The sequence below is a fragment of the Acinetobacter sp. UBA6526 genome, from assembly GCF_002434875.1.
Taxonomy (GTDB): Bacteria; Pseudomonadota; Gammaproteobacteria; order Pseudomonadales; family Moraxellaceae; genus Acinetobacter; species Acinetobacter venetianus.
Window position 1 is genome coordinate 1,615 of sequence record NZ_DJLC01000146.1, and the last position, 53,557, is coordinate 55,171.

Consider the following 53,557-nt stretch of genomic DNA (forward strand, 5'->3'; position numbering starts at 1 on the left):
GCTTTAGGTCAACGTGGTGTAAACATCATGGCTTTCTGTAAAGAATTCAATGCTGCTACACAAAAACTTGAAGTTGGTTTGCCAATTCCTGTCGTGATCACTGTGTACAACGATAAGTCGTTCACTTTCATCATGAAAACTCCACCTGCATCTATTCTTCTTAAGAAAGCTGCTGGTATTCAAAAGGGTTCTTCTGTACCTAACAAAACTAAAGTTGGTAAGTTGACTCGTGCTCAATTAGAAGAAATTGCGACTACTAAAGAACCAGACTTAACTGGTGCTGATTTAGACGCTCGTGTTCGTACCATCGCTGGTTCTGCACGTTCTATGGGCTTGGAAGTGGAGCTATAAGACATGGCAAAGTTAACTAAACGTCAAAAAGCCATCGCTGCTGCTGTAGAAGCAAACAAAGTTTATACTTTGGAAGAAGCAGTACAAGTTCTTAACAGCCTTCCAGCTGCGAAGTTCAAAGAATCTTTAGACATCTCTGTAAACCTTGGTGTAGATCCACGTAAATCTGACCAAGTTGTTCGTGGTGCGACTACTTTACCTGCTGGTACTGGTAAAACTGTACGTGTTGCAGTATTTGCTCAAGGTGCTGCTGCTGAAGCTGCAAAAGAAGCTGGTGCTGACATCGTTGGTTTTGATGACCTTGCTGAAAGCATTCAAGGTGGAAATCTTGATTTCGACGTAGTAATTGCTGCTCCTGATGCAATGCGCGTTGTTGGTAAGTTAGGTACGATTCTTGGTCCACGTGGCTTAATGCCAAACCCTAAAGTGGGTACAGTAACTCCTGACGTTGCTGGTGCGGTTAAGAATGCTAAATCTGGTCAAGCACGTTACCGTGTAGACAAAGCGGGTATCATCCACGCTGCGATTGGCCAATTAGGCTTCAGCGAAGATGCTGTTCGTCAAAACGTTGAAACTTTAATTGCAGATTTAAAACGTTTAAAACCTGCAACATCTAAAGGTGTATACGTTAAAAAGATCACTTTGAGCTCAACTATGGGTCCTGGTCTTGCAATTGACGTAAACAACGTTTCTAAGTAATTAGAAAGAATTTTAAAGCCTCAGATTCTTTTATAAGAATCTGAGCAAACTTTGAATTGATAAATGAATATTTATCAGCGTCAAAGACCTCAGGCGAGAGATATTTTCGAATATTTTTCTTAATAAACCAGTCTGAGTAGACGTGGTGGTGTGATTTGTTCCTCCTCCACGTGTAGGTCGAAAGGCTTACGAATTGGGAGTGTACTCATATTTGAGTGCATAAATCACCGTTAGGAGGTTTTACAATGGCTCTTCTTATCGAAGACAAAAAACAGATCGTTGCAGAAGTAAACGAAGTTGCTTCTAAAGCGTTCTCTGCCGTTGTTGCTGACTACCAAGGCTTAACTGTAGAGCAATTAACAACACTTCGTGTTGAAGCTCGTAAGTTAGGTGTTACTACACGTATCGTGCGTAACACTTTGGCTAAGCGTTCATTCGAAGGTACTCAATTCGATATCTTGAATGACGACCTTGTTGGTCCAACAATTCTCGGTTTCTCTACTTCTGAAGACGACATGGGTGCAGCTGCACGCTTGTTCGAAGAATTTGCGAAAACTAACAAAGCATTTTAACTTAAAGCTGCTGCATTTGATGGCAAACTTTATAAAGGTGCAGAAGTTAGCGTTATTGCAAACCTTCCGAACCAAGAGAAAGCGCTTACTATGCTTGCCTCTGTTCTTCAAGCTCCTATTTCGAAATTGGGTCGCCTTATTACAGCACTCAAAGAGAAAAACGAGTCAGAAGCGGCTTAATCCTATTTTCACACCATTCAATATCCATTTGGAGTTATTCTCATGGCTTTAACTAACGAAGAAATCTTAAACGCAGTTGCTGAAAAAACAGTTCTTGAACTTGTTGAATTAATTTCTGCTTTCGAAGAAAAATTTAACGTATCTGCTGCTGCTGTAGCTGTTGCTGCTGCTCCAGGTGCTGGCGCTGCTGCTGCTGAAGAACAAACTGAATTCAACGTTGAGTTGACTTCTTTCGGTGCTAACAAAGTTGCTGTAATTAAAGCAGTTCGTGAAGCTACTGGTCTTGGTCTTAAAGAAGCTAAAGATATGGTTGAAGGCGCTCCAGCTGTTCTTAAAGAAGGCGTTTCTAAAGAAGAAGGCGAAGAACTTAAGAAGAAGCTTGAAGAAGCTGGTGCTACAGTTACACTTAAGTAATTCTGTAGGGAGTCGGTTTTTTGATAATCGGCTCCAAAAAATGGCTGATGGCTCTTGGGTCATCAGCCTTTTTGCGTTACAATAATCGGCTCGTTTTTTGTTAGTTTTGCTTGTAATACGTGCGTAATTAGAATAAACGACTGAATATCAAACGCTTACCAATATTTTTTTGCTTATAAAAATATTGTTAAGCGTTTTAATACCACTAAAAATTGCAGCATTTGTAAACAGTGGTGGCCATATCGGCCTGCGTAATTCCTTCCAAACCCGTTCTGCAGGCGGGTTTGGTTTACTTTCCGAGGACTCCAGATGGCATACTCATATACCGAAAAGAAACGGATCCGTAAGAATTTTGGTAAATTGCCCCAAGTAATGGATGCACCGTACTTGCTTTCGATTCAAGTCGATTCGTATCGTACATTCTTGCAAGACGGTAAAACTCCAAAAAATCGCGAAGATATCGGTCTCCAAGCCGCATTTCGTTCAGTTTTTCCTATTGAAAGTTATTCTGGCAATGCTGCTTTAGAATTTGTTGAGTATAGTCTTGGTAAGCCTGAGTTTGACGTACGTGAATGTATTTTACGTGGTTCAACTTATGCAGCACCAATGCGCGTAAAAATTCGTTTGATCATCAAAGATCGTGAAACGAAATCAATTAAAGACGTTCGTGAACAAGAAGTTTACATGGGTGAAATGCCACTCATGACCGATAACGGTACATTCGTTATCAACGGTACAGAGCGTGTAATCGTATCTCAATTACACCGTTCACCAGGCGTATTCTTTGACCATGACAAAGGTAAAACTCACTCAAGCGGTAAAGTGTTGTATTCAGCACGTATTATTCCTTACCGTGGTTCATGGTTAGATTTTGAATTTGATGCTAAAGATTTAGTATTCGTACGTATTGACCGTCGTCGTAAATTGTTGGCGACTGTGATTTTACGTGCCTTAAATTATACAAATGAACAAATCTTGAATTTGTTCTACGAAAAAGTACCTGTATATCTAGATATGGGTAGCTATCAAATTGACCTCGTTCCAGATCGTTTACGTGGTGAAATGGCGCAATTTGATATCTTGGATAACGATGGTAAAACAATCGTTGAACAAGGCAAACGTATTAATGCACGTCATGTACGTCAAATGGAAGCTGCAAACTTGGCGAAGCTTTCTGTACCTGACGAATATTTATATGAGCGTATTACTGCTGAAGACATCACACTTAAAAGTGGTGATGTGATTCCTGCAAATACGGTGCTTAGCCATGAAATCATGGTGAAGATCGCTGAAGGTGGTGTTAAACAGTTTAATATCCTGTTTACAAATGACATCGACCGTGGTCCTTTCGTTGCGGATACATTACGCGCAGATACAACAACAGGTCGTGAAGAAGCACTCGTTGAAATCTATAAAGTAATGCGTCCAGGTGAACCACCGACGAAAGAAGCTGCTGAGAACTTATTCAATAACTTATTCTTCTCTTCTGAGCGTTATGACCTTTCTCCAGTAGGTCGTATGAAGTTCAACCGTCGTTTGGGTCGTCCTTACGAAGTGGGTACTGATCAGAAGTCACGAGAAGTTGAAGGTATTTTATCGCACGAAGATATCATTGATGTACTGCGTACATTGGTTGAAATTCGTAACGGTAAAGGTGAAGTCGACGATATTGACCACTTAGGTAACCGTCGTGTGCGTTCTGTTGGTGAAATGACAGAAAACCAATTCCGTGTTGGTTTAGTTCGTGTTGAACGTGCTGTTAAAGAGCGTTTAAGCCAGGCAGAAACAGATAACTTGTCTCCGCAAGATTTAATCAACGCTAAACCAGTTGCTGCTGCAATCAAAGAATTCTTTGGTTCAAGCCAATTATCTCAGTTCATGGACCAAAACAACCCATTATCTGAGATTACACACAAACGTCGTGTATCTGCGCTTGGTCCTGGTGGTTTGACTCGTGAACGCGCGGGCTTCGAAGTACGTGACGTACATCAAACTCATTATGGTCGTGTTTGTCCTATTGAAACGCCTGAAGGTCCAAACATTGGTTTGATCAACTCGCTTTCTGTATATGCTAAAGCAAACGACTTTGGCTTCTTGGAAACACCGTATCGTAAAGTTGTAGATGGTCGTGTAACAGATGATGTTGAATATTTATCTGCAATTGAAGAAGTGGGTACTGTCATTGCACAGGCCGATTCTGCAGTAGATAAAGATGGTAACTTGACTGAAGAAATGGTCTCTGTACGTCATCAAGGTGAATTCGTACGTATGTCGCCTGAGCGCGTAACACATATGGACGTTTCTGCACAGCAGGTTGTTTCTGTTGCAGCATCATTGATTCCATTCCTTGAACACGATGATGCGAACCGTGCATTAATGGGTTCAAACATGCAACGTCAGGCTGTTCCAACTTTACGTGCTGACAAGCCGCTTGTTGGTACGGGTATGGAAGCAAACGTAGCACGTGATTCTGGTGTGTGTGTAATCGCCGATCGTGGTGGTGCGATTGAATATGTTGATGCATCTCGTATCGTTATTCGTGTAAACGAAGATGAAATGATTGCAGGTGAGGCGGGTGTAGATATCTATAACCTCATCAAATACACACGTTCAAACCAAAATACATGTATTAACCAAAATGTTATCGTGAAATTAGGCGACAAAGTTGCTCGTGGTGACATCTTGGCTGACGGTCCATCGACTGACATGGGTGAACTTGCGCTTGGTCAAAACATGCGTGTCGCGTTCATGACATGGAATGGTTATAACTACGAGGACTCGATCTTATTATCTGAGCGTGTACTTCAAGAAGACCGTTTAACGTCGATTCACATTCAAGAATTGTCATGTGTAGCACGTGATACCAAGTTAGGTGCAGAGGAGATTACTGCTGATATTCCTAACGTAGGTGAAGCTGCACTGTCTAAATTGGATGAGTCAGGTATCGTTTATATCGGTGCTGAAGTGACTGCGGGTGATATCCTTGTAGGTAAGGTAACGCCTAAAGGTGAAACTCAATTAACACCTGAAGAAAAATTACTTCGCGCAATCTTTGGTGAAAAAGCTGCTGACGTAAAAGACTCTTCTTTACGTGTTCCGTCTGGTACTAAAGGTACAGTTATCGACGTTCAAGTCTTCACTCGTGATGGTTTGGAAAAAGACGAACGTGCACAGGCAATTGAAAAAGCTCAGCTTGATGCATACCGTAAAGACTTGAAAGAAGAATACAAGATCTTCGAAGAAGCAGCACGTGAACGTATTGTTCGTTTGTTGAAAGGTCAAGAATCTAACGGTGGTGGTTCGACTAAACGTGGCGATAAACTTTCTGAAGACTTATTGTCTGGTTTAGAGCTTGTTGATTTACTTGAAATCCAGCCAAATGATGAAGCAATTGCTGAGCGTTTAACTCAAATTCAAGTGTTCTTGAAAGAGAAGAGCTACGAGATTGATGAGAAGTTTGCTGAGAAGAAACGTAAACTTTCTACAGGTGATGAATTAACAACTGGCGTATTGAAAGTTGTTAAGGTTTACCTTGCTGTTAAACGTCGTATCCAGCCTGGTGATAAGATGGCGGGTCGTCACGGTAACAAAGGTGTTGTATCAAACATCTTGCCAGTTGAAGACATGCCGCATGATGCAAATGGTGTACCAGTTGATATCGTGTTAAACCCATTGGGTGTACCATCACGTATGAACGTGGGTCAGATTCTTGAGACTCACTTAGGTATGGCGGCGAAAGGTCTTGGTGATAAAATCGAGAAAATGTTGAAAGAACAGCGTACAGTTTTAGAACTACGTGATTTCTTAGACAAGATTTATAACAAGGTTGGTGGCGAGCAAGAAGAGCTGAATAGCTTAACTGACGCAGAAATTTTAGCACTTTCAGGTAACTTACGTGCTGGTGTTCCATTGGCAACACCTGTATTCGATGGTGCTGAAGAAAGTCAAATTAAAGATTTACTTGAATTGGCAGACATTTCGCGTACTGGTCAAACGGTATTGTTTGATGGACGCACAGGTGAGCAGTTTGATCGTCCTGTAACTGTAGGTTACATGTACATGCTCAAATTGAACCACTTGGTTGATGACAAAATGCATGCGCGTTCAACAGGTTCTTACTCACTTGTTACACAGCAGCCGCTTGGTGGTAAAGCACAATTCGGTGGTCAGCGTTTCGGTGAAATGGAAGTATGGGCACTTGAAGCATACGGTGCAGCATATACACTCCAAGAAATGCTTACTGTTAAGTCGGATGACGTCGAAGGTCGTACACGCATCTATAAGAACATTGTAGATGGTAACCATTATATGGATCCGGGTATGCCTGAATCGTTCAACGTATTGACCAAAGAGATCCGTTCTTTAGGTATCAACATTGAACTGAAAAATGGTGACTAATTAGCCATTAATCCCCCCCCCCAGCCCCCTTTATGAAAGGGGGAGTTCTCACTCGAAAGAGTCGGGGCTTCCCTCCTTGGAAAAAGGAGGGATTGAGGGAGGATTATTCAGTTAAAAAACAATATTTGTGACCCAGTCGGGTGAGCGTAGCTTCCCGACACACGGAGAAAAAAATTGAAAGACTTGCTCGATATCATGCGTAAGAAAACGGATTCAGAAGGTCATGCACCCGTTGAATTTGACCGTATCCGTATTGGTCTTGCGTCACCAGAGATGATTAAGTCATGGTCTCACGGTGAAGTTAAAAAGCCTGAAACCATTAACTACCGTACTTTTAAACCTGAACGTGACGGTTTGTTCTGTGCCAAAATCTTTGGTCCAGTAAAAGATTACGAATGCTTGTGTGGTAAATACAAGCGTATGAAATACAAAGGCGTCATTTGTGAAAAATGTGGCGTTGAAGTAACAACAGCAAAAGTTCGTCGTGAACGTATGGGTCACATCGAGCTTGCTTCTCCAGTTGCACACATCTGGTTCTTGAAATCATTACCGAGCCGTATCGGTTTACTTCTTGATATGACTTTACGTGATATCGAGCGCGTATTGTATTTCGAATCTTATGTTGTAACAGATCCTGGTATGACTCCGTTTGAAAAGTATCAACTTTTAACAGACGAAGAATACTACAATGCACTAGAAGAACACGGTGATGAATTCACTGCGAAAATGGGTGCAGAAGCAGTTCAGGATTTGTTAAAAGATATCGATCTTGAAGCAGAAATTTCACGTTTACGTGAAGAAATTCCACAAACAACGTCTGAAACGAAGCTTAAGAAAGCTTCTAAGCGTTTGAAGTTGATGGAAGCTTTCAAAGATTCGAACAATAAGCCTGAATGGATGGTGATGAACGTACTTCCAGTACTTCCACCAGACTTACGTCCGCTTGTACCACTTGAAGGTGGTCGATTCGCGACTTCAGACTTGAACGATTTATATCGCCGTGTGATTAACCGTAACAACCGTTTAAAGCGTCTTCTTGACCTTGCTGCACCAGACATCATCGTACGTAACGAAAAACGTATGTTACAAGAGTCTGTTGATGCATTACTTGATAACGGACGTCGTGGTCGTGCGATTACAGGTTCGAACAAACGTCCATTGAAATCTTTGGCAGATATGATCAAAGGTAAACAAGGTCGTTTCCGTCAAAACTTGCTCGGTAAGCGTGTTGACTATTCAGGTCGTTCGGTAATTACCGTTGGTCCTACTTTACGTCTTCACCAGTGTGGTCTTCCGAAGAAAATGGCACTTGAATTATTCAAGCCATTCATTTTCGCAAAACTACAAGCTTCTGGCCAAGCAACAACCATTAAAGCTGCGAAGAAAATGGTTGAGCGTGAAACACCTGAAGTTTGGGACGTTTTAGCACATGTTATTCGTCAACATCCAGTCATGTTGAACCGTGCGCCAACACTTCACCGTCTAGGTCTTCAAGCATTTGAACCTATCTTGATCGAAGGTAAGGCAATCCGTCTTCACCCACTTGTATGTGCTGCGTTCAACGCCGACTTCGATGGTGACCAAATGGCGGTACACGTTCCATTGACATTGGAGGCACAGTTAGAAGCTCGTGCGTTGATGATGTCAACGAATAACATCTTGTCGCCTGCAAACGGTGAGCCAATTATTGTTCCTTCACAAGACGTTGTCTTAGGTCTTTACTACATCACGCGTGATGCAGTAAATGCCAAAGGTGAAGGCATGGTGTTTGCGGATACTCACGAAGTTAACCGTGCGTTGGCGACTGGTAAAGTTGCAATCCATGCACGCGTAAAAGTACGTGTACACCAAACTGTTATTGATGAAAATGGTAACCGTGAAAAACAAACCATTATTGTTGATACAACACCTGGTCGTTGCTTGTTATGGGAAGTTGTGCCACAAGGTTTGAGCTTCGAATCGATCAACCTTGAGATGACTAAGAAAAACATTTCGAAGTTAATCAACTCTTGCTACCGTAAGCTTGGTTTGAAAGATACTGTTATCTTCGCTGACCAATTGATGTATTTGGGCTTCCGTCAAGCGACTCGCTCAGGTGTTTCTGTTGGTATGGAAGACATGCTTATTCCGCCAACTAAACATGCAATTATCGATAAAGCTGAAACAGAAGTTCGTGAAATCGAACAACAGTTTGAGCAAGGTTTCGTGACTGCGGGTGAGCGTTATAACAAAGTTGTCGATATTTGGGCACGTACAAACGACCAAGTAGCGAAAGCGATGATGGATAACTTGTCTTATACCCTTGTTAAAAACAAACAAGGTGAAGATGAGAAGCAGAAATCGTTCAACTCAATTTATATGATGTCTGACTCGGGTGCCCGTGGTAGTGCGGCGCAGATTCGTCAGCTTGCTGGTATGCGTGGTTTGATGGCGAAACCGGATGGCTCTATCATTGAGACACCGATTAAAGCAAACTTCCGTGAAGGTTTGACCGTACTTCAGTACTTCATCTCGACACACGGTGCGCGTAAAGGTTTGGCCGATACTGCATTGAAGACTGCGAACTCTGGTTACTTGACACGTCGTCTTGTAGACGTAGCACAAGATTTGGTTATTACTGAATCTGATTGTGGTACAGCTGGTGGCTTAGTCATGACGCCATTCATTCAAGGTGGTGACGTTATTGAACCATTACGCGATCGCGTATTAGGTCGTGTAACTGCTGAAGATGTACGTCGTGCATCTGATGATGAAGTGGTTCTTCCACGTGGTACCTTGATTGACGAGAAAATTGCTGCTCAGCTTGAAGAGGCGGGTGTCGATGAAGTTAAAGTGCGCTCTGTAATTGCGTGTGAATCTACCTTCGGTGTATGTGCGCGTTGTTATGGTCGTGACCTTGCACGTGGTCATTTGGTGAATCCAGGTGAATCAGTAGGTGTAATGGCTGCACAATCAATTGGTGAACCAGGTACACAGTTAACGATGCGTACCTTCCACGTTGGTGGTGCTGCGAGCCGAACTTCTGCTGCAAACAGTGTTCAAGTACGTAATAAAGGTACTGTACGTTTCCACAACGTGAAAACTGTACAACATGCCAAAGGTCACCAAGTATCTGTTTCACGTTCAGGTGAAATTGGTATTGCGGATGATTTAGGTCGTGAGCGCGAGCGTTATAAGCTTCCTTACGGTGCAAGCATCTTGTTGAAAGATGGTGAAGCTGTAGAAGCTGGCGGTATTGTAGCGACTTGGGATCCACATACACATCCACTTGTTACCGAAGTTGCTGGTAAAGCACGTTTCAGCCAGATTGCTGATGGTGTAACTGCAACATCTAAGACAGATGATGCAACTGGTATGACAACAGTTGAAATCTTGCCTGTAACAGCACGTCCTGCTTCTGGTAAAGATTTACGTCCAGCAATCGTGTTGGATACAACAGATGGTGGTGAACAGTTCTACTTCTTGCCACAGAACACAATCGTAACTGTCCGTGATGGCGAAACGATTGGCGTGGGTGACGTCATTGGTCGTGTACCACAAGAAACTTCACGTACTCGTGATATTACTGGTGGTCTTCCGCGTGTAGCTGACTTGTTCGAAGCACGTAAGCCGAAAGAGCATGCGATCCTTGCAGAAGTATCAGGTGTTGTAAGCTTCGGTAAAGAGACCAAAGGTAAGAACCGTTTAGTGATTACGCCAGATGATGGTTCTGAGATCTACGAAGAATTGATTCCAAAATGGCGTCAAATCAACGTGTTCGAAGGTGAGCATGTAAACCGTGGTGAGACAATCTCTGATGGTCCACAAAACCCACATGACATCTTACGTTTGAAAGGCGAAGTAGCATTAACTAACTACATCGTGAACGAAGTTCAAGACGTTTACCGTCTCCAAGGTGTAAAAATCAACGATAAGCACATTGAAGTTGTTGTACGTCAAATGTTGCGTAAAGTTGATATCACTGATGGCGGAGATACAAGCTTCATTAAAGGTGAGCAAGTGGATTACATCCGTGTTGTTCAAGAGAACCAAGCTGTCTTGGCTCAGAACAAGTTCCCTGCGAAGTTTGAACGTCAATTGATGGGTATCACGAAAGCATCGCTTTCTACTGACTCGTTTATTTCTGCTGCATCGTTCCAGGAAACAACTCGTGTGTTAACTGAAGCGGCTGTAACAGGTAAAGAAGATGATTTACGTGGCTTGAAAGAAAACGTTGTTGTGGGTCGCTTGATCCCAGCGGGTACAGGCCTTGCATATCACTTAGAGCGTCGTCGTCAAGAAGCAGAAGCTGCTGAATTTGAACTTCACAATGACTTTAGTGAAGTAGACCAAGCATTTAGTCAAGCATTGAACTCAGACCAGTTCTAAGTTCTCGCTGATAAAAAAGGCACCTTTGGGTGCCTTTTTTATTGAAAGCTTAAAATGAATACGTCTTTTACAAAACACTAAACGATTCAGTAAATGTAATAACAGAATGTGATCAAACTCCACATAAAAGAAGATTATGATTTTAATAGAACGTATAGGAGTGAATAGGCTCATGAAAAAAACAATTGGTTTAGTTTCAACTTTGATGTTGTCGGCGGTGATGTTTACAGGTTGCCAAAATATGAGTGCATCTGATCAACGAATTGGTGCAGCGGCTTTAGGTGGTGCTGTAGGCGGTGGTGTAGGTAACCATGTAGGTGATGGTATTGGTGCGGGTGTGGGTGCAGCAGCAGGTGCGGGAGTTGGTTCAAACACACAAGGTGGTAGCCGTAATACTACGACAAGCAGCGCAATTGGTGCAGGTATCGGTTCCGTTGTCGGTAAGGCGCTTTTAGGTGGTGATTCTGGGGCTGCGATCGGTGGTGCGATTGGTGGTGGTGCTGGTGCAGCAATCCAAGAGAAGAAATAATCTTTTCACTTTATAAAATACCCCATTCATAATGTGGGTATTTTATTATGAGCTGGCTCTAGGTTTTTTACGGCGGATATAAAGTATTTTCTCAACCTCAGCAATCCGAGTTCCAGACTCATCCACAATATTCAAGGTATAAGTGCGAAATACAGGTTCATGATTCTCTGCGAGTTGCTTAATTTCATTAATCTCGGCAGCACTCAGTTGAATATCTGCATAGACTGTATTTCGGCCTGGAGAAAGGAAGTTAATCGAGGCACTCTTGTCCCAGACAATATATTTATGACCCAAATGATGCATTAAAATCAGCATATAAAAGGGATCAACCATGGAGTAAAGGCTTCCTCCAAAATGAGTTCCAACAATATTACGATTCTTTCTTGTGAGCGGCATTTGGACGCGAATGTGGTAATCATCTAAATCAATTGTTTCAATCGAAATACCTGCTCCGCGATAAGGCGAGTAGTGATTGAGGATAAATTTTGAAACAATAGGAATGGTTCGAATTTTTCTGAAAAAGTCTTTCATGGTCAATTTTTTTTCTTGCAACTCTATTCATACTCCATAAGTATCATTTTTATTGCACCGCTGGCAATGGCTGTTTTATGAACAGCCGATAGAAAACAAAATGGGAAAAATTATGCAAGCACAAGTCAAAACAGTCACAACGTCAGATCAGCAAACACTGTGTGTAAAAACATGGGGAGATGAGAAAAAAACGCCTTTAGTTTTAGTGCATGGCTATCCAGATAATCAGGAAGTTTGGGAACCAATCATTGAAAAACTAGTCAATGATTATTACGTGGTGACTTATGACGTGCGTGGAGCTGGCTTATCTTCAATTCCTAAGCGTATTAAAGACTATCGTTTGCCACGCTTATCTTTAGACTTACAGGAAGTGGTTGATCAAGTGCTTCCGAATCGTAATTTCCATATGGCAGCCCATGATTGGGGTTCTTTGCAGTCATGGGAATCTGCAACTGAGCCTAAGTTAAAAGGTCGTCTATTGTCTTATACAACGATTTCAGGACCGTGTTTAGATCATGCATCATTGTATTTGCGTGAAAAATTTAAATCAGCTCCAAGCAATGTGCTGAAAATGCTGACCAAATCATGGTATATCGGTGCTTTCCATTTACCTTTGGTTGCTCCAACTGTATGGACATTTTTTAGTCCAGAAAAATGGGGCAAGATTTTAAGTGGTTTAGAGAAGAAACAAAACTTACCTTTAAATGCAAATATTGTTGCCGATGGTAAATATGGAATTAACTTATATCGAGCGAACTTTATTCCATCGCTGACTCAACCACGTCAGCGTTATGCGCAGTGTCCGGTTCAGGCGATTGTATTACGTCGTGATGCCTTTGTAAGCCCAGAATACATCACTGAATCCATGCCAAAATGGGTTGAAAAATTTGAATATGTTGAGCTAGATGCAAATCACTGGGCAGTACTCAGTCAGCCTGAAAAAATTGCCGATTATATTCGCCAATTTATCGTGAAAAATGCATAAATAAAAATCAACTGACAGCAATCGCAGAATTTAAACTCTGTTAGAATGACGCCCTCGTTTCATTTAGTTCAAAGTTATGTTCGCGATTATTGCAGCGGTTGCTGTCATGTTCGGCCTTTCATTGGGGCGAGTTCCAGTTGTTTTTGCACTTGTAATTGGAGCTTTAACGGGAGGTTTGTTAGCAGGCCTAGGGGTACAAGGTACGTTAGACGCATTTAATAATGGTCTGGGCGGCGGTGCGCAAATTGCACTTGCTTATGGCGTGCTTGGTGCTTTTGCTTTGGCACTTGCTCGTTCTGGTTTACCTGATTTACTTGCTTATAAATTAGTTAAAAGTCTTAAAAATGATGCAGATATTCGTGCTCAGAAGAAGGTGAAATTTCTCATTTTTCTTACAGTTGGCGCGGCTGCGGTGGCATCGCAAAATGTCATTCCAGTACACATTGCATTTATTCCAGTTTTGATTCCACCGTTATTGATTGTTTTCAACCATCTACGTTTAGACCGTAGAGCGATTGCGTGTGTGCTAACTTTTGGCTTAGTTGCAACGTATATGTTCTTGCCTATGGGATTTGGTGCGATCTTCTTAAATGATATTTTAGCGCACAATATTAACCATTTTGGTCAAAGCTACGGTTTCCATATCAGCAACGATCAAATTCCTCGAGCAATGTTGATTCCTGTCTCTGGAATGTTCTTGGGGATGTTAACAGCGGTTTTTATTAGCTATCGTAAGCCGCGAGATTATCAAGACAAAGCATTGCATAACGTTGCTCGTAGCATCGTGGGTGAAATGACACAAGAACAACAAGCACCACAGATTGCAAAGTTCACATTATTCATGGCTGCATTTGCGATTCTAGCTACGATTGTTGTACAGCTTTATTCAGACTCAATGATCGTCGCGGGCTTAGTTGGTGTGGCGATCTTGAGTTGTGCTGGAATCTTTAAATGGAAAGAAGCTGATGATGTGATCGTGACAGGTATGCGCATGATGGCACTGGTTGGTTTTACTATGATTGCTGCCCAAGGTTTTGCCGCAGTTATTGAAGCAACCAATCAGGTTCCTGAGCTTGTGAAAGCTACAGCTGGCTGGATTGGGGATAGTAAAGCCTTAGCTGCTTTTGTCATGCTTTTGGTCGGTCTGTTGATCACTCTCGGTATTGGTTCTTCATTTTCTACTGTACCGATCTTAGCCATTATGTATGTGCCATTATGTTTGCAGTTTGGTTTTAGCCCGATGGCAACGATTGCAATCATCGGAACTGCTGCTGCATTGGGTGATGCAGGCTCTCCAGCTTCAGATTCAACTCTTGGGCCAACATCGGGTTTGAATATGGATGGTCAGCATGATCATATGAGGGATAGCGTTGTACCTACCTTTTTGCATTTCAACATACCCCTGATCATTTTTGGTTGGATTGCTGCAATGGTTTTATAAAAAATTAAAACTGTATTTAGGCTCTATTTATAGGGCCTTTTTTATTGATTGAGAAATACATCACAGAAAAATATTTTTTAATAATCTGTATATCAAAATATAAATATAGGTTATGACATTTTTTGTCTGTTTATTAATCTATTTGTATAATGCTGTCATTTTATTATTTTAAGATTAAATTATATTTTTAAGTTATTTTAAAATGTATTATTTAAAATAACTTTACTATTTTGGTCGGATATTTAAAGTATACAAAAAAGCTAGGTTTTATAGTAATTTAACTTTACTTAACTTGTCGGAATTATTAATTATTACATAATTTTACAAATATAAATTTATATTATTCAATATTTTATAAAAATAAATAAAATGGTCGGAATTTATGTGTATTGCATAATGTAAAAATACATGTCTATTATTATGCACAAGATCAATAATTTGTTAATGAGGTTGTTTAAATGTTAAAGAAAGCGCTCGTTATTGCTTTGCTGGGATTATCTTCAACTGCTTTTGCAGGTGGTTTTCAAGTTAAGGTCGGTGCAAGTTTAATTGATCCAACAGCGGATACTACACTTGCTCCTGGTGCAACTGTGAAAGGGGATCACGAGTTTGCATTTACGCCATCTGTTGAATATTTCTTCGGAGATACTCCTTTTTCTGCTGAGCTATTATTAGCTAATCCAATCAACCATGATGTACTTTTAAATGGTGATAAAGTTGCTAGTGTTCGTCAGTTACCACCAACAATTACAGCAAAATATAACTTCAAAAACTCAACTCGTTTTACACCTTATATTGGTGTAGGTGGTACGGCTTTTATTGCATGGCATGAGAAAGGCGTAGCCGATGATGTGAAAAATACCTACGGTTTTGCTGGTCAGCTTGGTTTCAACTTCCAGCCAGCAGATGCGAAAAATTGGGGCGTATATATGGATGTTCGTTATGCGGATATCAGTCCTGAAGTGAAGCTTGTAGATGGGACTAAATTTGATTTAGATCTTAATCCAGTCGTTTACACACTAGGTTATAGCTACAAATTCTAAGCTCAACCTAACCTTAAAGAAACCTCACGAAACGTGAGGTTTTTTTCAATTTAAATATAAAAAGAAACAAGGAATCGTCATTTCGTTTTGTATGCTGAAAAGAATGAAAAGTCATTCAGGGAAAAGTGATGCGACAAAAAGTTATTTATTCAGCCACACTGTTGGTTTCTAGTTTATTGATGTCAAATACCCATGCTGCCAGCTTTTCGTGTAAGGCTGCAAAATTAAAAGCCGAACAGAAAATCTGCCATACGCTCGTTTTAAATGATGCAGATGTTCGACTTGCGACGACCTATCAGATTGTTTTACATGCTTTACCAATGGGCGGACGTGATGCAGAAAAAGATCAGCAATTTAAATGGTTAAAGCAAAGAAATGCTTGTGGTTCGAATACTCAATGTATTCAAAGAGCTTATCAACAGCGTCAGCAACAATTAGATTTGCTTTTACAGGAACGCGTACTAAGTCATGGTCCTTTTTGATTGATTCGATTGTTAAATGTTAAAAAATAAGCAAACAAGGATTGAAAAATCGTAGAGATACACCATTCATAAATCATTCTAATTTGATAAGTCTCAAAATAAGGAGTGATTTATGAGTGAACAAGCATCACAAAATTATAGTTTCCAAGCTGAAGTTGCTCAGTTATTGCATTTAGTGACGCATTCTCTCTATTCAAACCCTGAAATTTTCTTACGTGAATTAATCTCAAATGCCTCTGATGCATGTGACAAATTACGTTTTGAAGGAATTAATCATCCTGAATATTATGAAAATGATCCTGATTTGCATGTACGGGTAACGCTAGATAAAGACAATAAAACACTCACCATTTCAGATAATGGGATTGGTTTAAGCCAGCAAGAAGCGATTGATAACCTTGGGACAATTGCGAAATCAGGCACCAAAGACTTTATGTCGAAATTAACAGGTGATCAAAAAGCGGATGCGCAATTGATTGGTCAGTTTGGTGTGGGTTTTTATTCTGGTTTTATTGTTGCTGACAAAATCACTGTTGAATCTCGTCGTGCGGGTGCAGATGCGGCTGAAGGTGTACGTTGGATTAGCGGTGGGACAGGTGAGTTTGAAGTCCAAACGATTGATAAAACCACACGTGGAACAGATATCATCCTCCATTTACGCGATGATGCGCTTGAGTATCTAGAATCGTGGAAAGTGAAGCAGATCATTAATAAATATTCTGACCATATTAGCTTGCCAATTGAAATGCAAAAAGAAGTTTGGCAAGAGGAAGAGGTTGCTGAGGGTGAAGAACCTAAAGGCGGTCAAATGGTCAAGACTGACGAATGGGAAGCGATTAACTCTGCAAGTGCGTTGTGGACACGCAGTAAAAATGAAATCACTGATGAGCAATATATCGAGTTCTACAAGAATTTAAGCCATGATTTTGCTGAGCCTTTGGCGTGGGCGCATAATCGTGTTGAAGGTAGTACTGAATATACTCAATTGCTTTATATTCCAAGCCAAGCGAAACAAGATTTGTTTACTCGTGAGGCGAAAGCAGGCATTAAGCTCTATGTGAAGCGTGTCTTCATCATGGATGAAGCAGATAACCTCATTCCAAACTATTTACGCTTTGTACAGGGTGTCGTGGATAGCGCTGACTTACCGCTGAACGTGAGCCGTGAATTGCTACAAGAGAGCCGTGATGTTAAAACGATTCGTGAAGGAAATGCACGCCGTGTTTTAACCTTGATTGATGGTTTAGCTAAATCGGAAGATGAAAAAGACCAAGAGAAATTCAAAACGTTCTATAGTGAATTTGGTTCAGTGTTGAAAGAAGGCCTAGGTGAAGACTTTGGTAATCGTGAACGTATTTTAAAATTATTACGTTATGCAACATCTACCAATGATGAGATCACCACATCTTTTGCTGAATATAAAGCGCGCATGAAAGAAGGGCAAAAAGCAATCTATTATGTGACTGCTGATAGTCTAACTGCTGCGAAGAACTCGCCACAACTTGAGCTATTCAAGAAAAAAGGCATTGAAGTACTTTTAATGGCAGACCGAGTTGATGAATGGGCAATGAATTTTGTCAATGAATTTGACGGTACACCATTACAAAACGTGTCAAAAGGTGCGGTTGATTTGGGAGACTTACAAGATGCTGATGAGAAAAAAGCACTTGAAGAAGCTGCTGAGCAATTCAAACCTGTTGTTGATCGTTTAACCACTTCATTGAAAGATAAAACCAAAGAAGTACGTGTAACCACGCGATTAGTTGATTCACCAGCATGTTTGGTTACGAGTGAAGGTGAGTTATCGCCACAACTAATCCGTATGCTGAAGCAAGCTGGTCAGGCTGTACCAGAAATTAAACCGACTTTGGAAATCAACCCAGAGCATCCACTGGTGAAAAAATTGGAAAGCTCTGCGCAGTTTGATGATCTTGCAAATGTGATTTTTGATCAAGCTGTGATTGCAGAAGGTGGTTTGCCTGAAGATCCTGCAGCTTATGTGAAGCGCATTAATAGTTTACTGATGAAATAAATGATTAAAAAAACCTCTGATTCGTCAGAGGTTTTTCTTATGGATAAATGTAGAGTTATCCACAGTTTCGATGCTTATTTCATCAGAACAATGTTTCCAAGCGGACAAATGTACTCACATAATGATTCCGATCTTCTCGGTGATCATTGAAATAATTTAAATCGCCTTGAACAAAAAACCATTCACGCCAAAGCGGTTGTCTCCAAGAAACAAAAGGCCCCCAACTGTTTAAGCGCAGGTCATTATTGTTGTAATAACCACCTGTATAGATACCATAGTTAAATTTGTTGTTGGCAAAGAATTGGTGCTGACGAAATATTCGGTTATCCCATCGTAAGTCATCATCTTGATCATCTGCATAGGTGAGGCTGAGTTGATCTGATAAAAAGGGTTCATTCGGACGAGCATGGATGAGTTCTAAATTGGTTCTAAGATAGTTTTCGCTTTGGCTGCCATAGCGATAGATTTGCTCAGCATTAAAACGGAAATCATTTTCTAAATCCCAATATTTTTTCGCGCGTAAGCGTAAGTAAATGTCATCCCCTGAACGTATACCGATATCTGCATCTGTTTCAAACGGAAGTTTTTTCGAAAAGTTCGACCAGCGTAATGCAATGGATCCATTGTTATCACGTGTTTGTTTTGAATCAAATTTTTTGTCTGGGTCCTGATTTGGTTGGTTGTTGGTATTGGCAATATTATTATCAAATTCATCATCTAGTGAATCATCACCGAAGACCAAGCTAAATCTTTTCTCTAATGTGGGAAGCTTAATTTTTCCTCGAATACGAGGTTTGACTTCATAGCCATCATATTCGTTCCAATAGTTATCCAACATAAAACGAATCGTTGCAGAAGCAGGTTTATCAGGATCAACATCGCCAAACCAATCATCAATTTTCACAGAAGTGCGATCTGCCCAATTGCGAATATCTCGCTGTTTTCGATCTACCCAAGTTTTCTCCTCAGTCTCAGACATTGGTGGAACATTAGGTTGATTAGATTGTTCAGGGAGTATCGTTGGGGTTGCATCAACCCATTTGGGAATATAGTTCAGAACGCTTTCAGAGCTTTTATTCTGCGTCTCTTGAGTATCATTTTGCGAATCAGGAGTGGTTTCATCAGCAGCGTAAGTCACATTAATTGACCCAAGCGAAAGTGCCAAAATGCTGTAAAAAAGATGAGCAGGTACCGTTTTTTGGAAAATATTCATAATGAAAACTTTTATATTGTTCTTAGTATCAATTTTGATTATTTCATCAATAAAATCAATACCAAGACACAAAAAGCAGCAATTCATTCATTTGGGTTTACAAGAAAAATGTATTCGCCAAAAAAGAAAAGTCATCAGCAAAATTTTGATGATGACTGATTTAATTATATTAAGTAGATCATGATAGATCTGAATTTTCTAAAGCTTGATATAAATCATTGACGGAAATAGGTTGAGCAAGGCGGCTAATCACTTGACGAATTAATTGCCATGTATAGCCATCAGTACGATCAAGCAATAGGTAAGGATAAGCTTGATCTTCGGCAGATAACTTAATCCGTTCTGCACCATGGATGACACGAATCTTTTGATGCTCTTTGAGTAAAATAACAGGAGTTAAAAAGTTCGCTGCTGTTTCCTCAAAAGGAATAAACTTTTTCGTATTAATAAATGATGCTGGAATATATGGGTACGCTTCTTCATTACGTTGCCAAACTTGTGCTCCGTTCATAATGCATTCATTAAAAAGAGTTTCATGCTGGTGATAAAACTTTTTAAATGTCGTCCAAGTGGTTTGATGAATTGAGCTTGTTCTAGTGTGACGTTGGTCTGTATATGCTTGTAGCACTGTAATCGCATAGTCGACACTATGCGTACCAATTAGAACCACATAATGTGAAAACTGGCCTTGCTCGTAAAGTTGTTCCGCAATGAAAATTTGAGCGGTTCCCCAATGTGGTTGCTCATCATTTTCTGCTTTTAAATAGAGCCAATCAATTTTGATATTTTGATTAATTTCATCATGTAGTTCTACACGATACAAGGATGGGTATAATTTAGGATCTACGCGCTCTAGGCGGCATAATAAGCCATCTAAATTAAAATCTTTGAGTGCAACAGGCTTCGCTTTATTAATATTTGCAACAGAAGGTGAGTTTTGTCTAAAGCTTGGTCTAGGACGTGTTGCCGTGACTGTACTTGAATTACTCGAAGGCGTTACAGGTTGAATTTTTTCTTGAATAATCGCTTCGAGTTGTGACTCAAAGTTTGCAGTTTCTTTACGTAATAATGAGAGTTGTTCTTGAGCAGAAAGTGTTGTCGGTATTTCGTTATGAGCTTCTAAAACAGGGATGATGGTTTTTAATTCCTCATCAGTTCGAATAAATTCGCGACTATGCTTTTTTAACCATTCAAGTGCTTCTTGAGTTGAGGTCATCCATGGACTTTTTAAGAATGATAATGACGGACGAATGACCCATATTTGCCAATGCTGTGATTGACGTAGAGCAGCCCAACCCATATCTGCCGAAGCAAATAAGGCACTTTCAACTCTTCCCATAAAATTATAGGTTCCACGATAAGTCATTGAGAAACCATAATCTTCTAAATCTTGTTTTGAAAATTCTTCTTGTTGCATAAATTCTTTAAAAGCCGTTAGTTCATCCTGAAACAGTGGGTCATTGCAAGACGCACAGATATCTTTGATTCGTTGTTTCGATTTTGCAATTTCAAAAAGTGAAGCTTTATTATCATTGAGGCCAACGATCAAATGTTTGAGCTCGTCAACCAATAGTGCTTTCTCTAATACGTCCATTGCCTGTTTCCTTAGAGATAGGCTTGAGCCTGTTTTAAATAATGAATCAGTACTACATTTACAGCATTTTCGAGCAATTTATATTCAGTTGTAGTCGTCAGAGTATGCTGATGCGCCAATGCTACAAGCTGTTTTATACAAATATGTTCAGGCTGAACTTGACCACTCAATAAGGCTTGTAACTCTTGCATTTCCATAACAAAAGATTGTCACTTTATGACGATTATAGAAGAAATATAGGTAAAATCTAGAGAACGTCAATTGGTAGAGAATCTCATTTGAGGATTCTAAATCGAGATGTTGATCATGTTTTATTGGTAAAATAAAAACACTTTAAAAAAATGAATCGGATAATTAGATGGTACTGCAAAAATACATCTATAAATTTATAAGCAGCTTGTGATTTCGTTCACAAATCAACTAGCTAAAAGTTGAGCAATAAGCTCATGAACTTTGTTACAGGATTTTTTGGCTGAGATAGGCGGTATTTTTTTAAAGATAATTGGTTTAAATCAACAAATTAAGTTCTATAAAGAATGAGCTCTATCTAACGATAAAACTCATCTGTAGGTTTAATTATTTAAGGTTTGATTTCGCAAGAGTCATCATTACATTGTGCAGCATCGGTCTGTTCAATATTTTGATCATCTGAATCTGCTTGCTGCAAAGCTTGTAAGAAAACTTCACGAGGTTGCGCCCCCGAAAGTGCGAGCTTTTGATCAAACACAAAAAATGGCACGCCAGTAACTTTAAGTTGCTCATGTGCAATTTTTTCATCATGACGAACAAAATCAGCGAGTTCATCTGAATCTAATACATATTCAACTTCAGCATTGTCTAAACCGATACGTGAAGCAATTTCCTCAACAACTTCACGCTCTCCAATCGCAAGACCTTCGGTCATATACGCGTGGAAGAACGCTTCTTTTGCTTCGTTTCCTAGTCCCTTACTTTGTGCAAGATGAATAATACGATGTGCATTAAAGCTATTACCTGAATTGGCTTTCTGCCATTGGAAGTCGATGCCTTCTGATGCTGCCATTGCTGCAACATTACGCTCCATCTCTTCCATTTCAGCGTAGCTTCGACCGTACTTTTTAGCTAAACGCTCTGTATTTGATGTGTCATGTTTTGCGGGTGCATTTGGATCAAGTTCAAAACTATGCCAATGGATTTCCAGCTCAATACCTGCTTCCTCAGCAACATGTTCTAAGCGTTTTTTACCGATATAACAAAAAGGGCAGACCACATCTGACCAAATATCTACACGCATGATTGATCTCTTTAATTAACATTAAACAGATAATAGGGACTGTGTACACGAATTTAAAGCGGTGTGAATGTAATGCAGCGTTACGTACACTGCAATAAAAACGATATACTATCTAAGTATTGTCTTGATTAAACTTAGATAAAACATAAAAAATATAATGAAATGAGGAGGCTTTATGCGCCGTGTATTAGTTTTGATCGGTGTGGTCGTGCTGTGTATCGGTTCATTTTTTTTCTACCAACATTACCAACAGCAGCGTGTTTTAAACAATCAAAAAATGTTCGATGTGGTCATGTCTGAAAAAATGCGTGCTCTTTATATGCAAGCACAGGATTGGTCGACACCTGTACAGCTGGATATTCATGATGATCGTCTGTCAGGTGATTATAAGAAAATGTCAGAGTTTTTGCTGACTTATTGGATGCAAAATATTGAAGCGCGAAATCAATATTTACGTGAGTTAAAAGCTGCAAATTGGGATACATTTTTGGATGTTGAACGTTTGGATCGTGATCGTAAACAGGACTATGCAGAAACTGAAAAAATGCTTGCTGATGTAACAAAGATTTCCGCTGAATATGAAAAACAACGTCTACAACTTCAATTGAGTTCATTGCAACAGGCAAAACAGTTGTCAATTGACGATGAAATGAAAACGTCATTATTGGCAAAAATTGAAAGCAATATCAATGCAGAAAATGCTGATGATATATTCGTTATAGAACAACAAATTATTGAAAAAGCACAGGCGATGTTTGATTTATTGAAAAAGGATCAGTGGCAGAAAAAAGGTAAGATGATTCTTTTCCCAGAAACAGCGCAAGTAAAAAAGTTTAATGCTTTATATCAAGATGTTTTAAAGCTAAATGCCAAAATGAATAACATCAAGAAAAACAATACTGAAGTTTTGGATGAAGAACTTTAAGTTTTAAAAAGACAATGATTTGATATTTAAGTCATTGTCTTTTTTAATGATCATCAATCAAAAATTTTATCTGCCGCTTGGAAAGGTAGGCTAACGACATCAATTGCAACTGCAAAAGGTAGCAGCACCAGCTTCTCAAAAGGATTTAAGCTAGATTTTGATTGGTAACTTTCTTGCTTATTTGTGTAGATTGTAACTTGATAGGCCTTGCTGAGTGCTTTGAGTGAAGTGAGGTTGTTAGCAACAGGATACACCACACCAGCCAATTTAAGATCAAAACAGAATCGCTGTGCTTGCATACGTTCATCACTAGAACTTGAGCATTCTCTCGCACCATTTTCAATGAAAAACGCTAAGTCTTTTTTGCTTAAATCTTCTTTGAGCTTTACATAAGAAAGCGGCAGTGTGCCTGAGAAATGCCCGTCATTTTTTTCAGAATAAAAACTGAGGTCTCGCGTGATTTGGATATTTTTAGGATCAAGCTTGCTGATAAGAGTGAAGAACTGTGCACCTCCCTGAGTGAGGACATAGCTATTCTTTTGACCCGCAATCACAATGCTATCTTTAGGTAAATTTGCAGATAGTTGGGCAGGGCGACCAAAGGCAACAACATTATCTTCAACTAAAGTAACTTTGGTGGTTCGATTATAAGTTTTATGATCTTTTGTGATGAGCGTTTTGGTTGCACAGCCTGATAATAGTATCCCTGTCAGTGCGATCACACTTGTTATTTTCATTGAAGTGAACAACATCTAAGACTCCTAATGATTTGAATTTTAAAATCAAAAAAATGAATATTTATAAAACAATCAAAAGACCATAATAAAAAAAATGAGTTGAAGCTAGACGTTTTATGACTAATATGCTGATTTTTACAAAGATTACACATATTTTATAAGGGCGAATAATTTGCTATTTAGTACAAAATTTTAATGATATTTACCGTTTATCAGACCCATACTGAATCTATAACGACTTTGTTGTAACCTAATTTTATAGATTTTATTTATTCATCTTGAGCTGGTTGAAGTTTGCATATGGTGAATGATTTTTGGAGTAAGCGATGAACGTTTTAAAACGATCAGCCCTCATTTTTATTTTTTCTTCTATGATGGGCGTACCTGCTGTTTATGCTGAGGATGAAGTGGCTTCACTGCCTACGATCCGTCTCATGGCTGAATCTGAGTTACGTGAAGAAGTTGGGATTGTTCCATATCAAGAAGATAAAAATGTACGACAAGCCCTTCAACATCATCTCTATAAAGTCAATTTAGATATGCAAAATCAAGAAGTGAGTGAAAGTGTTGGCGGTTTTAATTACCAGCCTCAAGCTGCTCAACCTGATTTGTCATACGTTCCAGCGATATTGCAACAATATATTTTGGCAGTGGCAAACGGTTTTCAGTCATCAGATCCAACGAATGGTGTTTTTAAAATGCTAGAGCCATTGAATATCAATCGGGATAATGCAATTGATTTCCAAAATGGAACAATGAAAGTTGATCTTAGCGATCTTTTGAAATTACAACAGCAAATCCGAGATGGTTTAAATCCTCCACCGAGTCCATTGTTTCCGCGTTAAAAACTTGATTCTAGCAATAAAAAATCCCCGCATATAGCGGGGATTTTTTATCTCAGTGTTGATTAAACACGTTCGATAATCGTCGCGATACCTTGACCAAGACCGATACACATCGTCGCAAGACCGATTTGCGTATCTTGTTGTTCCATCACGTTCAACAATGTTGTTGTGATACGAGCACCTGAACAACCCAATGGGTGACCCAATGCAATCGCACCACCATTCAAGTTGATGATGTCTTGTTTGTCATAAACGCCTAAGCCTTTCATTACTGATAAGCCTTGAGCAGCAAATGCTTCGTTTAACTCAATCGTTTGGATGTCAGCCATCGTTAAACCAGCACGTTTAAGTGCTTTTTGAGTTGCTGGAACTGGACCGTAACCCATGATCGCAGCATCACAACCTGCAATTGCCATTGAACGAATCACAGCACGTGGTTTTAAACCCAATGCTTGAGCACGCTCAGCAGACATCAGCAACATTGCAGATGCACCGTCAGAAAGCGCAGATGAAGTTGCAGCTGTTACTGAACCGCCTTTAGGATCGAAAACTGGTTTCAATGCTTGGAACGCTTCAAGGTTTGCATCTGGACGAATTACTTCGTCGATGTCGCAAAGGATTTTGAAGCCGTTAGCATCATGACCTTCTACACCAACGATTTCGTTTTTGAAACGACCTTCTTGAGTTGCAGCCCAAGCACGACGGTGAGATTCAACACCGAACGCATCTTGTTCTTCACGAGAGATACCGTTCATGCGACCTAACATTTCAGCCGTTAAGCCCATCATGTTAGATGCTTTTGCATAGTGTTTAGACGCTTCTGGGTTCAGGTCGATACCATGCATCATACCGACGTGGCCCATATGCTCAACACCACCAATGATGAATACATCACCTTGATTCGTCGCGATTTGGGCAGCAGCCGTATGGATTGCTTGCATAGAAGAACCACAAAGGCGGTTTACTGTTTGGCCGCCAGCAGTTTTTGGAATATCAGCCAATAAACCAATGTTACGAGCAATGTTCATACCTTGCTCTAAAGTTTGGTTTACACAACCCCAGATTACATCTTCAACTTCATTGGTATCAAACTGGTTACGAGCAACAAGTGCACGTACTAATTCAGCAGATAAACTGTCGGCACGTACATTGCGGAACATACCGTTACGTGATTTGCCCATGGCAGAACGAACGCCATCAACAATCACAACGTCACGTGGATTTAAAGTAGCCATTCACGTCGCTCCTTAACCGTAGAATTTTGTGTTGTTAGCAGCCATGTCACGCAACATTTGTGGCGCTTCATAAGCCTTACCTAAGTGTGCATATTTGTCGCAAAGCGCAACGTATTCAGCAACACCAGTTTGGTCGATGTAACGGCATGGACCACCACGGAATGGAGGGAAACCTACACCCATGATCATCGCCATATCTGCTTCAGAAGCAGTTGCAACAATGTTGTCTTCTAAGCAACGAACGGTTTCGTTACAGAAAGCAAGCATCATACGGTCAATGATTTCTTGGTTATCAAACTCTCGTTTTTCACCAGTAACGTAAGGAGCGATGATTTCGTATGCTGTTGGATCAACAGTTTTCGCTTTCTTACCTTTCTTATCTAACACGTATTTGTAGAAACCAACGTCATTCTTTTGACCAAGACGTTTTGCTTCGTACATCGCTTCGATAGAACCTTTGTAATCTGGCTTCATACGGTCAGGGAAACCTTCTGCCATTACTTCTGCGCCATGAACACCTGTATCGATACCAACAACGTCGATCAAGTATGCAGGACCCATCGGCCAGCCGAATTTCGCCATTACATTGTCAACTTGCTGGAAGTCAGCACCGTCTTTAACGAGTAGGTCGAATGCACCGAAGTAAGGGAACAATACACGGTTAACCAAGAAACCTGGGCAGTCGTTTACAACGATTGGTGTTTTACCCATTTTCTGAGCAAGAACAACAGTTGTTGCGATTGCTTCTTCAGAAGTTTTCTCACCACGAATGACTTCAACCAATGGCATCATGTGTACTGGGTTGAAGAAGTGCATACCAACGAAGTTTTCAGGACGTTGTAATGCTTTCGCCAAACGAGTAATCGAGATTGTAGACGTGTTAGAGGCAATGATCGTGTTTTCACGAACATGCTTTTCAGTATCTGCAAGTACGATTTCTTTAACTTTTGGATTTTCAGTTACCGCTTCGATCACGATATCCACTTCTTTAAACTCATCGTAGCTCAAAGTAGGACGGATGCGAGCAAGTGTTTCACCCATTTGCGCTGGTTTCATTTTCTTGCGTTCAACTTGCTTAGTGAGCAAGCCATTCGCTTCTTTCATACCGAGTGCAAGTTGTGGGTTACCAATGTCTTTCATGATGATTGGAGTGCCTTTGCTTGCCGCTTGGTAAGCAATACCACCACCCATGATACCCGCACCTAAAACAGCTGCTTGGTTTACAGGATGAGCACCTTTCTCATATTTTTTCGCAGTTTTCTTCACAACTTGATCGTTGATGAATAAACCGATTAATGCACCAGCTTGTGGTGTGATTGCTGCTTTAGCAAAACCTTGAGCTTCTGCTTTTAATGCATCATCACGTGTTGAGCTTGCGCCTGCTTGTAAAGAATCAAGTAATAATTTTGGAGCAGGGTACTGCGCAGGATTTGCTTTAGCAAGAACTGCACCTTTCGCAGTATTGAACGCCATCATTTGTTCAAGTGGGTTCAATTTGATTGCGTCTAATTTTTCTTGACGCTTTGCTTTCCAGTTCAAACGACCAGCAAGTGCTTGTTTAACTAAGTCAACAGCAGCTTCTTGTAATTTGTCAGCAGCAACAACTGCATCTACAGCACCATCTTTAAGTGCAGCAGCTGGCTTCTTAGGATTCGCCATTGCCATCCATTCAACGGCATTGTCGATACCGATGACACGGCTTAAACGTACGCTACCACCAAAACCAGGATAGATACCCAATTTGATTTCTGGTAAGCCAACTTGAGCTTGCTCAGACATGACACGGTAGTCACACACTAAGCACATTTCAAAGCCACCGCCAAGTGCCATGCCATTGATCGCAGCTACTTTAGGGATATCTAAATCTTCAAAACTGTTGAAGATTTCGTGTACAGGCATAAGCCAATCAATGATTGCTTGTTCACCAGCAGCGAAATTGTCGCCAAATTCAGTAATGTCAGCACCAACGATAAATGTTGATTTGCCAGAAGTAACAACTAAGCCTTTAATATCGTTATTGGCTTTAACTGCAGCAATCGCTGCTTGGAAGTCTTCAATGGTCGCACGGTTAAACTTATTAACCGACTCACCTTGTAAGTCAAAGCGGAATTCTGCAATTCCGTCCGCAAGCATTTGGACGGTAATGGCATTGCCAGCGTGGATCATGCCTGATCTCCCTTGTTGTGGAGGATTCTGAGTTGATGTCATAAAGCCTGAGTGCAATTAAGTGCACAAAATGCTTCGCTAATCTTACGATAACTATATCCAAAAAGGACATAACAAGTTGTATCAAGCCGTGACGCTAGGGTCATCTATTCTTTTTAGGCTAAGATTTATCAGAATTACTTCATTATTATTTTTTAGAATTTTTATAAAAAACAATAATTAATGTTTTATTGTCGGTGGTCATTTATGGTGTGTTGAGGCCTTGTAAATGAAAATATAGCTCAAAACGAGCCTGAGATTGTCTTGTCAGTCATTAAACTTTTAGAAACTCTGTTTATTTCATCACTTTACGATATGTTTTTTGATGTAGTTGGCTTATTTGTTGCTTATTAATGATGTGTAGCGCTCAATTTTTATTTTAAGTTTTTGATTTGTATTTTTAAGTTGTTATTTGAGTTGGAAAATGGATTTTTAGACTGACAAAAATTGTTAGTTATATCCATTTTTAAAGGGATTGTGAAAATGCTTGTGGCCTTGGTGTGGTAACTACAAATGTTTTGAAGGCTCAATCACTTTTTAATGTCGTCTGACTTGATTTATAGATGAAGTCGAAGACACATTCAATCAGTTTGAGCAAGGGTGGATACGGATGAAACCAACAGATCAAACATTGATGAAACAAATGCATATTTCCAGTGAGGAAATAGAGTACCGAAAATCATTACTTTCATTGACCAATAAAGAGTTAATGAGTCTCGTACAGCTTGGAATTATGTTGGAACCTTTGCTCGATCAAGTGGTTATCGAGTTTTATCAGCAACAAACGTCAGTGGTTGAAATCGCGACATTAATTGGTGATGTCGATACCTTGTCCCGATTGCAGCGTGCACAACGACAATATGTCACTGAATTATTTTCAGGAAGTTACGATGCAAATTATGTCAATAATCGTTTAAGAATCGGTTTGGTTCATAAGCGAATTGGTGTTGAACCTAAATTATATTTATCAGCGATTTATCATTTAAAAACGCGTTTGATGTCTTTGGTTTATGAGCAATTGGGGGATACTGAACAATTTCATGAGGTGAGTTGTACGCTGGAAAAACTATTTATGTTTGATATTTCACTGGTGGTCGAAACTTATGTATGGAGTCTCGTCAGTGAATTAAAAACATCAAAAGAAAAAATTGAACAATATGCCAATGTTTTAGAAGATCGTGCGCAACAAATGGAGGCACTGTCTCAGACAGATGCCTTGACGGGTTTATTAAATGTAAGACACCTCAATAGCATTTTAAATGCAACGATTTGTGCAGCAGAACATGCGTTAGAACCAGTGACGGTTGTTTTTATTGATATCAATGATTTTAAAGTGATTAATGATAGTTTTGGGCATCCACGCGGAGATCAAATTCTAAAAATTGTTGCTGATGGGATACGCTTTGTTGCGCGGTTGGATGATCATTGCTTTCGGTGTGGAGGTGATGAGTTTTGTATTATTTTTCCTCGTTGTACCGAATTACAAGCGACAGAAAGTTTTGTTCCGCGATTATTGCAATATATTCAGCAAATTGAACCCACCATTACCCTGAGTATTGGCATAAAACAAACAGATCATGTTGAGGGCTATCTTGAAGCAGCAGCTTTGCTTCATGAAGCAGATGCTCGTATGTACCAAGCTAAGAAACAATTAAAGGTGAAAAGTTAAAAAGCAGATAAGTTTTTATATCGTAAGATTTTGATATTTAATGCTTAATATTTTGATGTGTTTGCGGTGAGAGGGAATTTATCAAAAGCGTATAGAAATTATAGGCGATGGTGTTAAAATTTGGCGATTAATTTTTTTGTGCCGATTTCAATGATTAAATGGATCATATTAGCGATCTTTATCATATCAGCGCTTTATATTCAGCGTCGTGGTAAAGTGAAGCACTCGTTTTATCGTCAATTCTTTGACCATTCAACGATTTTAGCGCCGATCAATTTCTTGATGTACATGTTCTCAAAAGTGCCGAATCAGCCTTATATTGATACTCAACATTTTAAGGACTTAAAAGTTCTAGATGAAAATTGGGAAATGATTCGAGACGAAGCAAAAGCATTGTATGAAAAAGGAGGAATTAAAGCCTCAAGTACTTACGATGACTTAGGTTTCAACTCGTTCTTTAAAACAGGCTGGAAGCGTTTCTATTTGAAATGGTATGACTCGGCTCATCCATCTGCGGCTGAACTCTGCCCTAAAACAACAGCTTTATTGAAAACACTCCCAACAATTAAAGCAGCTATGTTTACTGAGCTTGCACCTGATAGCCGTTTGGTCCGTCATCGTGATCCTTATGCAGGTTCATTACGTTATCATTTAGGTTTGATTACACCCAATGATGATCGTTGCTTTATTGATGTCGATGGTGAGCGTTATTCATGGCGTGATGGTGAAAGTGTGGTCTTTGATGAGACTTATATTCATTATGCTGAAAATAAGACTGATCAAAATCGTATTATCTTTTTCGCTGATGTGGAACGTCCTTTAAAAACACGTTTGATGGAAAAATTTAATCACTGGTTTGGTAAAAGCGTGATGACCGCTGCGAGTTCTCCGAATGAAGCAGGTGATCAAACAGGTGGCTTAAACAAAGTTTTTGGCTATGTTTACCAGATTCGTATTAAAGCGAAAGCATTAAAGAAATCGAACCGTCAGCTTTATTACTTTTTAAAGTGGTTCATTATGCTGGGATTATTTTTCCTTATTTTTATAAGACCTTATGTGTTTAAATAAGTGAAAACATAAGACGCCCTTTAAGGGCGTTTTTTATACTTTGTTTATAAAATATTTTTTAATTTCTAAAATTAAGCATAGGAAAAAATATGCAAACCTTTCGTTCAAAAATAGATTGGTGGTTCTGGGGCGTGGTGATCGCAACAACAGGCCTATTATTGCAATTTTTATGGACGATGTATGTGAAAGGAACAATACAAGAATATCCTGAACATGCTGCTGTTTACTTATTCACGATAGTTTTGCTTTGGTGGCCGATCTTCAATACACGTTATATCGTGACAGAGAATGATTTAATCATTCATTCAATGCTATTTAAATGGAAAATAAATAAGGCTGATATTATAAAAATAAGTGCATCGAATCATTTAATTTCTTCGCCTGCTTTGTCTTTAGATCGTTTACGCATTGATTATGCAAAAAATGGCAATGTGACACATATTTTGGTTTCACCTAAAGATCAAAAAGCTTTCTGTCTTGCATTAGAACACGATTTGACTAAGTAATTATCAGGCTGTTCATTTTGCTGTATCTCTAATAATTTTTATATTTTTAATTATATCAAGTGGTATAATTTTGATGGTATTTAATTCATTTTAACCACGAGAAAACATAATGAAAAAACAATTATTGATTAGTTTAAGTCTTTTAAGCTTAGTTGCTTGTAGCGATGAAAATGATGATATCTATGGAACTGTTGATCCAAAGAATAAAGCCTTTTATAGTTATGATATTGCGACAGCAAACACCTCAAATAAACTCACTAAAAAATCATATCAAGTTGATAAAAATAATGATCTTTTAATTAGTTATACAGAAACACCGAAGTTACAGACTGAAGCACTACGTAATTTTATAACCAACAATGGAATATCAACGATTTTTCCGCCACAGAATACAAATGCTGCTTATATTGTGGGCCGTAAAGCAACATTTAGTGATACTGTGTTGGAATATGAACCTAGTAATTTAGAGCAAAGAACAAGTTTTAAATTGACCTATCAACTGAAAAAAATTGATTTATCTGGTTTAGATGTTTCTAACTATGTGAGTTACTTTTTAACTCAAGCATCAGCTTCATCTTTGATTAGTGATGCAACCTTACAAATTATTCAGGCCTTGTTATTATCGACTCAAGATAAGTTCCCATCAGGTGCAACGTGTTGGCAAAAACAAGTTCAGTTGAGTACTCAAGATTATATTGAATCTTATCCAACTCAAAATCTGTCGCATGTCAGTACCAACAGTAATATTCAAAATCAAGGAATTTGGCAAAATGCCGCGTGGACAGCATTTCAACCGAATACTGAGATGAATTTTGCTGATACCCGAATTCGCCATCAATCTCGGGAGTATTGGGGTTTTTATCACAATACAAGAGAAGTGAATGCTGTATCACCAGCAAATGAACTGGCATGTGATTTCTTGAATGAATCGGCCTTCAAGAGTGTTGATAGAGTGTTAAGTAAAGTTCTTTGATTTGACCATGTCTTGAGTGATTCAATCGATGGATTTCAACTCAATTGACTTGAAATTCATCTATTCAGGCTACATCATCAAAAGCATTACTGATAATGAAAGTCTGCTGTGAACTCAAACGCTCGTGAACACATTGAAAAAATACTTGCTCATATGACCCAATTGCCCGGCGTTTATAAAATGCTAGGCAAAGATGGTGAGCTATTGTATGTTGGCAAGGCAAAAAATTTAAAAAATCGTGTTTCGAGCTATTTTGTAAAAACCATTGAGCACCCTAAAACACAAGCATTGGTTGCTCGAATTTATGATATTGAATCGCTGGTGGTTCGTTCTGAAACCGAAGCCTTATTACTTGAACAAAACCTAATTAAACTACATCGCCCGCCGTATAACATTATGTTGCGGGATGATAAGTCCTATGTATATATCTTTGTCTCAGCCGATAAACCTTTTCCACGAATTGCCAGTGGACGTGGTAAGGGCAAACATCAAATTGGTAAGTTCTTTGGTCCTTATCCAAGTGCATATAGTGCAAGAGATACCTTGCTGGTTTTACAAAAGCTATTTAATGTCAGACAGTGTGAAAATAGCTATTTCTCACAACGAAAACGACCATGTCTTCAGTATCAAATCAAACGTTGTACTGCCCCTTGTGTTGGGTTGATTAGTCCTGAAGAGTACAAAGAGGATGTCGATAACTCAATCCGCTTTCTGCAAGGTGATACAAAAGAGTTGAATCAAGAATTGATTGGGAAAATGGAGCAGGCTGCCGCAGAGCTAGAATTTGAGAAAGCCGTTTTTTATCGTGATCGTCTCGCATTATTACGCGAGGTACAGGCACAGCAAGCTGTATTTAAAATTAAAGGTGAAGCCGATATTTTAGCAATCGCTTATCAGGCTGGCGTGACTTGCGTGCAAATTATGTATGTCCGTAATGGGCGGATGTTAGGCGGTAAGAGCTATTTTCCAGATATGTTGGGTGATGATTTAGGACAGATGTTAAGCGACTTTATTGCAAATTTTTATTTTCAGGTTGCAGATGAAGTTCCGACTGAGTTGATTGTGAATGTTGAAGTGCCTGATCGAGTCCAATTAGAAGAAGCACTACAACAAACTTTTAATAAAAAAGTCCAAATTAAGCATAAAGTGCGTGAGACTCGAGCTGAGTGGCAAGAGCTAGCGCAAATGAATGTTCAGCATGCAATCAAAGGCAAACTTAGTAATCACTTAGAGTTAAATGAGCGTTTTCATCAGCTTGAGCAAGTGGTTGGAAGACCGATTGATCGAATCGAGTGTTTTGATATTAGCCATACTATGGGTGAAGCACCAATAGCTTCCTGTGTTGTATTCGATCAGGGTGGAGCACGAAAACGCGATTATCGCCAATTTGCCATTCAAGATATTACAGGTGGCGATGACTATGCAGCGATGCGTCAAGCATTAATCCGTCGTTATAAAAAGAATATGTTGCCTGATTTGCTTCTAATTGATGGCGGTAAAGGTCAGCTGCATATGGCAATGGACGTGATGCAAGAGCTTGGGTTAGATGCATTTATGATTGGGGTGTCAAAAGGTGAAGGGCGGAAACCCGGCTTAGAGACGCTTCACTTTACCGATGGAACCAAGATTCAATTGTCTGAAGACCATAAAGGATTGCATTTGATTCAGCAGGTTCGAGATGAGGCGCACCGTTTTGCGATCACGAAGCACCGCGCAAAGCGGGATAAGCGTCGCAGTAGTTCCGTATTAGAGGCGATTCCTGGACTGGGTCCAAAACGCCGTCGAGATTTACTGACACATTTTGGTGGGATTCAAGGCGTATTAAAAGCATCTGAAAAAGAACTGATGCTGGTGCCGGGTTTAGGTGAAGTCATGGCTAGGACAATTTATAAAATTTTGCATGAATAATTTGACCGATTGACCAAATTATTCACTGACTGATAAGTTAATGACCATTCACAAATCAACCAAAACATTCAAAGATAGGATGTTTTGACAGTTAAGGAAAAACAATGTCATTGCTTTCTCTTTATCAACAAATTGAACAACAAGAATGGATTGATATCCCCGCGGGATGGCTACAGGGGCGTACTGTCTTTGGTGGCTTAGTTGCTGGACTATTGGTCCAAAAAGCGATTTGTGCAGTGAACGATCCTGAAAAGCAGTTATTGAGCTGTAATGTCACTTTTGTTGGGCCTGTACAGCAGGGGAAAGCGAAATTGACAGCTGAAATTCTTCGAGAAGGTAAATCTGTTACCAGCTTAGAGATTCGCTTATGGCAAGACGATGCGGTGCAAAGTATTTTAGTTGCTAGCTTTGGTCTACGTCGAGAATCTCGCATTGTTGTCAATCATCAGCCGCAAGTTCCAGATTATCCAATGCCAGATCAGCTCGAAAAAATGGTCTATCTAGAGGGCTTAATGCCTGAATGCTTACAACAGTTTGAATTGTGTTGGGCGGAAGGAAGCTATCCGATGGCAGGGAGTAAAGTTCCAGACTTTGGTGGGTGGAGTCGTTTCTCACCTCAGCAACATTCAAACCGTGAAATGTATTTGGCTGATTTATTTGCATTGATGGATGTATGGCCACCAGGCGTCTTGCCGATGTTTAAAACGCCTGCACCTGCAAGTTCTTTAACATGGCATATTACTTATCTTGATCCGATTGCGAATCAAATCCAAGATTGGTTCAAATACAAAGTCGTGACACAAGTTGCTGAGCATGGTTATTCAACTGAGTATGCCTATGTCTGGGATAGTCAAAACCGTTTAATTGCGGTGCTCCGACAGACAGTTGCTGTCTTTGCCTAGTCGACACTGCGCAGCATTTCGTATAAAGTTGCTTACAGTTGGATACAATCTCGGCACATCCTTTGTGCGACATGCATATTTGATGCGAACAACATGGCGGTGTTTATGAGCACAGGGCGAATCCTGAACATTCCGAATATTTTGACTTTGGCGCGCATTGCCCTTATTCCTGTTTTTTTGGTGATTGCTTATTGGCCACCAGCGATTGGAATTGCTGAGCATCATGGGGGAATGATGCGGCATATGGTGCTGACAGCCATTTTTGTGCTTGCAGCAGTGACAGATTGGTTTGATGGTTATCTTGCAAGAACTCTTAATCAGACATCTGCTTTTGGACGTTTTCTAGATCCAGTCGCTGATAAGTTAATGGTTGCAGCGGCGTTAATTGTACTGGTGCAATGGCAACCCACCATTTCGATGGCTTTTGCTGCAATCGTGATTATTTCTCGTGAAATTACCGTATCGGCTTTACGTGAGTGGATGGCAGAGCTTGGTGCGCGTACCAGTGTTGCGGTATCAACCGTGGGGAAATACAAAACAGCATTTCAAATGATTGCAATTAGTGTGTTTTTACTTAATTGGAAGCCATTGGAAATGTGGGCTTATGCTTTATTATACGCCGCAGTAATTTTGACTCTGTGGTCGATGTTCATTTATATGAAAGCAGCATGGCCGTATTTGAAACAACCGTAAATGTTGTACTCGATATACTTTAATTAGAAACTTAAAATATTAATAAAATCATAGCATTCACTTGGTCTGATTTGATCATGTGAATGCTAAAAATGATGAATCAGGAAAATAAATTAATGTCATCTCTACTTTATTTATCTAATCAATCGTTATATCAACTGCAAAATCAGCAATCACAAAGTATTGATTGTCATGCGGTGAGCCAATATAAGAAAAATTTGCAAGAAATTAAGCAACGTAAGCAATGGAAAACCACAGGTACAGGTGCGCAATTCATGGGCTTGCGCAATTATGATGATCCTGATGAGCTAGCGCATATTTTTCCTGTAGATGCGGTGTTAACGAATGAGCAGCAGATAATTTATGCAGCTCGATTGCAGGACGGCTGTGCGATTTATATCAAATCATTAGCAGCTCTAGAACAGCCTGAATCTTTGGTACTGCGTAATAATGAGTTTATTGTTCATCATCTTGATTATGATACGCAGAATCAACGCTTAATTTTATCTGCAAGCAAGGGGTATGCTTTTGAACGTCATCTATGCGTTCTGGGTTTAGATTCAAGTCGTATTCAATATATTACCGAGGGGGATTGTCAGGATGAGCATCCATGTTTTGATCCTGAAAATCCCAATGTTGTTTATTACGATAGCTGTGGTTTTGCCTATGATCATCAGGGTAATGTAAGTATTGGCCCTAAAGAAATTTGCCGTTTGGATCTCAAAACAGGGGAACTTGAAACAATCCTAAGTGACCCACGTTATGATTTTTATAAACCAAAGGTGGGCAAGAATGGGCAGTTATATTATTTAAAACGACCATATCAAGGTCAAAATTATAGTGGTAGCTCTATAAAAGATATTTTGATGGCGCCGTTTAAAATTTTACGCGCTATTTTTGGTTGGTTAGATTTTTTCACACAACGCTATACAGGTGAATCTTTAAAATCGACCTCTGGTGCCAACCCTGCTAAGGCAAGACAAAAATCTGAAGAAGAATTATTTGTCGAAGGTAACCTAATCAAAGCACAGAAGACATTACAGCAAAATCAAAATGCAGGGGAAAAGTTTGCAGGAGTGATTCCACGTAATTGGGAATTAGTTCAGCAATCTGCATCAGGTGAGCAAAAGGTTTTGAAGAAAGGGGTACTCAGTTATGCGCTTGGTGCTGATGATTCAGTGTATTACTCCAATGGTAAGTACCTAATGTCAATCAATGCGGATCAAACTGAACAGATGTTAGTTGAAGCTAAATTGATTCATAAAATCATGTGCTAAATATTAACTATGATCTTGAGGCCTTCTTTTTAGAAGGCTTTTTTATTTTTAGATGGCAAGAAAAAAGCCCATAACAACGATGAGCTTAGTTCTCTGAGGAAAGTCATGCTCTTTTGGGAGAGTATGCTGAAGAACATAATCATAATATGAGAATATGTTGATATTTACAACGGTGAAAAATGTAAATATTTTTTAATATTCTCAATTCTAATTAATTTGGTTCTCAGAAAGTGTTGCAAACTTATGCTCAATTTGTGCTGCATTGTTTTGTAAGATTTCAATTAACTTCTGAATATTTAGAAAATCGAAACGGTTTTTAGAGGCCACCAACGTGAGCGCAATCGGGGCCTCTTTATTCGAGAAGCGAATAGGTACGGAAAGACCACAAACAAGAGGGTCAATCTCACCTTGTGATAAATAGAAGCCTTGCTTTTTAATTTTTCGCATTTGTTGAGTGAATTCATCTAAGTTATTGGCAAAGCCAACTTGAGCCAACTCTTGAGTGAACTGTTGGTAATAAGCTTGTATCCGTTGCTTGGTGAGGTGTGCGATCACAATCTTAGGCGAAGCACCCACATATACAGGACGTGGACAACCACGACCATAAGAGATCAGCTCAGCCTCTTTGAACGTCTCATGATGTAGGTCAATGCAGTAATCATGATTTAAATAAGTGAGTAAGCAACATAATTCTGTGCGCTCAACGATATCACGCATAAAAGGGATGCTGATTTGTACCAGCGGATCAGTACTATGCGAAATATAGTCTAAAACTGCAATCTTAGACCCTAAAGTGTAATCACCAGAAGTTCCACTAATACGCTTCAACATATCACTAGAAACAAGTTCTTTGAGATAACGATAGGCCGTTGGTTTGGATAGACCAAGCTCATCACAAATGATATCGACATTGATAATCGGACGTGACACTGAAAAGAGATCCAGTACAGTGAGAATTTTACCAAAACTCGAAATTGCCATGATGGGTTGTCTACTCCTAAAAACGTGAAACTCGAACTTTTATTGCTTTATAACAGAAAAGCAGAACAGCGTGTGTGGACTTTTAAAACTGATCATTTTTAATCAATAGATTTCGGTTGAAATTGAGAAAAAAGATAAATTTTATAAGGTTTATTCTAAATTAAATTTAATAATTATCAAATAGTGATAATTTATCTTGACTATTCTGCTTTGTTTTGAAAAAATCAACAACACAATGTCTTATTTGGATAATTACTTTTAAGCAAATTGTCCAAACATTGTGTATCACTCCAAATAATTAGTTCTCTATCACGTTGATTTGAAGTCTTTCGAATCAACAAGCGTGTTTGCATTTCATTATTCTGATAAGGAAATGTGCAAGAGACTAATTCAGCATTGAGAATAGTTCATGATCCTTAAGCAGTTGTTGGCTTTTAGACCGAGCCAGCTCGACATCATTTTTGCGTGCAAAATTTTTGTGGCAGGTATGCTGGCGCTGTTTATTTCATTTGAACTTGATTTGATTAATCCAATGTGGTCGATTGGAACGGTCATGATTATCGCAAGTCCATACTCAGGTATGGTGTCTTCAAAATGTGTTTATCGCTTAGTAGGCACAGTTGCGGGCGCGATCATTGCTTTATTATTGACACCTCATTTTATTAATACGCCGTGGTTATTCACGATCATTTTATCTTTATGGGTAGGATTTGCCTTATACGTGTCCCTATTAGACCGTACCCCTCGCAGTTATGTGTTCATGCTGGCGGGCTATTCAACGGCAATGATTGTCTATAACGCGATTACTTATATTGATACCTATAACATTTTTGATATTGCGCTTGCACGCGTACTAGAAATTTCAGTTGGTGTCATTTCTACAGCAGTTGTTTCTGCAACACTTTTTCCTGTGCATATTGGCACGATGATTAAACAGCGTGTTAATAAAACACTGAATGATTTAGAAAGTACTTTTGAAAAGTTGATCACTGCGCAAGCGTCTTCAGAAAATTACACGCAAATTTTGTCTGTGATTACTCGAGATGCATCAGATATTCATGCACTAGCAGTGCATTTGAATTATGAAAAAGGTGAGCTTAAAGGCATGACTAAGCCGTTGCAGGAAATGCTGCATCAGGTTTCGTTAGTGGTTGCAAATCTGGTGGCTTTGTCTCAACGAGTCAAACAGCTTGAACAAATGCAGTTGATGAATTTAATGCCGCATCTCAATCTGATTCGACAACATACCTTGGCCTTCCTCAAGCAGGATAGAACATTAACACCAAATGACTTACTGACACTGCCAGTAGATTTTGAACATGATTTTTCTGAACTTATGCATTTAGCAACACCTGAGCAACAAATTGTGTTGGGTGCGTTAAAAATGGATGTGCGTCATTTTATTAGCAATACCTTAGCTGTGAAATTGTTATGGCAACAGATTCAACAAGGGAAAAAAGAAATTCCTGCTGAAATTACCGCAATTACCACTAAATATCCAAGTTTGCATCGTGATCATGGTATTGCAATTCGCGGTGTGATTAGTGCGGTATTGATTACTTTTATTGTGACTGGGGCATGGATTTTATCTGGCTGGAAGGCTGGTTTTATGATGGCGCAAATGGGCGCGATCACGGCTTGCATTTTGACCGCATTGGATAATCCTGTGCCTGTACTGCGTATTTTTATTTGGGGCAGTATTGTTTCTGCTGGTCTGGTGTTTTTATACGCTTTTGGAATATTTCCGCATATTACCCACTTTTGGCAATTGGCGTTGGTTTTATTTCCAGTGTTTCTTGTTGCAGTCAGTATGATGGCAAATCAGATGTTAATGCCTGTTGGGATGGTGCTTGGGATTAACACCATGATGGGGTTGAATCTCCACAATAAATACACGATGGATGCGGTGTCCTATTTAGATAGTTCATTCGCCATGATCCTAGGTGTGTTGGTTTCGTTAATTGTGATTGACTTGGTTCGTGCGGTTTCTCCAGATGCCAGTGCAACACGTATTTTGGCTTTACATTATCAAGCGATGCGACAAGCGCTGCACATGCCTTATGGTAGTGACTTTAAAATTCATCTACGCAGTATGTTAGATCGGGTTGGTGTACTGAATACCAAGATGGTACAGGATTCTGAAATTAAGGCTGCAATTCAAAATGCATTAATTGAAAGTAGCTCAATCGTTGATTTGGTTCGCTTACAAGAGATTAGTCAAAAGTTACCGCAACTTGTGGAGTTGCAGCATGAAGTGACCGTTTTACAAAACCAGCTTGCTGCGTATTTCCATTCGCAAGAAAAGCAAATATCAAGTTGGCATTTCCCTGTGCAAATTGTAAAGCAAGTGAATCAATTACAGCAGGTCGCTCAGCAGATCGAAGATGATGAGCTCCGTCAAAGATTACTAATTTCTTTAAATAATATTTGTAAAAGTATTGGGCATGTTTCTGCTGAAGATATGCACGCAGAGACGTCTGGTTTAGGTGTGTCTCATGGGTGAAATTAATGTTTATGGGATCTATTTCCCGATCCTACTGGTACAGGCTGTGATTGCTTATGTACTGTTTAAACTTCTGACACCAGCAACAGATCGCCTAATTCAAAAAGGTTGGATCGCATTACCAAGTATTTTTAACTTATGTTTTTACTTGGGTCTTATGTTGTTGGTGCATTGGTTGTTTGTTTGGTTGTGGGTTTAAGGTCTGTTTAGACGCTGTTCCTGAAATTAATGATTTAAAAATAAGGAGTAAAGGTGATGAACATGAATGTATTTGATGTGCGAAAGATCATACGTCCAATCGTATTGCTTGTTGCGGTTCTAATCGCATTTTATACCATCGTGCATTTATGGAATTACTACAATGCCGCGCCTTGGACACGTGATGGTCGTGTCCGTGGTGATGTGATTCAAGTCGCTTCAGATGTGAATGGCTTAGTCACAGAGGTGCTTGTTCAAGATAACCAGACGGTAAAAAAAGGTCAGGTTCTTTTTAAAATAGATGTTGCACGCCAAGCTTTGGATGTTGAGCAAGCAAAGTCAGACTTAGCAAAAGCAAAGGCTGGTTTGGCACAAGCACATGCAAATCTAGCAGGAGCTAAAGCCAGTTTGGTTAAAACTGAAGCCAATATGAAATTGGCTGAAAAGAATGCGGCTCGTTACGCTAGCTTAATGGACGGAGCAATTTCTAAACAAGAGCAAGATCAGGTGTTTGCAACACGTGATCAAGCACTGGCTGAGCGTGAGCAATTAACGGCAAGTATTGAACAGGCAAATGCGGCGATTCAACAGCAGCAGGCATTGATTGAAGTTGCCAATAGTAATTTACATTTGGCACAGTTGAATTTACATCGTTCTGAAGTGGTTGCACCTGCTGATGGTACGTTATCGAATTTTGATTTACGTGTTGGTAATTATGTGAAAGTTGGACAAGCTGTTGCAGCTTTACTTGATCGCCATCAGCTCTATGTTGTGGGATATTTTGAAGAAACTAAACTTGATCGTATTCATGTTGGTGATGCCGCAACGATTCAACTGATGGGTGATCGTCAAAAAATCCGTGGGCATGTGCAAGGTGTTGCGACAGGGATTGAAGATCGAGAACGTTCAGGTAGTTCCAATTTATTGGCCAACGTAAATCCGACATTTAGTTGGGTGCGCTTGGCGCAACGTGTACCTGTAAAGATTGTATTAGATGAGCAGCCGAAAAATCCATTGGCTTTTGTTTCGGGTCGTACTGCGACAGTTAGAATTATTGAGAAATAATCAATGCGTTTTTTTGATAGGCTTATTTATTCAGAAGTGAGTCTATAAATAGCGGCATCGAGTGCCGCTAAATGATAGAACGTAAATTGATTCTTTTAAGGTGTAATTCCCGCGGGATCACGATACCAACTTTGAATCAGCAGGGCAGCAGCAAAACTATCTGCGGATAAGCGTCTTGCCTGTCCTTTGTTTTGATAATACTCAAGCTCTTCTCGTGCTTCACGCGTGGTTAGACGTTCATCTACCATCCACGTTTCAATATTGGTTTGATGACGTAAACGACGTGCAAATTTTCGAGCACGCGCAGAAAGTTCTGACTCACTGTCATCCATATTTAAGGGTAGACCCACCAAAAACACATTAGGTTGCCATTCTTTGACTAGCTTGAGCAATTGATTCCAGTCAGGAATGCCGTCTTTCATCACAAATAAAGGAAGTGGATTGGCACTTTCAATGCTTGCTTGGCCAATCGCAATCCCCATTTTTTGTGTACCGAAATCAAAGGCCATAATGGATTGAGATGATTGCATATCAGGCATGCCCAATCTCTGAAGCGAACCAAGTACGATCTACCCCGATTTTTTTATAGGCAGCGTCCCAACGATCGCCATAAGGTAAGTTGAAGATCAAATCCATATCAGAATCACAGATCAACCAATCGCCACGCGCAATCTCTTCTTCAAGCTGGTTTTTACTCCAGCTCGCATAGCCTAACGCAATTTGATAGCGTCCAACACCTTCATTATGTGCAATTGCATCTAAAATATCTTTACTAGTGGTGATACAGACATTTTCACCGACTGCAATAGAGGAATGCCAAGTCGGTTGACCTGTATGTAAGACAAAACCCGCTTCAGGGCGTAAAGGGCCGCCTTGTAAAACAGCATGAGGCTGTACGTTATCTGCATCGATCTCTAAATCATTGAGCAACTCTTTGATTTGCAGTTCAGAAGGGCGGTTGATAATAATGCCTTGAGCACCTTCTTCATCATGGCGAGCAACATAAATCACAGTATTTGCAAAAAAGTCATCTGCCATGTCTGGTGGAGCGATGAGACAACGGTGAGTTAAATATTGTTTCGTCACCTAGGCGGTTCTCCATCAAAGTGTTGTGCTGATCTATATAGGTTCTTTTTATCAACATACAAGAGTTAATCGGATTTCGCCAATCATTTTCTGATATTTTGTCGCGAAACTTAGCTTGATTGGAACTTGAGTTGGCGTAATTGTTTTGCATGTTGTAAGGTCGTATCGTTGATTTCAACACCACCAGACATACGCGCCAATTCTAAGATCCGTTGTTCTTCATCTAATTCAATAATGGTGCTGCTGGCTGGATCTGTTTGTTGCTTTTTCACCAAGAGGTGTTGATCGGACTGGGCTGCAACTTGAGCTTGGTGCGTAATACAAAGTAATTGTACATGTTGAGCCAGATCAGCCAGTAAACGTCCGACGACTTCAGCTGTGCCACCACTAATACCCACGTCAATTTCATCAAAGACCAATACTTCTGCATCTGTTTTTTCAGCATTCATTACTTGCATCACTAAGGCAATACGCGACAATTCACCGCCTGATGCAACCCGTGCCAGTGGTTGTGGCGGAATGCCTTTGTTGGCTGTAAATAGCAGTTGAATGAAACTAAGACCCTCAGCATTTGCTGGTTCTAATGGCTCAAATTTAAACTCAAAATGTGCTTCAGGTAAGGCCAATGGCTTCACTTGCTCAGTCAATTGTCTGGCAAGTGGAATGGCCGCAGCACGACGGATTTCATCTAAATGTTGAGCTTTTTGCATAAAGTCTTGATATGAAACTTCAACTTGTTCCGCTAAAGTTTCTGGATCTTCGAGTTGATGCAGTTGCTCTAGCTCTTGCTGCCAAACTTCATATTCTTGTTTAAGCAGTTCAGGCTGTGTACGATGTTTACGTGCCAAACGATGGAAGACTTCAAGCGTAGCATTTAACTGCTCCATCCGTTCAGGATCAAAGCTTTGACGATCAATAAACTGACGCAAGCTTGCGGTCGCATCCTCTATTTCACTTTGTGCATTTAATAAGGAATTATAAATATTACTCAGTTGTTCGCTACGACCTGCATGAGATTCCAGTCGACGGATGATTGAGGCAACTTCTTGCGTGATATTCTGTTCAGCTTCATCTAAAACATTTAAGCCATAACCGCAGTCTTGCATGATATGTTCATGATGGCTGAGGCGATCAAACTCTTGTTCAATTTCACGATAATCAGTTTGCACAACATCTTCTAATTCTTCGATTTGTGATTCTAAGCTTTGTATTTTTTGAATACGAGTTGCTTGTGCATTTAAAGCGGCTTGATGTTGGCGAATATTATTTTGCCATGTGCTATAAGCTTCACGAACGGCATGAGCAGGATCAGCGAAGTTGTGATAACGATCCAGCCAATGCTTTGGATAAGGTGGTTCTAACAGCTGCTGTTGACTATGTTGACTATAGAGTTGAACGAGTAAACGTCCAATTTCTTTAAGTTCAGCCAGACTACTTGGTCGACCATTAATCCATGCCTTGCTACGACCCGTTGCGAAAATAACCCGTCTTAGGTGAATTTCACCTGAATCATCATCCAGTTCATGCTCTGTGAGCCAGTGAGCTTCAGCACTTTGAGGTTGATAACTAAATACCGCCGTGACATCGGCTTTATCTGCGCCATAACGAACGTAGTTGGTATCCGTGCGTTCGCCTAAGCATGCGGAAAGAGCATCTAACAATAATGATTTTCCTGCGCCTGTTTCACCCGTGAGAACATTAAACCCTTGTTCAATATCCAAAGCGAGATGGTCAGCAAGTGCAAAATTAATTAAAGTTAAATGGGTGAGCATAAACGCATCCAATGCACAGAATCTTTTGCTTAAAGATAGAGAAGTTTTAAATGGGCTACAAGAGTTGAATGTAGGATTTTCCTTATTTACTTGATAGATAGCTGAGTAGTGATCAGCATAATTTAAAGTTCTGGATAATTTTCTTGATTGATTTGTAGCGTAGCAACTTTTTTCTAAGTTTTAGTTGTTACGAAGGATTAAGTTTTTACTTTTCCAATTTGCCCACAGTAAATGAGCCATATATGGCACAAGGTCTAGTGCTGGGACAATATTTCACTTTATTTTTCCTCTTAACTCACAGCACAGCTGTTCGTCTTGCGCCCAGACAAAGCTTTGCTTTGTTAATTTTCGCCACTCGTAGCATAGCTACTCATCTTGCGCTCAGGCAAAGCTTTGCTTTGTTAATTCTCGTCACTTGTAGCATAGCTACTCGTCTTGCGCTCAGGCAAAGTTTCACTTTGCTTATCTTCGCTCAGGTATGAAAATTGCTATGTTTAGCCCAGAAAATGGATTGATTAGTTGTCACGGCACAATTAAACTACGTCCAGCATAACTTAATATAAATGCGGCATTATTTGGAGAGTACGCATGAGTTCAGTACAGTTTGATCATGTAACGGTCATCAAGAAATCGAATGTGTATTTTGGTGGGGCATGTATCAGCCATACAGTACAATTTGAAGATGGTACAAAAAAGACTTTAGGTGTGATTTTACCTACTGAGCAACCTTTAACGTTTGAAACACATGTCCCAGAGCGTATGGAAATTATTTCTGGCGAATGTCGCGTAAAGATTGCAGATAGTACTGAGAGTGAACTATTTCGTGCTGGACAATCATTCTATGTTCCAGGAAATAGTACTTTCCTAATCGAAGCTGATGAAGTGCTCGATTATGTTTGCCATTTAGAAGGTTAACCTATTTCCTGCTAAATCTAGTACACTAGAGTCAATAGAAATCCTGTAAAGTCATTTTGCAGGATTTTTTTATTAAATACTCTTGCGGAGCTATAATCGCTCCTCACCTGTAAAGTCACTTTGCAGGATTTTTATTTTTCGTTGAGATGAAATTGTTAGAGGTCGTTCATGGCAAAACCTGAATATTATTATGGCGTTCATTCGGTTGAGTCATTGTTGGAATTAGAGCCTGAACGTGTTTTAACTTTATTCACTTTAAAAGGTCGTGACGATCAACGTTTACAAAAAATATTACAACTCGCAGAGCCATTTGGAATTAGTGTTCAAAAGGCGAGTCGAGATAGTTTAGAAAAACTCGCTGGTTTACCTTTTCATCAAGGCGTAGTTGCTGCAGTAAGACCGCATCCGACTTTAAATGAAAAAGACCTAGATCAGTTAATGCAACAACATACTAATCCATTGTTATTGGCATTGGATCAAGTCACAGATCCACATAATTTAGGTGCATGTATTCGTACAGCTGCGGCCATGGGTGTTCAAGCAGTCATTGTGCCTCGTGATCGATCAGCAAGTTTAACGCCAACTGCGCGTAAAGTTGCAGCTGGTGGTGCTGAGAAAGTTAAATTCATTCAGGTCACCAATCTTGCCCGTACGCTAGCGCATTTAAAAGATACAACTCATACTCGTGTCATTGGCACAATGTTGGATGAAAAGGCTTTACCGATTCAACAGTGCGATTTTAATGGCTCAATCGTGATTGTTATGGGGGCAGAAGATACGGGATTAAGACCAATTACACAGTCACAATGTGATCAGACGGTTTATATTCCAATGATGGGTGATCTGCAAAGCTTGAATGTCAGTGTGGCAACTGGTATGGCACTTTATGAAGCTTGTCGTCAACGCAATAGTGTATAATTCACTTAATCTTCGTTTCACCTAATTTAAAATGACTGCTCGCTCACAAGGCTATTTATTTGTTCTGATTACAATGTGTATTTGGGGCGGGTTTACAATTTTTTCTCGGTTGAATGCGCATTGGCATGTGAGTGTTTGGGATCTGGTTGCAATGCGTTTTGCGATTGCCTCGATTATTTTACTTCCCGTTCTCATTTATAAAAAAGACTTTGCTTTTCTATGGGATCCAAAGCCGATTATATTGGCTTGTATTGGTGGCTTAGCATACTGCTTCACGGTCTATACCGCTTTTCTACATGCGCCCGCTGCACATGCTGCAATTTTCCTAAATGGCTGTATCCCATTATGTACCGCCGTCGCAGCTTACTTTTTATTTAAACAACCCTTTGATAAGCATACTTGGCTAAGTCTTGTAATTATGATCAGCGCATTAGTACTAATGAGCTATCTAATGTTACATGATCAAGCTTCAGCATTAGGATGGGGGGATCTACTGCTCTTCATCAGTGCAGTGTGGTGGGGCATTTTTACAGTTTTACTAAAACAATGGAAATTGTCGGCTTGGCATTCGACAGTCGGTGTTGTGATCTGGTCTGCTATCATTTACTTACCGATCTATCTTTTGTTTATTCCTAAACATTTTCATGATGCAGCACCAGTACATTTATTAATTCAAGGGCTTTTTCACGGGGTGTTGGTTGTGATTGTTGCGACACTTACTTACGTGGCTGCTATTGAGCGTTTAGGTGCATTTAAAACAGGTAGTATCGTGACGCTAGCACCTTTTATTGCTGCATTGATTGCTGTGCCACTACTCAATGAACCATTAAATGCAGCAATTGCTTGTGGACTAGTAGGTATGGCAATAGGAGCATTGCAGCCTTGGCGATGGTTTAGAAAAGACACCTTGGCTACCCAATTAGCTCAGCAAAAGCAAGACTAAAAACAATGTTCTGCTTTCTGTAAATACTCTAAATGTAAGGGCTTCAGTTGAGTGTGTAGATGCTCGAGCAGACCATCATTCAGAATAATATCATTTGCCCGTTTTTGTTTCTCTGAGCGAGACATTTGTGCTGCAATAATTTTACGAATTTGCTCTTCACTTTGACCATCCCTCTGACTTGCACGATCTAATTGAGTTTGTTCATCTGCATCAATAAGTAAAGTGTGCTGAACAAGTTCGTGCTGGTTCGTTTCAAAGAGTAGCGGAGAAACTAAAATAGCATATGGACTTTGTGCTTGTTGAAGTTGTTCAATAATCGATTGGCGAATAGCAGGGTGGGTGATTTGCTCTAAGGTGTGACGTGCTTCAGGGAATTGAAAGATGTGTTCACGTAATGCACGTCGATTAAGCGAGCCATCATTAGAAATTACCCAATCTCCAAAAGCTTCTTGAATAGCATTTAACGCAGACTGCCCAGGTTCAACCACTTCGCGAGCAACAATATCAGCATCAACCACTGTAATACCTTGGGACTCAAACCATTGGGTTGCAGCTGATTTACCACTACCAATGCCACCGGTGACGCCCAAAATAAAACCCATATTATCCACCTAAATATACCTTCATAATTTGATCACCCCATAAAAAGGCTATCCAACCTGCAATCGCAATATAGGGGCCAAATGCAAAAGGCTGATTTTCACCACGCATTTTCATTAAAATGATACCGATAATGGCACCAACTACTGAGGATAGTAGGATGATGAGCGGTAACATCATTGGTCCCATCCAAGCCCCTAGGGCTGCAAGTAACTTAAAGTCACCGTACCCCATTCCCTCTTTACCTGTGATAAGTTTAAACAGGTAGTAGACAATCCATAAGCACAAGAAGCCAATTAAATAGCCCCAGATTGCAGAACTTGGCGATGTGTAAATTGTAAAAGTATTAATCCCTAAACCCAAAGCTGCAAGTGGCAGAGTAAATCTGTCGGGTAGCAATTGAGTGTCAAAATCTATAAACGTTAAGGTGATCAATACCCATGTCAATAATAGACCTAATAGCATTTGAATCGTTGCACCAAATACAACTGCAACGATTAATGAGCAGACCATTGTCAGTAATTCAATAAAAGGATATCGAATACTAATCGGATTCTGGCAAGTACCGCATTTACCACGCAATACAAGCCAACTGATGACTGGAATATTTTGATACCAACGAATTGGGCTGTGGCATTTTGGGCAAGTTGATGCGGGTTTACTCAGTGTTAGTTTGTCTTCATCAATGATGGGTTGCTCGGGATGTAAAAGCATTTGACATTCTTGATGCCATTCCTGTTCCATCATCTTTGGTGTGCGGAAAATAACAACGTTGAGAAAACTGCCAATGCATAAACTAAAAAGCCCAACTGCAATATAAAGCGCAGTTGGGTTATCAACTAAATATGAAATGACTTGTTGCATTAGACTACAGAGCCCATTTGGAAAATTGGAAGATACATAGCAATTACTAGACCGCCTACCAATACCCCTAAAATAGCCATAATTAAAGGTTCCATCATAGAGGTTAAGCCATCAACAGCATTATCAACCTCATTTTCAAAATGTGTTGCCACTTTATCCAACATGCTATCTAAAGCACCAGACTCTTCACCAATCGCAACCATTTGGATCGCCATAGAGGGGAAACGATTTGAGACTCGCATGGCAAATTGAAGCTGTTGACCTGTTGCAACATCTTCTCGAATTTTCATTACAGCTTCCTCATAAACAACATTGTTAGTCGCTCCTGCTGTGGATTCCAGTGCATCGATCAATGGTACACCTGCGGCAAAGGTTGTTGCTAATGTGCGACTGTAACGAGCAATAATGGCTTTATAAACAAGATCACCAAAAATTGGTAGTTTTAATGCTAATTTATCAAGACTATCTCTAAACTTTTTACTACGTTTTTTTGCTTCTAGAAAAGCAGCGATGATGAAGCCAATCACAATAATCAGAATAAACCAGTATTCTTGCATCCAATTGGACATATTGACGACCATTTTAGTAAATGCTGGGAGATCTGCGCCAAAAGAGCTAAATAAATCTTGAAAAACAGGAACTACTTTGACCATCAGGATAATTGTAACAATGACTGCAACAATGATAACTGAGATAGGATATTTCATGGCTTTTTTAATTTTTTGTTTTAGCAATTCACTTTTTTCTTTATAGATTGCTACTCGATCAAGCATGGTTTCAAGTGCACCAGATTGCTCCCCTGATTCGACTAAAGAACAAAATAAGTTATCAAAATATTGTGGATATTTTTTTAGTGCCCCAGCAAAAGTATTCCCCCCCTCGACTTCACCTTTAATGCCAAGTACAACTTCTCGCATAGCAGGGTTTTCTAGTCCTTCAGCAACAATTTCAAAGCCTTGTACTAATGGAACACCAGCTTTCATCATTGTTGCTAATTGGCGTGTGAAAATCGTAATGTCTAGGGTGGAGACTTTCTTTTTCATGAAACCTTCAAGAATATTCTTCCTTTTTTCACGAATATTCTTGATAGTGACACCTTGTTTCCGTAATGTAACTTTAGCTAAAGCCATATTACGAGCAGGTAATTCTCCTTTAATCTTTACCCCTTTGCGATCAACCCCTTCATAAGCAAAAGTAGGCATCATTTGCGCTTTTTTAGCTGCCATGACCATTAATCCTTGTTATTAATTTTATTCACTTGTTACTCGATTTACTTCCTGTAAAGAAGTAATTCCTTGCATCACTTTTTTTAACCCAGAACGACGTAAGTTGTTAAAGCCTGCTTTTTCTGATGCCGCTGCAATTTGTAGGGCGTTGCCATCTTCCATAATAATTTTAGAAATTTCAGGCGTCACTTTCATGACTTCATAAATACCAACACGACCTTTATAACCTTCCCTACATTCTGAACAGCCAACAGGTTGAAATAGTTTTAATTCAGGATCAGCGAAGTCTTGCTCTGTGAACCCTAATTCTAGAAGACTTTGTTTAGGGATATCGACAGGTGCTTTGCAATGTTGACATAAGCGACGTGCCAATCGCTGTGCAATAACAAGATTGACAGATGTCGCAATATTGAAAGATGGAACCCCCATATTACGTAATCGGGTAAGTGTTTCTGGTGCACTGTTTGTATGTAAAGTAGACATTACCATATGACCTGTTTGCGCTGCTTTAATTGCAATTTCAGCAGTTTCGAGGTCACGAACCTCCCCCACCATGATGATATCAGGATCTTGACGTAAGAAGGCTTTTAGGGCTGCGGAAAACGTTAAACCTGTTTTGGGATTGACGTTGACCTGATTAATACCTTCTAAGTTAATTTCTACAGGATCTTCCGCGGTAGAAATATTGGTATCTTCTGTATTTAGAATGTTTAAACCAGTGTATAAGGACACTGTTTTACCAGATCCTGTAGGACCAGTAATGAGGAGCATACCTTGCGGCTTTTCTAATGCTTCTAAGAATAGTGCTTTCTGTTCATCTTCATATCCCAGTGCTTCGATACCTAGCATCGCGCTTGATGGGTCTAGAATACGTAGAACGAGCTTTTCACCGAATAAGGTTGGAAGAGAGTTAACACGGAAGTCAATCGCTTTAGTCTTAGAGAGTTTAAGTTTAATACGACCATCTTGTGGCATTCGTTTCTCAGAAATATCCATTTGTGACATTACTTTCAAACGTGAAGCTAATCGATTCGCCATTTGTAATGGTGGATTCGCAATTTGTCTAAGAACGCCATCAACTCGATAGCGTACACGGTACATTTTCTCATAAGGTTCAAAGTGTAGGTCAGATGCTCCCATGCGAATTGCATCAATTAATAACTTATTGATGTATTTAACAATTGGGGATTCATCACTTTGGGCGACGTCATTTTCATCTTCATCCTTAGATGTACCACTCTCAACATCAATACCCTCTAAATCAAAATCTTCATCATCACCAAAATCAAAGCTACCCGTGTCACCAAACTGTTGTTCAATCAGTTTTTCTAATTTGTTATGTTCAACAATAATCGGTTCGATATTAAGTTTAGTATTGAAGCGAATTGCATCTAAGGCATCAATATTGGTGGGGTTGCTGGTTGCTACATATAAGATTTGACCACGCTGTACCAAAGGCACAATTCGATGTCTTTGGATTAGTTTTTGATCTGTAATTTCGCGAGGAAGAATGGCTGTATCGTAAACAGCTAAATCAAATAGTGGTTCACCAAACTCGAGTGAAATGCTTTCCGCAATTATTAGAGGCGATATTCGTTGGTGCTCAATCAGATGAGCAACAATATCTTGTTTAGCCTTTTTTGCAGCATCAATTGCGGTTTGCATATTTGACGCAGTCAAATGACCATCATCGACTAAACGTCGAATAAACCCCGAAAACTTTGGAGACGTATGTAATCCTGACATCTGTCCGCCTTATGACAATATGGTTATAATAGCTATATAACAAAATTATACTTTTGTTACGCAAAAATACTACTAGTGAAAGTGTTGTTTTTGACTTGGTTCACGCTGAAAACCTTGAACTAATCGAGTCTTTTGGGAATTAATTTTTATAATAAAAGCAATCAGAAAAAAATAAAAAAAGTTGCGCTTAGAAAATTTAATCTTTTTTTATATAGCTATCCTATTTCTTTTTCATTTCGTAGCTTACAAATTTTTTCGTTGCTTTAACTTTACACATTATAAAAAAACTGAATTTTCTAAAAATACGTGTAAAATATGCAGCATTTTTTAGAAATTAACAGTAGGTGGGCGAAGTATGTCGAGTTCGACGATTACCCCTTGGGTTGTTGGTAATTGGAAATTAAATCCAATGCGTGCTGACGCTCTCCAATTAATAGAAGAATTTAAAGCTTTGTTAGAACAGCAGTCGATTTCTCCTGAGTACTGTCATATTGGCGTGGCGCCAACTGCAATCGCATTGACTGCGGTAAAAGCTCAGCTGAATGGTGCGAACCGAAAAATTTATACCGTTGCTCAAGACGTTTCTAGAATAGCTGGAACAGGTGCTTATACTGGCGAAGTAAGTGCTGAGCTCTTAAAAGATAGCCAAATTGAATTCGTTTTAATTGGTCATTCAGAGCGCCGTGAGTTATTTGGTGACAATGTCGAAATTCTAAAAACAAAGTTACAAAACGCTTTAAAAGCAGATTTAACTGTGATTTATTGTGTGGGTGAGAGTCTTGAGCAGCGTGAGCAAGGTCAGGCTGAACAAGTTGTTTTACAGCAGATTTGTGATATTGCATCCGTGGTTCAATCAGAGAAATGGCAGAATATTGTGATTGCTTACGAGCCGATTTGGGCAATTGGTACGGGTAAAACAGCCTCTCCAGCAGACGCACAAGCGATGCACGCTAAAATTCGTGAAGGCCTAAAACAAATTACGCCATTCGGAGCGGATATGGCGATCCTTTATGGTGGTAGTGTAAAAGCTGAAAATGCAGTTGAATTAGCAGCATGCCCAGACATTAATGGTGCTTTGGTTGGTGGTGCATCATTGAATGCTGAATCTTTTTACCAAATCGCAAAAGCATTTGCTCAAAGCAAATAACGAGGAATAGAGATGTATAGTTTTATACTCGTTGTACATATCATTTTAGCAATTTTGATCATTGCTTTGGTTCTAGTACAACAAGGTAAAGGTGCGGAAGCAGGGGCATCATTTGGCGGCGGCGGCGCGGCGACAGTTTTTGGTGCTTCAGGCGCTGGCAACTTTTTAACGCGTTTAACTGCAATTTTTACAGCTTTATTTTTTGCTACAAGTTTAACTTTAGCTGTATTTGCAAAAAAACAAACGACAGATGCGTATAGTCTAAAATCTGTACAAACCACAACGGAAGCACCAGCTACATCGTCTGAAACTTCATCAAACGCGCCTAAAACGACTGAATAAGTTGAATTAAGACTTTCCTTTTTAGTTTTAAAGGAATAGAATGCGTCCCACAAAGCTGCGGTGGTGGTGGAATTGGTAGACACGCTACCTTGAGGTGGTAGTGCTTTCGGGCGTGGGGGTTCAAGTCCCCCCTTCCGCACCAAACTTAATAACCAGTAAGTTTGGTGTATGCAGTGATTGTTGATGCGGGATGGAGCAGTCTG

General features: G+C 39.7%; 45 protein-coding genes, 1 tRNA gene and 1 pseudogene. 31 read left to right on the forward strand and 16 right to left on the reverse strand.

What is annotated here, in order from left to right; genetic code table 11:
• From rplK to B4237_RS09730, 7 genes and pseudogenes are all read left to right on the forward strand, one after another.
• On the forward strand, positions 1 to 351 hold a 351-nt coding region (gene rplK / locus B4237_RS09700; RefSeq protein ID WP_286942903.1), incomplete at its 5' end, for a 50S ribosomal protein L11.
• Positions 352 to 354: 3 nt separating this feature from the next.
• Positions 355 to 1,050 carry a 50S ribosomal protein L1 gene (gene rplA, locus B4237_RS09705; RefSeq protein WP_004876415.1) on the forward strand — a complete coding sequence of 232 codons (696 nt, stop codon included), beginning with the start codon at positions 355 to 357 and terminating at the stop codon, positions 1,048 to 1,050.
• Between the two features lie 245 nt (positions 1,051 to 1,295).
• Positions 1,296 to 1,802 (forward strand): annotated as a pseudogene (gene rplJ, locus B4237_RS09710) (50S ribosomal protein L10).
• A gap of 42 nt (positions 1,803 to 1,844) precedes the next feature.
• Entirely contained in the window at positions 1,845 to 2,216 is a 372-nt protein-coding gene (gene rplL, locus B4237_RS09715) for a 50S ribosomal protein L7/L12 (protein ID WP_004774018.1), read from the forward strand.
• A 309-nt stretch (positions 2,217 to 2,525) separates the two neighbouring features.
• Positions 2,526 to 6,614, forward strand: coding sequence for a DNA-directed RNA polymerase subunit beta (rpoB, locus tag B4237_RS09720; RefSeq protein ID WP_278595987.1), 4,089 nt, complete (start codon positions 2,526 to 2,528; stop codon positions 6,612 to 6,614).
• 174 nt (positions 6,615 to 6,788) lie between these two features.
• A complete protein-coding gene (rpoC, locus tag B4237_RS09725) occupies positions 6,789 to 10,982 on the forward strand; it encodes a DNA-directed RNA polymerase subunit beta' (RefSeq protein ID WP_007480162.1) in 4,194 nt (1,397 codons plus the stop codon).
• A 172-nt stretch (positions 10,983 to 11,154) separates the two neighbouring features.
• Positions 11,155 to 11,511: a DNA transfer protein p32 gene (locus B4237_RS09730; protein WP_286942910.1), complete on the forward strand. Its 357-nt coding sequence runs from the start codon at positions 11,155 to 11,157 to the stop codon at positions 11,509 to 11,511.
• Positions 11,512 to 11,556: 45 nt separating this feature from the next.
• Here the strand turns inward: B4237_RS09730 and B4237_RS09735 are convergent, their stop codons facing one another.
• A complete protein-coding gene (locus B4237_RS09735; RefSeq protein WP_026094240.1) occupies positions 11,557 to 12,063 on the reverse strand; it encodes a DUF4442 domain-containing protein in 507 nt (168 codons plus the stop codon).
• 91 nt (positions 12,064 to 12,154) lie between these two features.
• Here B4237_RS09735 and B4237_RS09740 point away from each other — a divergent pair, with 91 nt between their 5' ends.
• The 5 genes from B4237_RS09740 (at position 12,155) to htpG (ending at position 18,025) form a co-directional block, all read left to right on the forward strand.
• Entirely contained in the window at positions 12,155 to 13,027 is an 873-nt protein-coding gene (locus tag B4237_RS09740) for an alpha/beta fold hydrolase (RefSeq protein ID WP_019385840.1), read from the forward strand.
• A 76-nt stretch (positions 13,028 to 13,103) separates the two neighbouring features.
• Positions 13,104 to 14,468, forward strand: a complete 1,365-nt coding sequence (locus B4237_RS09745; RefSeq protein ID WP_004876426.1) for a Na+/H+ antiporter family protein — start codon at positions 13,104 to 13,106, stop codon at positions 14,466 to 14,468.
• Between the two features lie 458 nt (positions 14,469 to 14,926).
• Positions 14,927 to 15,511, forward strand: a complete 585-nt coding sequence (locus tag B4237_RS09750) for an OmpW/AlkL family protein (protein WP_004876427.1) — start codon at positions 14,927 to 14,929, stop codon at positions 15,509 to 15,511.
• Between the two features lie 128 nt (positions 15,512 to 15,639).
• Complete coding sequence (locus B4237_RS09755; RefSeq protein WP_278595994.1) at positions 15,640 to 15,993, forward strand: lysozyme inhibitor LprI family protein; 354 nt, start codon at positions 15,640 to 15,642, stop codon at positions 15,991 to 15,993.
• Positions 15,994 to 16,105: 112 nt separating this feature from the next.
• Positions 16,106 to 18,025: a molecular chaperone HtpG gene (gene htpG, locus B4237_RS09760; RefSeq protein ID WP_004876430.1), complete on the forward strand. Its 1,920-nt coding sequence runs from the start codon at positions 16,106 to 16,108 to the stop codon at positions 18,023 to 18,025.
• 82 nt (positions 18,026 to 18,107) lie between these two features.
• Here htpG and B4237_RS09765 read toward each other — a convergent pair whose 3' ends face one another.
• The 4 genes from B4237_RS09765 to B4237_RS09780 all read right to left on the reverse strand — a co-directional run bounded on the left by B4237_RS09765 (position 18,108) and on the right by B4237_RS09780 (position 22,105).
• A complete protein-coding gene (locus B4237_RS09765; RefSeq protein WP_278595986.1) occupies positions 18,108 to 19,238 on the reverse strand; it encodes a hypothetical protein in 1,131 nt (376 codons plus the stop codon).
• A gap of 178 nt (positions 19,239 to 19,416) precedes the next feature.
• Positions 19,417 to 20,832, reverse strand: a complete 1,416-nt coding sequence (locus B4237_RS09770; protein ID WP_278595985.1) for a hypothetical protein — start codon at positions 20,830 to 20,832, stop codon at positions 19,417 to 19,419.
• 11 nt (positions 20,833 to 20,843) lie between these two features.
• Positions 20,844 to 21,029, reverse strand: coding sequence for a hypothetical protein (locus tag B4237_RS09775; protein WP_004876437.1), 186 nt, complete (start codon positions 21,027 to 21,029; stop codon positions 20,844 to 20,846).
• Between the two features lie 383 nt (positions 21,030 to 21,412).
• Positions 21,413 to 22,105 (reverse strand): DsbA family oxidoreductase, encoded by a 693-nt coding sequence (locus B4237_RS09780; protein WP_007480151.1) that lies wholly within the window; start codon positions 22,103 to 22,105, stop codon positions 21,413 to 21,415.
• Positions 22,106 to 22,280: 175 nt separating this feature from the next.
• Between B4237_RS09780 and B4237_RS09785 the strand changes: the two genes are divergently transcribed.
• Positions 22,281 to 23,030: a hypothetical protein gene (locus B4237_RS09785; RefSeq protein ID WP_004876440.1), complete on the forward strand. Its 750-nt coding sequence runs from the start codon at positions 22,281 to 22,283 to the stop codon at positions 23,028 to 23,030.
• Between the two features lie 53 nt (positions 23,031 to 23,083).
• On the opposite strand, the gene B4237_RS09790 is transcribed toward B4237_RS09785, so the two are convergent.
• Positions 23,084 to 23,782: a hypothetical protein gene (locus B4237_RS09790; RefSeq protein WP_061392138.1), complete on the reverse strand. Its 699-nt coding sequence runs from the start codon at positions 23,780 to 23,782 to the stop codon at positions 23,084 to 23,086.
• A 311-nt stretch (positions 23,783 to 24,093) separates the two neighbouring features.
• Between B4237_RS09790 and B4237_RS09795 the strand changes: the two genes are divergently transcribed.
• Complete coding sequence (locus tag B4237_RS09795) at positions 24,094 to 24,612, forward strand: hypothetical protein (protein ID WP_061392137.1); 519 nt, start codon at positions 24,094 to 24,096, stop codon at positions 24,610 to 24,612.
• Between the two features lie 62 nt (positions 24,613 to 24,674).
• On the opposite strand, the gene fadA is transcribed toward B4237_RS09795, so the two are convergent.
• Both fadA and fadB read right to left on the reverse strand, forming a co-directional pair.
• Positions 24,675 to 25,847 carry an acetyl-CoA C-acyltransferase FadA gene (gene fadA / locus B4237_RS09800; protein WP_004876444.1) on the reverse strand — a complete coding sequence of 391 codons (1,173 nt, stop codon included), beginning with the start codon at positions 25,845 to 25,847 and terminating at the stop codon, positions 24,675 to 24,677.
• 12 nt (positions 25,848 to 25,859) lie between these two features.
• On the reverse strand, positions 25,860 to 28,013 hold the full coding sequence (fadB, locus tag B4237_RS09805; RefSeq protein ID WP_004876445.1) for a fatty acid oxidation complex subunit alpha FadB: 2,154 nt from the start codon (positions 28,011 to 28,013) through the stop codon (positions 25,860 to 25,862).
• A 649-nt stretch (positions 28,014 to 28,662) separates the two neighbouring features.
• On the opposite strand from fadB, the gene B4237_RS09810 reads away from it, so the two are divergent.
• The 8 genes from B4237_RS09810 (at position 28,663) to B4237_RS09845 (ending at position 37,048) form a co-directional block, all read left to right on the forward strand.
• Complete coding sequence (locus B4237_RS09810) at positions 28,663 to 29,721, forward strand: diguanylate cyclase domain-containing protein (protein WP_007480143.1); 1,059 nt, start codon at positions 28,663 to 28,665, stop codon at positions 29,719 to 29,721.
• 150 nt (positions 29,722 to 29,871) lie between these two features.
• Complete coding sequence (lpxO, locus tag B4237_RS09815; RefSeq protein WP_004876448.1) at positions 29,872 to 30,789, forward strand: lipid A hydroxylase LpxO; 918 nt, start codon at positions 29,872 to 29,874, stop codon at positions 30,787 to 30,789.
• An 89-nt stretch (positions 30,790 to 30,878) separates the two neighbouring features.
• On the forward strand, positions 30,879 to 31,295 hold the full coding sequence (locus B4237_RS09820) for a PH domain-containing protein (RefSeq protein WP_278595984.1): 417 nt from the start codon (positions 30,879 to 30,881) through the stop codon (positions 31,293 to 31,295).
• Positions 31,296 to 31,404: 109 nt separating this feature from the next.
• Positions 31,405 to 32,268 (forward strand): hypothetical protein, encoded by an 864-nt coding sequence (locus B4237_RS09825; RefSeq protein WP_278595983.1) that lies wholly within the window; start codon positions 31,405 to 31,407, stop codon positions 32,266 to 32,268.
• 108 nt (positions 32,269 to 32,376) lie between these two features.
• Complete coding sequence (gene uvrC / locus B4237_RS09830) at positions 32,377 to 34,176, forward strand: excinuclease ABC subunit UvrC (protein WP_278595982.1); 1,800 nt, start codon at positions 32,377 to 32,379, stop codon at positions 34,174 to 34,176.
• Between the two features lie 104 nt (positions 34,177 to 34,280).
• Positions 34,281 to 35,078, forward strand: a complete 798-nt coding sequence (locus B4237_RS09835; RefSeq protein ID WP_278595981.1) for a thioesterase family protein — start codon at positions 34,281 to 34,283, stop codon at positions 35,076 to 35,078.
• 105 nt (positions 35,079 to 35,183) lie between these two features.
• Positions 35,184 to 35,771 (forward strand): CDP-diacylglycerol--glycerol-3-phosphate 3-phosphatidyltransferase, encoded by a 588-nt coding sequence (gene pgsA / locus B4237_RS09840; RefSeq protein ID WP_004876453.1) that lies wholly within the window; start codon positions 35,184 to 35,186, stop codon positions 35,769 to 35,771.
• A gap of 116 nt (positions 35,772 to 35,887) precedes the next feature.
• Complete coding sequence (locus B4237_RS09845; protein WP_007480132.1) at positions 35,888 to 37,048, forward strand: hypothetical protein; 1,161 nt, start codon at positions 35,888 to 35,890, stop codon at positions 37,046 to 37,048.
• A gap of 207 nt (positions 37,049 to 37,255) precedes the next feature.
• On the opposite strand, the gene B4237_RS09850 is transcribed toward B4237_RS09845, so the two are convergent.
• Positions 37,256 to 38,029 (reverse strand): IclR family transcriptional regulator, encoded by a 774-nt coding sequence (locus B4237_RS09850; RefSeq protein WP_061392131.1) that lies wholly within the window; start codon positions 38,027 to 38,029, stop codon positions 37,256 to 37,258.
• Between the two features lie 409 nt (positions 38,030 to 38,438).
• Here B4237_RS09850 and B4237_RS09855 point away from each other — a divergent pair, with 409 nt between their 5' ends.
• From B4237_RS09855 to B4237_RS09865, 3 genes are all read left to right on the forward strand, one after another.
• Complete coding sequence (locus B4237_RS09855; RefSeq protein ID WP_286942926.1) at positions 38,439 to 40,532, forward strand: FUSC family protein; 2,094 nt, start codon at positions 38,439 to 38,441, stop codon at positions 40,530 to 40,532.
• Positions 40,525 to 40,731 (forward strand): DUF1656 domain-containing protein, encoded by a 207-nt coding sequence (locus tag B4237_RS09860; protein WP_004876464.1) that lies wholly within the window; start codon positions 40,525 to 40,527, stop codon positions 40,729 to 40,731. The genes B4237_RS09855 and B4237_RS09860 overlap by 8 nt, the downstream gene beginning before the upstream one ends.
• Before the next feature lie 62 nt (positions 40,732 to 40,793).
• On the forward strand, positions 40,794 to 41,795 hold the full coding sequence (locus tag B4237_RS09865) for an HlyD family secretion protein (protein ID WP_286942934.1): 1,002 nt from the start codon (positions 40,794 to 40,796) through the stop codon (positions 41,793 to 41,795).
• 95 nt (positions 41,796 to 41,890) lie between these two features.
• On the opposite strand, the gene ruvX is transcribed toward B4237_RS09865, so the two are convergent.
• The 3 genes from ruvX to recN all read right to left on the reverse strand — a co-directional run bounded on the left by ruvX (position 41,891) and on the right by recN (position 44,653).
• Entirely contained in the window at positions 41,891 to 42,334 is a 444-nt protein-coding gene (gene ruvX / locus B4237_RS09870) for a Holliday junction resolvase RuvX (RefSeq protein WP_004876467.1), read from the reverse strand.
• Positions 42,327 to 42,881, reverse strand: coding sequence for a YqgE/AlgH family protein (locus B4237_RS09875; RefSeq protein ID WP_004876469.1), 555 nt, complete (start codon positions 42,879 to 42,881; stop codon positions 42,327 to 42,329). The genes ruvX and B4237_RS09875 overlap by 8 nt, the downstream gene beginning before the upstream one ends.
• Positions 42,882 to 42,991: 110 nt before the next feature.
• Positions 42,992 to 44,653 (reverse strand): DNA repair protein RecN, encoded by a 1,662-nt coding sequence (gene recN, locus B4237_RS09880; RefSeq protein ID WP_278595979.1) that lies wholly within the window; start codon positions 44,651 to 44,653, stop codon positions 42,992 to 42,994.
• Between the two features lie 588 nt (positions 44,654 to 45,241).
• On the opposite strand from recN, the gene B4237_RS09885 reads away from it, so the two are divergent.
• The 3 genes from B4237_RS09885 (at position 45,242) to B4237_RS09895 (ending at position 47,429) form a co-directional block, all read left to right on the forward strand.
• On the forward strand, positions 45,242 to 45,568 hold the full coding sequence (locus B4237_RS09885) for a pyrimidine/purine nucleoside phosphorylase (RefSeq protein ID WP_004876475.1): 327 nt from the start codon (positions 45,242 to 45,244) through the stop codon (positions 45,566 to 45,568).
• Positions 45,569 to 45,736: 168 nt separating this feature from the next.
• A complete protein-coding gene (gene rlmB, locus B4237_RS09890) occupies positions 45,737 to 46,486 on the forward strand; it encodes a 23S rRNA (guanosine(2251)-2'-O)-methyltransferase RlmB (protein WP_004876476.1) in 750 nt (249 codons plus the stop codon).
• Between the two features lie 31 nt (positions 46,487 to 46,517).
• Complete coding sequence (locus tag B4237_RS09895; RefSeq protein WP_007480121.1) at positions 46,518 to 47,429, forward strand: DMT family transporter; 912 nt, start codon at positions 46,518 to 46,520, stop codon at positions 47,427 to 47,429.
• Here B4237_RS09895 and coaE read toward each other — a convergent pair.
• Genes coaE through pilB form a run of 4 tightly spaced genes read right to left on the reverse strand, consistent with a single transcriptional unit; the run spans position 47,426 to position 51,865 of the window.
• Complete coding sequence (gene coaE, locus B4237_RS09900; protein ID WP_278595978.1) at positions 47,426 to 48,031, reverse strand: dephospho-CoA kinase; 606 nt, start codon at positions 48,029 to 48,031, stop codon at positions 47,426 to 47,428. The genes B4237_RS09895 and coaE overlap by 4 nt on opposite strands.
• Position 48,032: 1 nt before the next feature.
• A complete protein-coding gene (locus B4237_RS09905) occupies positions 48,033 to 48,893 on the reverse strand; it encodes a prepilin peptidase (protein ID WP_278595977.1) in 861 nt (286 codons plus the stop codon).
• Positions 48,893 to 50,119 (reverse strand): type II secretion system F family protein, encoded by a 1,227-nt coding sequence (locus B4237_RS09910; RefSeq protein ID WP_278595976.1) that lies wholly within the window; start codon positions 50,117 to 50,119, stop codon positions 48,893 to 48,895. The genes B4237_RS09905 and B4237_RS09910 overlap by 1 nt, the downstream gene beginning before the upstream one ends.
• A gap of 24 nt (positions 50,120 to 50,143) precedes the next feature.
• Positions 50,144 to 51,865: a type IV-A pilus assembly ATPase PilB gene (gene pilB, locus B4237_RS09915; protein ID WP_278595975.1), complete on the reverse strand. Its 1,722-nt coding sequence runs from the start codon at positions 51,863 to 51,865 to the stop codon at positions 50,144 to 50,146.
• Between the two features lie 355 nt (positions 51,866 to 52,220).
• Here pilB and tpiA point away from each other — a divergent pair, with 355 nt between their 5' ends.
• The 3 genes from tpiA to B4237_RS09930 all read left to right on the forward strand — a co-directional run bounded on the left by tpiA (position 52,221) and on the right by B4237_RS09930 (position 53,496).
• Positions 52,221 to 53,012: a triose-phosphate isomerase gene (tpiA, locus tag B4237_RS09920; RefSeq protein WP_278595974.1), complete on the forward strand. Its 792-nt coding sequence runs from the start codon at positions 52,221 to 52,223 to the stop codon at positions 53,010 to 53,012.
• A gap of 12 nt (positions 53,013 to 53,024) precedes the next feature.
• Positions 53,025 to 53,354: a preprotein translocase subunit SecG gene (gene secG, locus B4237_RS09925; RefSeq protein ID WP_004876490.1), complete on the forward strand. Its 330-nt coding sequence runs from the start codon at positions 53,025 to 53,027 to the stop codon at positions 53,352 to 53,354.
• A gap of 57 nt (positions 53,355 to 53,411) precedes the next feature.
• Positions 53,412 to 53,496 (forward strand) — tRNA-Leu (locus B4237_RS09930).
• Positions 53,497 to 53,557: the final 61 nt, after the last annotated feature.

What these genes read in the sequence shown, in the direction of transcription:
- B4237_RS09810 (WP_007480143.1), top strand. Translation starts at nt 28,663, where the DNA reads ATGAAACCAACAGATCAAACATTGATGAAACAAATGCATATTTCCAGT.
- fadA (WP_004876444.1), bottom strand. Translation starts at nt 25,847, where the DNA reads ATGGCTACTTTAAATCCACGTGACGTTGTGATTGTTGATGGCGTTCGT.
- rplA (WP_004876415.1), top strand. Translation starts at nt 355, where the DNA reads ATGGCAAAGTTAACTAAACGTCAAAAAGCCATCGCTGCTGCTGTAGAA.
- ruvX (WP_004876467.1), bottom strand. Translation starts at nt 42,334, where the DNA reads ATGCCTGATATGCAATCATCTCAATCCATTATGGCCTTTGATTTCGGT.
- B4237_RS09730 (WP_286942910.1), top strand. Translation starts at nt 11,155, where the DNA reads ATGAAAAAAACAATTGGTTTAGTTTCAACTTTGATGTTGTCGGCGGTG.
- rlmB (WP_004876476.1), top strand. Translation starts at nt 45,737, where the DNA reads ATGGCAAAACCTGAATATTATTATGGCGTTCATTCGGTTGAGTCATTG.
- B4237_RS09905 (WP_278595977.1), bottom strand. Translation starts at nt 48,893, where the DNA reads ATGCAACAAGTCATTTCATATTTAGTTGATAACCCAACTGCGCTTTAT.
- B4237_RS09745 (WP_004876426.1), top strand. Translation starts at nt 13,104, where the DNA reads ATGTTCGCGATTATTGCAGCGGTTGCTGTCATGTTCGGCCTTTCATTG.
- B4237_RS09820 (WP_278595984.1), top strand. Translation starts at nt 30,879, where the DNA reads ATGCAAACCTTTCGTTCAAAAATAGATTGGTGGTTCTGGGGCGTGGTG.
- B4237_RS09855 (WP_286942926.1), top strand. Translation starts at nt 38,439, where the DNA reads ATGATCCTTAAGCAGTTGTTGGCTTTTAGACCGAGCCAGCTCGACATC.
- fadB (WP_004876445.1), bottom strand. Translation starts at nt 28,013, where the DNA reads ATGATCCACGCTGGCAATGCCATTACCGTCCAAATGCTTGCGGACGGA.
- B4237_RS09910 (WP_278595976.1), bottom strand. Translation starts at nt 50,119, where the DNA reads ATGGCAGCTAAAAAAGCGCAAATGATGCCTACTTTTGCTTATGAAGGG.
- B4237_RS09885 (WP_004876475.1), top strand. Translation starts at nt 45,242, where the DNA reads ATGAGTTCAGTACAGTTTGATCATGTAACGGTCATCAAGAAATCGAAT.
- B4237_RS09850 (WP_061392131.1), bottom strand. Translation starts at nt 38,029, where the DNA reads ATGGCAATTTCGAGTTTTGGTAAAATTCTCACTGTACTGGATCTCTTT.
- B4237_RS09775 (WP_004876437.1), bottom strand. Translation starts at nt 21,029, where the DNA reads ATGGAAATGCAAGAGTTACAAGCCTTATTGAGTGGTCAAGTTCAGCCT.
- B4237_RS09790 (WP_061392138.1), bottom strand. Translation starts at nt 23,782, where the DNA reads ATGTTGTTCACTTCAATGAAAATAACAAGTGTGATCGCACTGACAGGG.
- secG (WP_004876490.1), top strand. Translation starts at nt 53,025, where the DNA reads ATGTATAGTTTTATACTCGTTGTACATATCATTTTAGCAATTTTGATC.
- B4237_RS09740 (WP_019385840.1), top strand. Translation starts at nt 12,155, where the DNA reads ATGCAAGCACAAGTCAAAACAGTCACAACGTCAGATCAGCAAACACTG.
- B4237_RS09765 (WP_278595986.1), bottom strand. Translation starts at nt 19,238, where the DNA reads ATGAATATTTTCCAAAAAACGGTACCTGCTCATCTTTTTTACAGCATT.
- B4237_RS09865 (WP_286942934.1), top strand. Translation starts at nt 40,794, where the DNA reads ATGAATGTATTTGATGTGCGAAAGATCATACGTCCAATCGTATTGCTT.
- B4237_RS09795 (WP_061392137.1), top strand. Translation starts at nt 24,094, where the DNA reads ATGAACGTTTTAAAACGATCAGCCCTCATTTTTATTTTTTCTTCTATG.
- B4237_RS09860 (WP_004876464.1), top strand. Translation starts at nt 40,525, where the DNA reads ATGGGTGAAATTAATGTTTATGGGATCTATTTCCCGATCCTACTGGTA.
- rplL (WP_004774018.1), top strand. Translation starts at nt 1,845, where the DNA reads ATGGCTTTAACTAACGAAGAAATCTTAAACGCAGTTGCTGAAAAAACA.
- coaE (WP_278595978.1), bottom strand. Translation starts at nt 48,031, where the DNA reads ATGGGTTTTATTTTGGGCGTCACCGGTGGCATTGGTAGTGGTAAATCA.
- B4237_RS09895 (WP_007480121.1), top strand. Translation starts at nt 46,518, where the DNA reads ATGACTGCTCGCTCACAAGGCTATTTATTTGTTCTGATTACAATGTGT.
- B4237_RS09785 (WP_004876440.1), top strand. Translation starts at nt 22,281, where the DNA reads ATGCGCCGTGTATTAGTTTTGATCGGTGTGGTCGTGCTGTGTATCGGT.
- B4237_RS09825 (WP_278595983.1), top strand. Translation starts at nt 31,405, where the DNA reads ATGAAAAAACAATTATTGATTAGTTTAAGTCTTTTAAGCTTAGTTGCT.
- recN (WP_278595979.1), bottom strand. Translation starts at nt 44,653, where the DNA reads ATGCTCACCCATTTAACTTTAATTAATTTTGCACTTGCTGACCATCTC.
- rpoB (WP_278595987.1), top strand. Translation starts at nt 2,526, where the DNA reads ATGGCATACTCATATACCGAAAAGAAACGGATCCGTAAGAATTTTGGT.
- htpG (WP_004876430.1), top strand. Translation starts at nt 16,106, where the DNA reads ATGAGTGAACAAGCATCACAAAATTATAGTTTCCAAGCTGAAGTTGCT.
- tpiA (WP_278595974.1), top strand. Translation starts at nt 52,221, where the DNA reads ATGTCGAGTTCGACGATTACCCCTTGGGTTGTTGGTAATTGGAAATTA.
- B4237_RS09750 (WP_004876427.1), top strand. Translation starts at nt 14,927, where the DNA reads ATGTTAAAGAAAGCGCTCGTTATTGCTTTGCTGGGATTATCTTCAACT.
- pilB (WP_278595975.1), bottom strand. Translation starts at nt 51,865, where the DNA reads ATGTCAGGATTACATACGTCTCCAAAGTTTTCGGGGTTTATTCGACGT.
- B4237_RS09845 (WP_007480132.1), top strand. Translation starts at nt 35,888, where the DNA reads ATGTCATCTCTACTTTATTTATCTAATCAATCGTTATATCAACTGCAA.
- pgsA (WP_004876453.1), top strand. Translation starts at nt 35,184, where the DNA reads ATGAGCACAGGGCGAATCCTGAACATTCCGAATATTTTGACTTTGGCG.
- lpxO (WP_004876448.1), top strand. Translation starts at nt 29,872, where the DNA reads ATGATTAAATGGATCATATTAGCGATCTTTATCATATCAGCGCTTTAT.
- B4237_RS09755 (WP_278595994.1), top strand. Translation starts at nt 15,640, where the DNA reads ATGCGACAAAAAGTTATTTATTCAGCCACACTGTTGGTTTCTAGTTTA.
- B4237_RS09835 (WP_278595981.1), top strand. Translation starts at nt 34,281, where the DNA reads ATGTCATTGCTTTCTCTTTATCAACAAATTGAACAACAAGAATGGATT.
- B4237_RS09770 (WP_278595985.1), bottom strand. Translation starts at nt 20,832, where the DNA reads ATGGACGTATTAGAGAAAGCACTATTGGTTGACGAGCTCAAACATTTG.
- B4237_RS09780 (WP_007480151.1), bottom strand. Translation starts at nt 22,105, where the DNA reads ATGCGTGTAGATATTTGGTCAGATGTGGTCTGCCCTTTTTGTTATATC.